The organism is Prevotella sp. MA2016 (assembly GCF_000619825.1).
Classification (GTDB): domain Bacteria; phylum Bacteroidota; class Bacteroidia; order Bacteroidales; family Bacteroidaceae; genus Prevotella.
The window spans coordinates 115,344-173,014 of record NZ_KK211036.1; the positions used below are offsets into that span (position 1 = coordinate 115,344).

General features: G+C 48.1%; 49 protein-coding genes (2 of these 49 cut by a window edge). 15 read left to right on the top strand and 34 right to left on the bottom strand.

Going from position 1 to position 57,671, the window contains the following annotated elements:
- A protein-coding gene (locus T360_RS0111170) for a radical SAM mobile pair protein B (protein WP_027454042.1) crosses the window boundary here: on the top strand, nt 1-362 show its 3' portion. Its footprint begins 505 nt before the window's first position; only the last 362 of its 867 coding nucleotides appear in the window; the start codon falls outside the window, past its left edge; its stop codon occupies nt 360-362.
- 241 nt (nt 363-603) lie between these two features.
- Here T360_RS0111170 and T360_RS15240 read toward each other — a convergent pair whose 3' ends face one another.
- The 5 genes from T360_RS15240 to T360_RS15250 all read right to left on the bottom strand — a co-directional run bounded on the left by T360_RS15240 (nt 604) and on the right by T360_RS15250 (nt 8,937).
- Nucleotides 604-864, bottom strand: a complete 261-nt coding sequence (locus T360_RS15240; protein ID WP_036929669.1) for a tyrosine-type recombinase/integrase — start codon at nt 862-864, stop codon at nt 604-606.
- 1,546 nt (nt 865-2,410) lie between these two features.
- Complete coding sequence (locus tag T360_RS16560) at nt 2,411-3,358, bottom strand: GNAT family N-acetyltransferase (protein ID WP_231488156.1); 948 nt, start codon at nt 3,356-3,358, stop codon at nt 2,411-2,413.
- 58 nt (nt 3,359-3,416) lie between these two features.
- Nucleotides 3,417-4,562: an efflux RND transporter periplasmic adaptor subunit gene (locus tag T360_RS0111200; protein WP_081772792.1), complete on the bottom strand. Its 1,146-nt coding sequence runs from the start codon at nt 4,560-4,562 to the stop codon at nt 3,417-3,419.
- Between the two features lie 18 nt (nt 4,563-4,580).
- The gene (locus tag T360_RS16055; protein ID WP_081772793.1) at nt 4,581-5,795 is read right to left on the bottom strand and encodes a TolC family protein; all 1,215 of its coding nucleotides are present in this window, start codon (nt 5,793-5,795) and stop codon (nt 4,581-4,583) included.
- A complete protein-coding gene (locus T360_RS15250; protein ID WP_081772794.1) occupies nt 5,779-8,937 on the bottom strand; it encodes an efflux RND transporter permease subunit in 3,159 nt (1,052 codons plus the stop codon). Before T360_RS15250 ends, T360_RS16055 begins: the two co-directional genes overlap by 17 nt.
- Before the next feature lie 511 nt (nt 8,938-9,448).
- Here T360_RS15250 and T360_RS15255 point away from each other — a divergent pair.
- The gene (locus T360_RS15255; RefSeq protein WP_051523538.1) at nt 9,449-9,862 is read left to right on the top strand and encodes an AraC family transcriptional regulator; all 414 of its coding nucleotides are present in this window, start codon (nt 9,449-9,451) and stop codon (nt 9,860-9,862) included.
- Nucleotides 9,863-10,039: 177 nt separating this feature from the next.
- Here T360_RS15255 and T360_RS0111220 read toward each other — a convergent pair whose 3' ends face one another.
- The 24 genes from T360_RS0111220 to T360_RS0111335 form a co-directional block, all read right to left on the bottom strand.
- Entirely contained in the window at nt 10,040-11,137 is a 1,098-nt protein-coding gene (locus T360_RS0111220) for a site-specific integrase (RefSeq protein ID WP_028912868.1), read from the bottom strand.
- Nucleotides 11,125-11,730 carry a hypothetical protein gene (locus T360_RS0111225; protein WP_028912869.1) on the bottom strand — a complete coding sequence of 202 codons (606 nt, stop codon included), beginning with the start codon at nt 11,728-11,730 and terminating at the stop codon, nt 11,125-11,127. The genes T360_RS0111220 and T360_RS0111225 overlap by 13 nt, the downstream gene beginning before the upstream one ends.
- Nucleotides 11,731-12,006: 276 nt before the next feature.
- A complete protein-coding gene (gene mnmE, locus T360_RS0111230; protein ID WP_028912870.1) occupies nt 12,007-13,287 on the bottom strand; it encodes a tRNA uridine-5-carboxymethylaminomethyl(34) synthesis GTPase MnmE in 1,281 nt (426 codons plus the stop codon).
- Nucleotides 13,288-14,163, bottom strand: a complete 876-nt coding sequence (locus T360_RS0111235) for a nucleoside phosphorylase (protein ID WP_028912871.1) — start codon at nt 14,161-14,163, stop codon at nt 13,288-13,290. It lies immediately after the preceding gene.
- Nucleotides 14,164-14,175: 12 nt separating this feature from the next.
- On the bottom strand, nt 14,176-15,312 hold the full coding sequence (locus T360_RS15260; RefSeq protein WP_155949523.1) for a hypothetical protein: 1,137 nt from the start codon (nt 15,310-15,312) through the stop codon (nt 14,176-14,178).
- Nucleotides 15,313-15,314: 2 nt separating this feature from the next.
- On the bottom strand, nt 15,315-16,079 hold the full coding sequence (locus tag T360_RS0111245) for a tRNA 2-thiocytidine biosynthesis TtcA family protein (RefSeq protein WP_051523540.1): 765 nt from the start codon (nt 16,077-16,079) through the stop codon (nt 15,315-15,317).
- Nucleotides 16,063-18,423 (bottom strand): bifunctional dihydroorotate dehydrogenase B NAD binding subunit/NADPH-dependent glutamate synthase, encoded by a 2,361-nt coding sequence (locus T360_RS0111250; protein WP_028912873.1) that lies wholly within the window; start codon nt 18,421-18,423, stop codon nt 16,063-16,065. Before T360_RS0111250 ends, T360_RS0111245 begins: the two co-directional genes overlap by 17 nt.
- A 21-nt stretch (nt 18,424-18,444) precedes the next feature.
- On the bottom strand, nt 18,445-19,764 hold the full coding sequence (gene serS / locus T360_RS0111255; protein ID WP_028912874.1) for a serine--tRNA ligase: 1,320 nt from the start codon (nt 19,762-19,764) through the stop codon (nt 18,445-18,447).
- A gap of 166 nt (nt 19,765-19,930) precedes the next feature.
- Entirely contained in the window at nt 19,931-20,194 is a 264-nt protein-coding gene (rpmA, locus tag T360_RS0111260; protein ID WP_028912875.1) for a 50S ribosomal protein L27, read from the bottom strand.
- Between the two features lie 21 nt (nt 20,195-20,215).
- On the bottom strand, nt 20,216-20,533 hold the full coding sequence (gene rplU / locus T360_RS0111265) for a 50S ribosomal protein L21 (protein ID WP_028912876.1): 318 nt from the start codon (nt 20,531-20,533) through the stop codon (nt 20,216-20,218).
- 437 nt (nt 20,534-20,970) lie between these two features.
- Nucleotides 20,971-22,752, bottom strand: a complete 1,782-nt coding sequence (locus T360_RS0111270; RefSeq protein ID WP_028912877.1) for an ATP-dependent RecD-like DNA helicase — start codon at nt 22,750-22,752, stop codon at nt 20,971-20,973.
- Nucleotides 22,752-25,244: a transglycosylase domain-containing protein gene (locus T360_RS15265; protein ID WP_369793516.1), complete on the bottom strand. Its 2,493-nt coding sequence runs from the start codon at nt 25,242-25,244 to the stop codon at nt 22,752-22,754. The genes T360_RS0111270 and T360_RS15265 overlap by 1 nt, the downstream gene beginning before the upstream one ends.
- The gene (miaA, locus tag T360_RS0111280; RefSeq protein ID WP_028912878.1) at nt 25,225-26,145 is read right to left on the bottom strand and encodes a tRNA (adenosine(37)-N6)-dimethylallyltransferase MiaA; all 921 of its coding nucleotides are present in this window, start codon (nt 26,143-26,145) and stop codon (nt 25,225-25,227) included. Before miaA ends, T360_RS15265 begins: the two co-directional genes overlap by 20 nt.
- Nucleotides 26,132-26,905: an acyl-ACP--UDP-N-acetylglucosamine O-acyltransferase gene (gene lpxA / locus T360_RS0111285; RefSeq protein WP_028912879.1), complete on the bottom strand. Its 774-nt coding sequence runs from the start codon at nt 26,903-26,905 to the stop codon at nt 26,132-26,134. Before lpxA ends, miaA begins: the two co-directional genes overlap by 14 nt.
- A gap of 25 nt (nt 26,906-26,930) precedes the next feature.
- Nucleotides 26,931-28,313 carry a bifunctional UDP-3-O-[3-hydroxymyristoyl] N-acetylglucosamine deacetylase/3-hydroxyacyl-ACP dehydratase gene (locus tag T360_RS0111290; RefSeq protein WP_028912880.1) on the bottom strand — a complete coding sequence of 461 codons (1,383 nt, stop codon included), beginning with the start codon at nt 28,311-28,313 and terminating at the stop codon, nt 26,931-26,933.
- Nucleotides 28,314-28,335: 22 nt separating this feature from the next.
- Nucleotides 28,336-29,379 (bottom strand): UDP-3-O-(3-hydroxymyristoyl)glucosamine N-acyltransferase, encoded by a 1,044-nt coding sequence (gene lpxD / locus T360_RS0111295; RefSeq protein ID WP_028912881.1) that lies wholly within the window; start codon nt 29,377-29,379, stop codon nt 28,336-28,338.
- 39 nt (nt 29,380-29,418) lie between these two features.
- Complete coding sequence (locus T360_RS0111300) at nt 29,419-30,645, bottom strand: HD domain-containing protein (RefSeq protein ID WP_036929514.1); 1,227 nt, start codon at nt 30,643-30,645, stop codon at nt 29,419-29,421.
- Nucleotides 30,636-31,490, bottom strand: coding sequence for an orotidine-5'-phosphate decarboxylase (gene pyrF / locus T360_RS0111305; RefSeq protein WP_028912883.1), 855 nt, complete (start codon nt 31,488-31,490; stop codon nt 30,636-30,638). The genes T360_RS0111300 and pyrF overlap by 10 nt, the downstream gene beginning before the upstream one ends.
- Before the next feature lie 31 nt (nt 31,491-31,521).
- Nucleotides 31,522-32,637 (bottom strand): peptide chain release factor 1, encoded by a 1,116-nt coding sequence (gene prfA / locus T360_RS0111310; protein WP_028912884.1) that lies wholly within the window; start codon nt 32,635-32,637, stop codon nt 31,522-31,524.
- 155 nt (nt 32,638-32,792) lie between these two features.
- Nucleotides 32,793-33,959, bottom strand: coding sequence for an AIR synthase-related protein (locus T360_RS0111315; protein WP_028912885.1), 1,167 nt, complete (start codon nt 33,957-33,959; stop codon nt 32,793-32,795).
- 37 nt (nt 33,960-33,996) lie between these two features.
- On the bottom strand, nt 33,997-34,743 hold the full coding sequence (locus tag T360_RS0111320) for a shikimate dehydrogenase (protein WP_028912886.1): 747 nt from the start codon (nt 34,741-34,743) through the stop codon (nt 33,997-33,999).
- Nucleotides 34,744-34,752: 9 nt separating this feature from the next.
- Nucleotides 34,753-35,484: a bifunctional demethylmenaquinone methyltransferase/2-methoxy-6-polyprenyl-1,4-benzoquinol methylase UbiE gene (gene ubiE / locus T360_RS0111325; protein ID WP_028912887.1), complete on the bottom strand. Its 732-nt coding sequence runs from the start codon at nt 35,482-35,484 to the stop codon at nt 34,753-34,755.
- A gap of 4 nt (nt 35,485-35,488) precedes the next feature.
- Complete coding sequence (locus T360_RS0111330) at nt 35,489-36,445, bottom strand: phosphoribosylaminoimidazolesuccinocarboxamide synthase (protein WP_028912888.1); 957 nt, start codon at nt 36,443-36,445, stop codon at nt 35,489-35,491.
- Between the two features lie 12 nt (nt 36,446-36,457).
- Nucleotides 36,458-37,417, bottom strand: coding sequence for a PhoH family protein (locus tag T360_RS0111335; RefSeq protein ID WP_028912889.1), 960 nt, complete (start codon nt 37,415-37,417; stop codon nt 36,458-36,460).
- Between the two features lie 77 nt (nt 37,418-37,494).
- Between T360_RS0111335 and T360_RS0111340 the strand changes: the two genes are divergently transcribed.
- Nucleotides 37,495-38,271 carry a DUF5715 family protein gene (locus T360_RS0111340; RefSeq protein ID WP_028912890.1) on the top strand — a complete coding sequence of 259 codons (777 nt, stop codon included), beginning with the start codon at nt 37,495-37,497 and terminating at the stop codon, nt 38,269-38,271.
- 42 nt (nt 38,272-38,313) lie between these two features.
- The gene (locus T360_RS0111345; RefSeq protein WP_028912891.1) at nt 38,314-39,189 is read left to right on the top strand and encodes a neutral zinc metallopeptidase; all 876 of its coding nucleotides are present in this window, start codon (nt 38,314-38,316) and stop codon (nt 39,187-39,189) included.
- On the opposite strand, the gene rlmH is transcribed toward T360_RS0111345, so the two are convergent.
- Together rlmH and T360_RS0111355 are read right to left on the bottom strand one after the other, a co-directional pair.
- On the bottom strand, nt 39,190-39,660 hold the full coding sequence (gene rlmH / locus T360_RS0111350) for a 23S rRNA (pseudouridine(1915)-N(3))-methyltransferase RlmH (protein WP_028912892.1): 471 nt from the start codon (nt 39,658-39,660) through the stop codon (nt 39,190-39,192). It lies immediately after the preceding gene.
- A gap of 43 nt (nt 39,661-39,703) precedes the next feature.
- Nucleotides 39,704-40,933: a GH25 family lysozyme gene (locus T360_RS0111355; protein WP_231488158.1), complete on the bottom strand. Its 1,230-nt coding sequence runs from the start codon at nt 40,931-40,933 to the stop codon at nt 39,704-39,706.
- A 545-nt stretch (nt 40,934-41,478) separates the two neighbouring features.
- Between T360_RS0111355 and T360_RS0111365 the strand changes: the two genes are divergently transcribed.
- From T360_RS0111365 to T360_RS0111390, 6 genes are read left to right on the top strand one after another with little or no spacing between them, the layout of a single operon-like run.
- Complete coding sequence (locus T360_RS0111365; RefSeq protein WP_028912894.1) at nt 41,479-42,984, top strand: 2-isopropylmalate synthase; 1,506 nt, start codon at nt 41,479-41,481, stop codon at nt 42,982-42,984.
- A 5-nt stretch (nt 42,985-42,989) separates the two neighbouring features.
- Nucleotides 42,990-44,378 carry a 3-isopropylmalate dehydratase large subunit gene (leuC, locus tag T360_RS0111370; RefSeq protein WP_028912895.1) on the top strand — a complete coding sequence of 463 codons (1,389 nt, stop codon included), beginning with the start codon at nt 42,990-42,992 and terminating at the stop codon, nt 44,376-44,378.
- Nucleotides 44,375-44,971 (top strand): 3-isopropylmalate dehydratase small subunit, encoded by a 597-nt coding sequence (leuD, locus tag T360_RS0111375; RefSeq protein ID WP_028912896.1) that lies wholly within the window; start codon nt 44,375-44,377, stop codon nt 44,969-44,971. Before leuC ends, leuD begins: the two co-directional genes overlap by 4 nt.
- A complete protein-coding gene (locus tag T360_RS0111380) occupies nt 44,950-46,524 on the top strand; it encodes an alpha-isopropylmalate synthase regulatory domain-containing protein (RefSeq protein ID WP_028912897.1) in 1,575 nt (524 codons plus the stop codon). Before leuD ends, T360_RS0111380 begins: the two co-directional genes overlap by 22 nt.
- Before the next feature lie 21 nt (nt 46,525-46,545).
- Nucleotides 46,546-47,607: a 3-isopropylmalate dehydrogenase gene (leuB, locus tag T360_RS0111385; RefSeq protein WP_028912898.1), complete on the top strand. Its 1,062-nt coding sequence runs from the start codon at nt 46,546-46,548 to the stop codon at nt 47,605-47,607.
- Nucleotides 47,600-48,268, top strand: coding sequence for a tetratricopeptide repeat protein (locus T360_RS0111390; RefSeq protein ID WP_028912899.1), 669 nt, complete (start codon nt 47,600-47,602; stop codon nt 48,266-48,268). The genes leuB and T360_RS0111390 overlap by 8 nt, the downstream gene beginning before the upstream one ends.
- A gap of 37 nt (nt 48,269-48,305) precedes the next feature.
- On the opposite strand, the gene T360_RS0111395 is transcribed toward T360_RS0111390, so the two are convergent.
- From T360_RS0111395 to T360_RS0111405, 3 genes are all read right to left on the bottom strand, one after another.
- Nucleotides 48,306-49,892 carry a mannitol dehydrogenase family protein gene (locus tag T360_RS0111395; RefSeq protein WP_028912900.1) on the bottom strand — a complete coding sequence of 529 codons (1,587 nt, stop codon included), beginning with the start codon at nt 49,890-49,892 and terminating at the stop codon, nt 48,306-48,308.
- A gap of 9 nt (nt 49,893-49,901) precedes the next feature.
- Entirely contained in the window at nt 49,902-51,155 is a 1,254-nt protein-coding gene (gene uxuA, locus T360_RS0111400; RefSeq protein ID WP_028912901.1) for a mannonate dehydratase, read from the bottom strand.
- Between the two features lie 81 nt (nt 51,156-51,236).
- Complete coding sequence (locus T360_RS0111405; protein WP_028912902.1) at nt 51,237-52,703, bottom strand: family 10 glycosylhydrolase; 1,467 nt, start codon at nt 52,701-52,703, stop codon at nt 51,237-51,239.
- A gap of 109 nt (nt 52,704-52,812) precedes the next feature.
- Between T360_RS0111405 and T360_RS0111410 the strand changes: the two genes are divergently transcribed.
- From T360_RS0111410 to T360_RS0111430, 5 genes are all read left to right on the top strand, one after another.
- Nucleotides 52,813-54,273, top strand: a complete 1,461-nt coding sequence (locus T360_RS0111410; RefSeq protein WP_028912903.1) for a carbon starvation protein A — start codon at nt 52,813-52,815, stop codon at nt 54,271-54,273.
- Nucleotides 54,273-54,776: an outer membrane beta-barrel protein gene (locus tag T360_RS0111415; protein WP_051523541.1), complete on the top strand. Its 504-nt coding sequence runs from the start codon at nt 54,273-54,275 to the stop codon at nt 54,774-54,776. Before T360_RS0111410 ends, T360_RS0111415 begins: the two co-directional genes overlap by 1 nt.
- A gap of 80 nt (nt 54,777-54,856) precedes the next feature.
- Nucleotides 54,857-55,705 carry a carboxylating nicotinate-nucleotide diphosphorylase gene (gene nadC / locus T360_RS0111420; protein WP_028912905.1) on the top strand — a complete coding sequence of 283 codons (849 nt, stop codon included), beginning with the start codon at nt 54,857-54,859 and terminating at the stop codon, nt 55,703-55,705.
- 21 nt (nt 55,706-55,726) lie between these two features.
- A complete protein-coding gene (locus tag T360_RS0111425; RefSeq protein WP_028912906.1) occupies nt 55,727-57,451 on the top strand; it encodes a dipeptidase in 1,725 nt (574 codons plus the stop codon).
- Nucleotides 57,451-57,671: the beginning of an HAD family phosphatase gene (locus T360_RS0111430; RefSeq protein ID WP_028912907.1), read on the top strand. The gene runs 424 nt beyond the window's last position; the window shows 221 of its 645 coding nt (coding positions 1-221); the start codon lies at nt 57,451-57,453; its stop codon lies beyond the right edge, outside the window. Before T360_RS0111425 ends, T360_RS0111430 begins: the two co-directional genes overlap by 1 nt.

A 57,671-nucleotide genomic window follows, 5' to 3' on the forward strand; every position in this document is an offset into this window, starting at 1 on the left:
GCACCGTCTGCTTCGTGTCACCCATCTTCCCAGGCATTACCGATGTCTTTGCCATCATCGAGCGTGTTAAGGATTATTCTGACCTTGTATGGCTGGAGAACCTCAACCTTCGCGGACAGTTCAAGCCCACCATCATGCAGTACATCCGCGAAGAGCATCCCGACCTGCTACCGCTCTACGACGACATCTACAAGCGCAAGCGCCGTGACTACTGGCAGACGCTCGCCCTGCAGGTGGAAGCCTACACGAAGGAGCACCAGATGCCCTACGTCATCAACGACCTGCCCTATGGTCGCTCAGAGTATGGCCATCCCGTCGTGGTCAACTATTTCTACCACGAGGAAATCAGGCTGACGCGATAGCATGACTTCGATTTCAATTATATTGCCGCATACGTACAATACTGCCGTATGCGGTTTTATTTTGCAGCATTAACAAGCCGTTTCTCTAACTCGTATGCACGCTCCAAATCCTTGGGGAATTGCGTGTCGCGCATCTCTTCCTTATGCCGGGCATCTATCATCTTAGCGTCGTAGCGGTTGTAGTCATTGAGGTGTTATGTTGTGCACAACATAAATTTGACTGCGCAAAGTTACACATAAATCACAGACTATCCAAAAATGCCATTAGGTTTTTGTCATCTCTCCAATGCTTTTTGGATTTTTTAGCCTTCATCTCACAATTCAGCAAGGCTTTGGCCTTCATTTCCAAATTCACCTCAGCATAGATGTTCGTTGTCTCCACAGACACGTGTCCCAACCATGCCCTGATGGTATTGATATCTACGCCAGCTTGCAGCAGATGGGTAGCAGTGGTGTGGCGGATGGTGTGCGGCGACACCCGCTTGTCTCTTACTGACGGCATCCTCCTTTTCGTATCTGTCACTGAATTGTTGCATTTAGCGAAGTTTTCTCGCCATGCCAAAGCACAAACAAGTTTGACTTTGGTCATTTGGCTTAACGAAAACATTCTTATTCCGACTTCTTCATTTATGCCTTTTCCTGACGAAGCGAGTCACACTTACTTTTTCCGTCGCAAAGTTAGTGCAAGCCGTATTCTGCAAGTACCAGGTGCCTTATTCCTCGGATTTTTTCAAAAACTTTTTGCCGTCTGCAGGGCATCCAATAAAAACTTTTCAGGCCCAGGGGTGAAATAATTCGGTAATTCCTTGCATTCCCATACTTCCCTTGCCAACTCTTAAAGCAACGTTAAGAAGTTTTTTATGGTTCATAAAATAGTGCGAATCAACTATGATGAAATTTTTTGTCCCTCGAAGAAAAAGTGTTACTTCGGGGGACAGATGGGGGACAAAATGGGTGATAATCTGCAAATATCGAAGTTAAAAATCAAAAATCTGCAAAAATAGACGAAATTTTAAATGCTTGAAATCATGCGATTTACAAGCCATATTTGCATATAGTATGCTTTTCTTTGCAAAAAATCACTTTCCCACGCAGAATCTACTTTCCGACGCAGAATGTAAAATCTGCAAATATAAGTCGTTGATAATCAGTGTATATGCCTCCAATTGCAGGGGACAGATACTATGCCGAGGGACGGAGGAGGGACGGAAAATATACAAAAATCTGCAAATGAAGCTGCCGTCAAAAATAAAATATACAAACATCTGCAAAGACGTTTTTCCAGTTCTTTGTATATTCACATTCGTTAACACGGATTCTTGCACATTTTTGTATTCGCTGAGAAGCGAGTGAAGAGCGACTTCCAATTTCTGTCCCTTTAGGTACATTTATCTTTGCAGTTCTTTGTATATATTTATAATCAGACGAAAAATGGGCGTATTTTATAACTCAAAATTGGCTTGTTAAAAAGTGTTGACACTATTTTTGTCCCTTTGTAGCATTTTACGAAATCTGTCCCTCGGGGGACACTATTGAGTAGTTATCTGTCCCTTTTTGTCCTTCGGCACTCTTCATTCTGTCAATCAGAGTCCGTTTATTATATTATTTGGCGGAAAAAAGTTTAGTTTAGGTTATGGATATATTAAATGCAAATAAACTAAACCGTGCCAAGTTCAATCCATTTTATACTTTCTCTTTTTCTTTTGGACGGCAGAAAAAACTTTCCACAATGTTGACATCGTGCGCGTATGCGCGTGAAAAGAAAAATGTATGTTTCTACTTTCTGGAGTAGATGAAATTAGGTTGCAAAGGTAACTGTTGTTCCTTCATCTACCCAATGTGATCCGTGGTATGGCTCAAATTCTCCACACTATCTGGGTTGTATTTGGAGCCATAACCTTGTGCTGATGGTCACAACACCTTGTGAAGCAACATAATTTCTAATCACTCCCGAAAGTTGAGAAATCTACAGTAAGGAAATTAAAAACATCGAGATTATGGCAAATCAAGCAACATTATCAAAAGTTTTGATAATGTTTCGAAGTTTGTCATAGAGATAATACCATGTGAATTGTAGTTGCCGTATGGCCTGAATGACCAAGGCGAGAAGGCAGTTTCACAAAACCATGACGGGCATACATCTTCACTGCATCGGCAAACTCCGGGAAAGACTCAATGTAGAGATGTGTATAGCCTGCTTTCCGTGCTTCATTGATGACCAGTGAGAAAAGTTTTGAGCCATACCCCTTCCCACGAACTTTCGGGGAAAGATAGAATTTTACCAGTTCTACATATCCTTCAGGCAAGCCTTCTGTTGGATAGAAACCACAGCCCCCCATCACCTCACTATCTTCGTTGATGACCCAATATCCGGCATTCACATCCTGCAAGGATTTCCATATATGCCATGTGCGGGAATCATCATAGACGGTGTTCACCAATGGTGCTCCATATTCCTCGAACACAGAACGTATCACACGGGCAAGCGGCTTCTGATCTTCCTGTTCTATCGGTCTGATGGTCGCTGTTTTATTCTCCAGACACAGTTCCATCAGTATATCACAACGTTCGTAGGCATTATTCTTCAGCAGTATCTCCTTGAATCCCAATTTGCGATAAAGAGCAATGGAGGCTTCCAAGCGGGTGTTGCCTTCGAGAAAGATTCGTTTTACATCATGACTGCGGGCATAGTCTAATAATGCCTCGCCCAGTTGGCGACCGATGCCTTTTCCCTGTGCATCTGGAGAGACTGCCATCTTTGCCAGCTCGTGACAGTCAGATTCAGGATGCGGTTTCAGCGCACAGCAACCCACAACCTGTCTGCTTTCGTCTATAGCCAGAAATATCTGCCCACCATGTCCGATGATGTTGTCATCGATATGTGCAAATGTGTCAAGATCAGACTGCTCCAGTCTGAACCAGGTCTCTATCCACTGCTTGTTCAGTTGGATAAAGTCCTGCTTGTATTGCGGCTCGTATGTGACAATTCGTATCATCAATTGCAAAAGTACACCTTTCTTAGCATTTGTGCAATACCATAACAATGGTATTTACTTATTCCTCCTCACCGTGGTCGGCCAACATAGACTCCAGATAAAAGGCCTTGGCTATGACAATTTCGGAGGAAGGAGACACGCTGTCGGTGAATGTGATTTGCGTGTAGCCTTGCTGGCTGAATCCCGTGACGACTTCCTGTTTCCGGAAACGGTTGGAACCAAGACTGACAAATACGAACTTGCGATTGGCACTCATCACAATGGCTTCATCGGGCACGGCATCGCAGGTCTGTTCGTCACAGTGGATGACTGCCGAAACGAACATATTGGGCAAGAGTTTTGCCCCTTCCGCGCTGTCGAGTTTGACATGAACAGAAGCCGACTTCGACTCATTGTCCAAGGCTGCGGTAACGAACGAGACAGTGCCCGTGAGGAGTGTTGAGGACTGGTCGGAGAGTTGCATGGTGACCTTCTGGCCGATGTGGATGCTGGCGATGTCGCTTTCAAAGACATGGAGGTCGGCATGGAGGGCTTTGTTGTCATAGACCTTCATCAGCACGGTCTCGCTGTCGAGATAACTTCCCATACTTACCAATATCTCGCCCACCACGCCCGAGATGGGTGAACGTACGGGAGCAGCATTCGAGAAATGCCCTTGCGCCACCTGACGACTGCTGATACCCAGTTGTTCCAACTGAAGGCGCAAGCCTTGCTCGGTGACGCTGGCCATGTCAAATTCGGCCTTGGCCTGTTGCAGGTTTTTACCCACACCAGCCCCTTGTTCATGAATATCCTGCTGACGCTGCAAGGCCTGCCGTGCCAGCGATAATTGCCGGGAAGCAACGAGATAGTCTTTCTGTAGAGCCACAATCTCGGTGTTCTCCACTAAGGCCAGCGTCTGTCCCTGCCTTACAGCCTGTCCTTCTTTCACCAGGATGCGCTTGGTGATGCCAGCAACCAAAGAGGTGACATCCGCACGGTCTTGCGGAGAAAGTCTCAAAGTTCCCGTGGCATTGATGGTGCCCGAAAGTTGGCGTTGCTCTACATGCCCGAACTTGACACCGATGGTATTCAATTGCTGTTCGGTCAATTCAACGACATTCTCTTCATGCGACTCTTTTTCTTCCTCTGCCTGCTTCACTTCGTTCTTGCAAGAAACGGTCAGCAGCGACAGGGCGATCATAGAATATATTATTATCTTCATCTTCTTAATCGTTAATAATTACTTTCCTTTGATAAAATTCAGTTTGATGATGGCTTGATTCAACGCATCGATGGCCTTGGCATTATCCATCTCAACGGCAAGTGCCGCCGACAGGTTTTGCACGTGTTCCACGTAGGTAATCTCTCCGGCTCCATATTCGATACGCGACAGGCGACGCATCTCCTTGGCGGCAGGAAAGCCATCGCTCTGATAATAGTCGTATGAGCGTCTGGCACTCTCCAAGGCATTCTTGGCAATCAGCAGTTCGGAACCGCTCTTGCGCTCTGCCTGTTCCTTTCTTGTGCGTGCGATATCCACATCCAGTTTTGCAGCAGATTTACGAGCCTTCTGGGAGCCGTAGAAAAGCGGGAAGGCCACCCCGACTTCAAAGCCCATCCAGTTACCCTTGTCGAAGCGCGACCTGTCCACGTTGTAGGGGTTGATACCTGAAATGACCAACTGATGACGGATTCCAACGTTGAATGATGGCATCATTCCCTGGCGGATGTAGTTCAGTTCACTTTCACTGCGCATCTGCTCACTCTCCAATAGTTGTCCCTGCGGGGTAGCGGCAAACGACCAGGCATCGTCCACAGGCTGCACACACAGATAACCGTCTGTGGCAACAACTGTTTCCGAGGTGTTCATCAACTGCTGCAACTGTATGGCGGCAGCCGTTTTCTCATCCTGAGCCTCACGCAGTCTGATACCATTCTCTGCCTTCATCTGCTGGGCGTTCATCAGTTCCAGGCGGTTGGTCTCACCGTTTTTATATCGGATGTCTGCCGTCCTGACAAACTCACCCAGCACGGAGTCGTTTCCGCAAAGCAGCGCTTCGACATGCTGCCAAAAGAGCAGCTGACTATAAGCCACGGAAACATCCCTCGTAAGTTCACTTTCCGTAAGTTGATGCCGGCTTTCTTCAACCAAAGTTTCGGCTTTCAGCAGTTTCCGCCGCTTGCCGTAAACGGTCGGGAAATCAATCTTCTGCGAGAGCGTCAGTGCATTGTCGGGACTGCCGCCCGATGTCGGGTCCTGCGACAGCAACAACTCCGTCCGATCCAGCTCGAAATAGGAGCCTTCCATTCGTTTTGCCCGCTGCACTTGCAGGTCGGCCACCTTCACGCCCATGTTGTTGGCACGGGCAATCTCGATGCACTTCGCCAGCGACTGTGCATCCACTGACGACAGGCAACAGATCAATATTAATAAGGTACTATATATTCTTTTCATTTTCTGTTTGATGTGAATTTGCTTCCGTTTTTTTCGTAAAAGTCTTGTAAATGGTAGGAATCACGAAGAGCGTAAGAACCGTGGCTGTGAGCAGACCGCCAATAACGACGGTGGCCAACGGACGCTGTACTTCGGCTCCATCACTGGTGGAGAGGGCCATGGGCAGGAAACCAAAAGAAGCTACCAATGCCGTTATGACAACTGGGCGCAGACGGTGTTCGCATCCTTCGAGTATGCGCTGACGGACATCCGTGACACCATGATGTTGCAAGGCATTGAACTGTCCCACGAGTACTATACCATTGAGTACGGCAACACCGAACAAGGCAATAAAGCCGATTCCTGCCGAGATACTCATTGGCATGCCGCGAAGCCACAAGGCAACGATACCGCCAATGGCTGAAAGCGGAATAGCCGATGCAACGTATAGCGTCTCACGCACACTCTTCAAAGTGGCATAAAGCAATAGCAGAATCAACACGAGAGCCACGGGAATGGCAACCATCAACCGGTCTGTGGCGCTCTGCAGATTCTCGAACTCACCCCCGAAGGCATAGTGGTATCCGGCAGGCATCTCCAGACGGTCGTCAAGAATCTGCTGGATATCCATGACCGTGGAACTGACATCCCGCCCCTTCACGTTGAATCCTACAAAGATACTGCGCTCCCCATCCTCGTGAGAGATTTGCGCCGGAGCCTCCTTATAACTGATGGTGGCCAACTGGCGCATGGGAACGGAAATGCCAGACGGTGAGGGTACGAATAGTTCCTCAAAATTGGAAAGGGCATCACGTCCGTCATTGTGGATGCGGAGCACAATGTCAAACTGACGATTCTCCTCCGTCACGCTCCCTGCTATTTTTCCTGCGAAAGCCGACTGCAGCACATCGTTGGCCTGACGGATAGAAATACCATACTTGGCCAACATCTGACGGTTGTATTCCACTTGCAGTTGCGGCAGTCCATTTACCTTTTCCACAAACAGGCTACCCACGCCTTCAACATCCTTGATAAGGCGCTCCACCCTGTCGGCCAGGTCCGCTAACACCTCCGTATCACCACCGTAGATTTTCACCGCGACATCCTGACGAATACCAGTAATCAACTCGTTATTACGCATCTGGATAGGCTGCGACATCTCCACATCAAGACCTGGAATCACACCAAGGGCTTCTTCCATTTTTTCCTGCAAATCATTTTTCGTCTCGGCAGAAGTCCACTCTGCTTTTGGTTTCAGGGCGACAAGCATGTCGGCGCGTTCCACGGGCATCGGGTCGGTGGGTATTTCTGCAGAACCGATGCGCGTCACCACCTGTTTGATTTCGGGGAACTCCTGTTTCAGAATCTGTTCCGCCTTTGTACAGGTCTCCACCATTTGGGTGAGCGACGTGCCCTGCGCCATACTCAATTCTACAGCGAAATCTCCTTCTTCGAGCGTGGGTACAAATTCAGCTCCAAGCCGACTCATCAGGAACAGCGAGGCCCCAAAGAGTGCCATCATACCGACAATGACACCCCTGCCGTGATTTATGCATTTATCCACCAGAGGCAGATACCATGATTGCAGCCGGGCCATCATACGCGCACTGAGTGACGTCGTGGCGTGCTCCAAACGCAGCATGACCTTGTTGGTGGTTTTCCGCTTCAAGAATACAGCCGACATCATCGGGACATATGTAAGCGAGAGAATAAAGGCGCCGAGGATGGCAAAGAAAATGGTCATAGCCATGGGACGGAACATCTTTCCCTCGATACCCACCAAGGTCATCATCGGCAAATAGACAATCATGATGATCATCTCTCCGAAGGCAGCCGACTTACGTATCCTACTCGACGATTCATACACCAGATTGTCGAAATTACGGATTTGTGTGTCATCCTGGGAAGCTATCCTCGCCACCACGGCTTCTACGATGATGATGGCACCGTCAACAATCATACCAAAGTCGATGGCACCAAGACTCATCAGGTTGCCGCTGACATCAAACACGCGCATCATACCGAAGGCAAACAGCATCGACAACGGGATGACCGAAGCCACAACAAGTCCGGCTCTATAGTTTCCCAAGAAAAAGATGAGAATGAAGATGACAATGAGTCCACCCTCCATCAGATTGCGTGCAATGGTGTTAGTAACACGGTCTACCAACAAGGTGCGGTCAATAAATGGCTCAATGACAACACCCTTGGGAAGACTCTTCTGAATATCGGCAATGCGTGACTTCACATTTTTGATGACTTCCTGAAAATTCTCGCCCCTCAACATCAGCGTGATACCAGCCACTACCTCGCCTTCACCATTACGGGTCACGGCACCGTAGCGTGTTGCATGTCCGAAGTGCACCTTCGCCACATCACCCACCAGAACGGGCACACCGCCCTGGGTCTTCACCACGATTTTCTCAATGTCATCCAACGTCTTCACCAATCCGAGGCCTCGAATATAATACTGATTGGAAAGACGCTCTATGTAACCGCCGCCAGTATTTTCATTGTTCTCGTTCAGGGCAGTATAGAGTTCGGCAATCGTCACGCCCATGGCATTGAGGCGCTCCAGGTTTATATCCACCTCATATTGCTTCACATAACCGCCCCAGCCACTGACCTCGGCAATACCTGGCGTACCCGACAACTGTTTTCTCACAATCCAATCTTGAATGGTACGCAGGTCGGTGAGCGAGTATTTATCCTCATACCCCTTCTCGGCACGGATGGTATAATGGTATATTTCACCCAAACCGGTAGAGATGGGTGCCAGTTCCACATCCACGTCATCAGGCAGTTTTTCCTTGACGCCCCCCAACTGCTGGTCTATCAGTTCACGCGCCCAATAGTTGTCAGTTGCGTCGTTGAAGACCATCGTGATAACCGCCATTCCGCTACGGCTGATGCTCCTCCGCTCTTTTACTTCTGGAATATTGGCTAATGCCATTTCGATAGGTGTAGTGACGTTACGCTCCATCTCCTCAGCACCAGTAGATTGAGACGTCACGATAATCTGCACCTGATTGTTGGTGATGTCGGGTGTGGCATCGAAAGGCAGATGAAGCAAGGACCATAGGCCCCACGCCACCAATGCACAGGTAAATACCCCGACCACCAATTTGTTCTCAATAGAGAACTTGATGATACGTTGAAACATAACTTATATTTAGTATCAATTCTATAAAGTAAACTATATTGACCGCAGGTCAATAATACACTAAAAGATGGAATTGATACTATTGAGGCGGTTGCCAGATAGATGCATAAACCGTATGCACATATCCATTGGAATAAGGAGTGAAGACCTTGTGGCAAGATAAGGGCTTCAAGCACATTTCCGTCACTTTTTTCGCCTTGACGACGTTTGCGCATCCGCAACAACTGGAGAAAGGCGAGCAACAGCAATGCCCTTCTGGACATGAAGTGTGATCATGATGAGAGCCGTCATTTCTATGCATCTGATGGCACTGTACTGCATCCAAATGCTCTGTCATGTCATCCCAATTACATGGTATGACAGACAGCAATAAAACAGATATGGACAACAGCAGCAATAACGGTTTCATCACATTTAATTATGATATAATATCAATTTGCGCTGCAAAGATACGACATTTCACTTGCAACTCAGTTGCAAACTTCTCATACCGTCGATTTCTTTTGAAATAATGATTCAAAAAGATTGGGTGCAACCCCTGTTCTCACAAAGAGTTGCACTCAATTTGTCCGTTTTCAGCATCTTTCGATTATTCCTCGACAGCAACCTGATGGGCAGCCTCTGCCTTACGATGATGTACGACATCTTCGATGCCCATGCCCAACGAGAATCCACAGACTCGCATACTGACCGGACAGCCTACATCGTCAAGCAGCTCATGGCACTTCTCTCCACCGGCATCAGCCGCACAGAGCGCGATGTGAGCTACTACGCAGAGCGACTAAACGTATCGCCAAAGTATCTCTCGGCCACCATCAAGCGCGTGACAGGACACAGTGTCACCTCATACATCGACCGACACACCGTACCTATATTAAAAGAATATCTGAATGATGAGCGCCTGTCCCTCACCCAGATAGCATAACTTATGAATTTCACTACTCTTTCTTACTTCAGCCGCTACTGCACAAAGCATCTTGGTCAGTCACCCAGCGAGTACCGTCAGAGTCTTCAACCAACGTTCGAGTAGTTCTTTATATATGAACTATATAATCGGCAGTAAACTAAAATTACCGCCGAATTTATATTGTTCTGAATTGTACTATTCCATTTTCACGATTGCTTCAATCATTTTCTTCGAAGTCATCTTGGCGTAGTTCTGTGTGCTTGACACCTGCCGATGCCCGAGAAGAGCAGCAATGGTGTAAATGTCAACACCTTTGTCCAACAGCTGCATGGCGAATGTGTGCCGGAAACAGTGGAAGGTGATGTGCTTGCGGATTTTTGCCTTGCTAATCCATCGATCAACATGAGTTACAAGAATGCTTTCTGTAATCATGGGGAATATCTTTCCTTCTGATTTCGATTCACCTAACACTCTGATGGCTGGAAGAGACAAGGGCAATTGAATCAAAGTGCCCGTTTTCTTGATACGGAACCTGATATACGCTTTTCTTCCACGGTCATGATGTATATTTTCCCATCTGAGAGCAAGGATGTCACTCCTTCTTAATCCAGTATAGATGGAAAACATGCCAGCCCTGTACACATCTGGATTATCAGCATATGGTGTACTTGCTAACTGCTTGATTTCCGCACTAGAAAGATATTCCTTTGGAATGTCATGGTTCCATTTTATCTTTTCTATGCATGTGGTGTAGTCTTCAGAAAGAATATTGTCCCTATAGGCAAAATGGACAATGCTAAGGAATGCATTGAAATATGCACTTGCAGAGTTCTTGGATAGCTTTTTCTTGGTGTGCTGCAGCCCCTTGGTACGAAGCAGGTAAAGACGGAACCGTTCGCATAGGCTCGCATTGATGTCCCTAAACTTGCATTGTCCCTTACAAAATCTCTCAAAATGAAGTCGGCTGCTTTGATATTTTGCACCATGACAATCACCATTCAATCTGAAATACTCTAAAAAGTCCTCGTCAAGCCTGGCCTTAGCCAAGAAACTGTAGTCGTGACGAACCAGCTGCAGATACCTTTCACATCTAATTGTTTCTGCAATCTCCTCTACGGATCTGTTGTGCTTGAACTGATAGCTATTCTCCGGATTGGTGTATATTTCCAAATTCAAGCATTCGTATCTTATGCTATTGCCCTTGATGTCATGAATAGCAGGATTAAACTCCAGGTAGATGGATTTCATTTTACCCTGTGAAATATTTCTGTACTTTAGAATCACTCGTGACATAATTTACCTCCTTTCTTCACGACGGACAGTATATCTGCCTTATTATAAACCTGGCTTTTATTCAGTCTTTTCACTCTTATCTTATGTAGGGCGGCAAGAGCAAAGATGACTTCCTCATCAATATCGAAGAGTGCGCAGGCTTCTTCAATGATAAGCCAACGCTTCAGTGCTATAGATTCACGTTTCCATGCTTCTTCACAGGCTGACTTGCAGAAACGACGATACATACCAACATAGTATGAAGGAATAGAATTACGTGTCGCAAACTTAAGTAACCAGCATCTGCTCATGCCCGTGTAGCGCATCAGCTCTTTCAAAGAGTAACTGGCATAACCGATAGGGGAGGTTGGTGTGGTTGGAAGAGCCGAGAACCATCTGATGATCTTTATCCATGCTATCACATAGTTCCCATCGTTGTTCTTTTTTGCATCAATGATGCCGTTTGCAATGAGTTTGTTAATGTACTGGCGACTGAATCCAGAGAGATTAGCCGCTTCTCTTACAGAAAGCATCTCATGAGAGATTCTTGCTTTCCATTCTGCGTCCAAACTATCGTATGGATCGTAGAAGTGTTTCTTGTTGTTGTATATCATATTATCAAAACCTGCTTTAGTGCAGGCATGATAATATAATGAAATCGGTGCAATGCAAACATCTACAAAAATCTGCAAATATTAGGTGACAACTACCCTCAAAATGAGTATCGGATATTTGCAGATTTTTACCCCCATTTTTCGTACTTTCTACCGCAGAATGTGATAATTTTTATTTGCAGATTTTTGCAAATAGCTGATAATTAGATAGTTATTGTATTTGTTAAAATACTCTAACAAACCGTTATAACCATCTAGTAATCAATAAGTTACAATCTATTTACCCACGCAGAAGTTTTTGAAGATGTTGCCTAGTACTTCGTTGGGGGTGATTTGGCCGCCGGTGATTTCGGAAAGGGTGTCGAGGGCCTGGCGGAGGTCTTCGCTGAGTAGGTCGCCGCTGAGTTGCATCTCAAGACCGTCGATGACACGCTGGATGTGCTGGTGAGCCCGTACTAGAGCATCGTAGTGGCGGGCATTGGTAACGATAATGTCGGTGTCGGAGGTTTTTGGAGCAGCATCGATAAGTTGCTGTTTCAGGGTGTCGAGACCTATGCCAAATTTGGCTTGGAATGCTTCGGTTTTGTTCTCAATACGGATGACGGTCTGGTCATCGTTCGTTTCAATCTCGGGGTAGGGTACGCCAGGCAAGGTCATGAGCAGGATGATGCGTGCACGCTGAGCAGCAGCCTTTGATCGTTGGATGCCGAGGTTTTCTATTTTATCGTCGGTATGACGGATGCCTGCTGTATCGATGAAGCGGAAGGTGATGCCTCCCAACTGGATAGTATCTTCAATAGCATCGCGAGTAGTACCTTGTATGTCGGAAACGATGGCACGCTCTTCACCTAGAAGAGCATTAAGTAGGGTGCTCTTACCTACGTTTGGGGCGCCAACAATGGCTACGGGAATGCCGTTTTTCAGGGCGTTGCCTGTTTGGAAGGTGCTGGCTAAATGCGTGATGTGATTGTCAATGGTGTTGGTGAGTTCTTTCAACTCGTTACGGTCGGCAAACTCAAGGTCTTCGTGGTCGGAAAAGTCGAGCTCTAGCTCTAACAAAGAGGTGAGCTTCAGCAGTTGTTCGCGCAGTTGTGCCAACTTAGATGAGAAGTGTCCACGCAGTTGGCTCATGGCTATCTGGTGTGTAGCCTTGTTGTTTGAGGCTATCAGGTCGGCAACTGCTTCAGCCTGTGAGAGGTCCATCTTGCCATTGAGATAGGCACGCTGGGTGAACTCACCTGGTCCAGCCTGTCGGCAACCGTTCTCTATGAGGAGGGCAAGTACGCGGTTGAGGATGTAGCTGGATCCGTGACATGATATTTCTGTGCTGTCTTCGCCTGTGTAACTATGTGGTGCTCGGAAGATGCTGACGAGGACTTCGTCGATGATCTCTGAGTCATCTTTGATGTGGCCATAGTGGATGGTGTTGGGTTGGGCATGACGTATGTCCTTGCTAAACACACGAGAAAGAATCTCAAGCGTTTTGGGGCCTGAGATTCTTATGATTCCTATAGCGCCACCTGTGGCTGTGGCGAGTGCACAGATTGTTTCGTTCATTCAAATTCTGTCTAAAACTTTGGTGATAAGTGTATCGATAGAGTTCTTGTACTCTGTGTTCATCTTTTGGGCATAACGGTTGGCAATGACCATACAGCAGGTCATGGCACGATGACCCAACAACGAAGCCATGCCAGCAAGGGCAGAACTCTCCATCTCGAAGTTGCATATCTTCATGCCCTCATACTCGAACGACTCAATTTTCTCGTTTTGGCGTGGGTCTTCGATGTCGGCACGCAAAACGCGTCCCTGTGGACCATAGAATCCACCACATGAAATGGTGTAGCCACGTACCATGTCATCTTGTGCTATCTGTTCGATGAGTTCTTCGTCACCTACTGATACATAAGGTGCTCCCTTGATGGGATTCCACTGCATGTGCTCGCGGAAAGCACGTTCCATCTCGGTATCACATACCACATTGCGCCCTGCATAATAGTTGAGTAAGCCATCAAAACCGATACTCTTCACAGAGGCTACGAAACAACCGGTAGGGGTGTTGGGCTGCAGACCGCCGCAGGTGCCGATGCGCACCATCGTGAGTGTGCGATGCTCATCCTTTTCCTCACGGGTGTTATAATCGATGTTGGCAAGAGTATCTAGCTCATTTACTACGATGTCGATATTGTCGCATCCTATGCCGTGACTCTGTACGGTGATACGTTTACCTTTATACGTACCAGTGATGGTGTGAAACTCGCGACTGCTAACCTCACACTCCTTTGAGTTGAAGTGGGCGGCAACGGTATCTACACGGGCAGGATCGCCCACTAATATTACTTTATCTGCCAGTTGCTCTGGCTTGAGATGCAGATGGAAACATGAACCATCGGCATTAATAATCAATTCTGATTCCGGAAATGTTTTCTTGTTCATAGACTTAGTATATTAATTGTTTTTACCATTTATTTCGGCATTACGCGCTGCTTTGTCAAGCTGCTTTGAACTAGCGTTTAGCTGTAGCGCCTCGTCTTCGAGTTGCAGTATCTCGCTCTTAATCTGGTTGCGCTCTGCGGCACCAGCCTTGCGATACTTCTGTCGAAGCATATTTAAAGTTGTGTTTACTTTGTCGAGTTCATTCTGCACTCTTAATAGTCGCTGATATAGCGACTGAGCCTCTTTAGAGTGGAATTTTATAGATGATGCCTCTCTGTTGGTGCCATCTTCCTTTCTATTCCTTTCTACGTCAGCGTATTTTGATTTGATTCTGTCGAGTGCAGCCTGACGTTCTACACCATCTGCCCATGTGTCGGCAATGCTACTGATATCTGCCAGATGGCGTATCTGTTCTTCGGTGTATAGTGAACTGTCGTATGTCTTACGTGTATCTGACGGCACAAATATATAGATACAAACCATTCCTTCAGGCTGACGGCGATCGGTTGCGAAGTAGCCTATACGGTTTGTTTCGTCGATAGCATACATATAGTCGTTGGCTTCAGAGTTGAAAGGCATACCTATGTTTTCGGGTTTCAGGAAACTGCCGCTGCGTGAGTCATAACGTGTCACGAATATATCATAGCCACCAATACTCTCTTCGCCTTTACCTGCGAAATAGAAGGTGACACCATCTGACAGCATGAAGGGGTAGGAAGTCTCGTTGAGGCCTTCGCTGATGCCAATCAGTCTTTGCGGACGACTCCACTCATTTCCCAGTTTGTCTGATGTAAAGAGTTGTTGCAGACTATCTTCTGGTTGACTGAAGTAAACCTTGTTGCCCATTTCATTAATGTAAAGGCAACCTTCTTTCTGGTTCTTAAAGAAACTGCTGGTAGGCATGAGTCTGCCTGATTCTGACGACAGACGGATAGAAGCTAAAAACTGCTCTTTACTAGTTACGATACTGTCGATGATGAGAATTTGCTGGGTCATCTCGCGCATATTGGTGATGCGTGGGTCTTCCTGTGGTTCTTCAATCACGGGTACAGGTTTTGCTTTTGGAGCAACACGTTTACGTTTCTGTGCTACCATCGGTAGTGCTAACAGTACGCTCAGAGCTAGTATCGTAATTCTAATCAGTTTCATAATTATTCTTCTATCAGTTTGTTGTCCGCGTTAAGCGCATTCCAAATGCTGTAGCGAGCTTCTGGGTTCATGCGCTCTATTGCATTGTAGAGTTCTTTTATTTCTGTTCGATGCGAGTTGCTTTCGTAGGGGCATAGCTTTTTCTGCTTCTGATACTCCTGCAACTCGGCATAGGCTTTGATGTCTTTCTCTTCCATCATGCAGAGTGGCCGAATGATTGCTAGTGGCATTTTGCGCATCTGTAAAAAGGCAGGCATCGTGTCAAATCGGCCCTGAAACGAGAGGTTCATGAGTGCTGTGTGCAACAGGTCGTCCTGATGATGGCCTAGTGCTATCTTATTGTAGCCGAGCTCCTGTGCCAGGTTGAACATCACTTTGCGGCGGTTCCATGAACATAGGAAACAGGGTGTCTTCTGTCGGCGGGCGTCCTTGCTATTATCAGCTCCTATCTCGAATCGCGTTGTTTGTACGTGGAGTTTTACACCAAGATTGTCGCAAAAATCTTGCAGATAGCTAGTATCGGTCTCGTAATGGATGTTTTCCATCCTCACGTGCAGTGCTGCAACTTCGAAGCGTGGATGATGAATTCTGGCTCGCTTGGCCAGCATTTCCAGCAATAGCAGCGAATCCTTACCACCTGAGAGACCGACGAGGATGCGATCATCATCATCTATCAGATGATAAGTAGCCATCGCCTTGACAAATCGCTCATTGAGACGATGCCACAGGCGATGGCTCTCTTTATCTTGATTAAGCTTCTTCTCCACGCAGATGCTTATCCATGTTCAATGCGGCACGACGACCGTCGCCCATAGCAAGGATGACGGTAGCACCACCACGCACAATGTCGCCACCAGCGAAGATTTCGCTGCGAGAAGACTGCATCTCCTCTGAAACGGCGATGGTGTTCTTGCGACCTAACTCAAGACCTTCGATACTCTTTGGTACCAATGGATTAGGTGATACACCAACAGCTACAATCACTTGATCAACGTCGAGGGTGACAGTTTTTCCTTCAACTGGAACAGGACTGCGACGACCAGATGCATCGGGCTCGCCCAGCTCCATCACCTGCAGCACGGCTTGCTTTACAGCACCCTGCTCGTCGGCAATGTATTCGATGGGGTTATGAAGGGTGAGGAACTTGATGCCCTCTTCCTTAGCATGCTTCACCTCTTCCAGTCGGGCTGGCATCTCAACCTCAGAGCGGCGATATACCAGTGTAACATCGGCACCCAGACGCTTGGCTGTACGACAAGAGTCCATAGCAGTGTTTCCACCACCTACCACGAGTACACTCTTGGCAGGATTCAGTGGAGTGTCGGTCTTGGGGTTGGCTGCATCCATCAGGTTTACACGTGTCAAGTATTCGTTTGACGACATGATATTGATGCTGTTTTCACCAGGAATATTCATGAAGTTAGGCAGACCTGCACCAGAGCCAACGAAGATGCCCTTGAATCCTTGAGCCTCAAGTTGCTCTACGCTGATGGTCTTACCAACAATCACGTCAGTTTGGAAGTGTACGCCCATCTTGGCAAGATTCTCGATTTCTACATCAACAATCTTGTTGGGAAGGCGGAACTCTGGAATACCATACTTCAGCACACCACCAATCTCATGGAGTGCCTCGAACACGTAAACATCATAACCTTTCTTGACCATATCGCCAGCAAACGATAATCCGGCAGGACCAGAACCTACGACGGCAATCTTTATGCCGTTGGCAGGTGCAATCTCAGGCAGACTGATATTGCCGCTCTCTCGCTCGTAATCGGCTGCGAAACGCTCCAGATAGCCAATGGCTACAGGCTTTGAGTTCATCTTCAGGTGGATACACTTGCTTTCGCACTGTTTTTCCTGAGGACAAACACGACCGCAAACGGCTGGGAGGGCAGAGGTGTTCTTGAGTACCTTTGCTGCAGCCAGGAACTGTCCGCGCTCGATGTTCTTGACGAACGATGGAATGTTGATGTTGACAGGGCAACCTTCTACGCAACTTGGCTTAGCACAGTCTAAGCAGCGCTTGGCTTCGGTCATTGCCATCTCCTTAGTGAGGCCGATATTTACCTCCTCGGTACGTGTGGTGGCACGATAAACAGGATCGAGCTCTGGCATTACCACACGCTCAATCTGAGTGCGCTCCTTAGGTTTCATGCTCTGCTGAAGTTCCTTACGCCAAGCAGCATTGCGGTCGGTCAGCACGTCGATGGTGTCGTTGGTTGGATCGGCATCCATTACCACGTCAGTAGTTTTGGTTTCAACCTTCTCTTCTGCGTTGATGCTGTCAAGATGCTCCTCGTAGTGGGCCAACTCTTCCTGCTCTTCGCGTTTGAAGGTTCCCATGCGCTTGAACATCTCGTCCCAATCCACAAGAGCACCGTCGAACTCTGGACCGTCGATACATACAAACTTTGTTTTTCCACCAATGGTGAGTCGGCAAGCACCACACATACCTGTTCCATCTACCATAATGGTGTTGAGTGATACCTCACAAGGAATGTTGTGCTTCTGAGCGGTCAGGTTTGAGAACTTCATCATGATAGGAGGGCCGATGGCAAAGATTTTATCGACATGCTCCTGTTCTACGAATTTTTCGATACCGACGGTCACTACGCCTTTTTCGCCATAGCTGCCGTCGTCGGTCATAATGATTACCTCGTCAGAACTTTCGCGTACCTTGTCTTCAAGGATAATAAGGTCTTTAGAGCGACCTGCCATGACTGAGAGAACGCGGTTTCCTGCTGCTTTAAGCGCCTGGATGATGGGCAGCATAGGTGCTACGCCCAATCCGCCACCTGCGCAAACAACGGTACCGTAGTTCTCAATTTTGGTGGGGTTTCCTAACGGACCAACCACGTCGGTCACATAGTCGCCCACGTTAAGGGCACAGAGTTTTTTAGATGAGAGTCCCACCATCTGTACTACCAGTGTGATGGTTCCCTTGTCAATGTCTGCGCCAGCGATGGTCAGCGGCATGCGCTCACCTTTCTTGCCTACGCGCACGATTACGAAGTTGCCTGCTTTGCGGCTTTTCGCAATCAGTGGAGCTTCAATCTCGAAGAGGAAAACCTTCTCTGAGAATTGCTCTTTTCTAACGATTTTGTTCATAAGTATTTATTCAGTTGTTGACTAATCGATGATGTCGCAACCCATATAGGGCACGAGCGCTGCAGGAATCTTGATGCCATTCTCTGTCTGGTTGTTTTCCAACAGGGCGGCAACGATTCTTGGCAGGGCCAGAGCAGAGCCGTTCAGTGTGTGGCAGAGCTCGGTCTTTTTTGTTTCGCTATTGCGATAGCGGCACTTCAAGCGGTTGGCTTGATAGGTGTCGAAGTTAGATACGCTTGATACTTCGAGCCAGCGTCCTTGAGCTTCTGAGTAAACCTCAAAGTCGTAGCAGATGGCGCTTGTAAAGCTCTGGTCGCCACCACACAGCAACAGAATACGGTAGGGCAGTTCAAGCTTCTGCAGCAGGCCTTCTACGTGAGCCAGCATCTCTTTGTGACTCTCCTTTGAGTGCTCGGGCTTGTCGATGCGTACAATCTCAATCTTAGAGAATTCGTGTAGGCGGTTCAAACCGCGAACGTCCTTTCCATATGAGCCAGCCTCACGACGGAAGCACTCTGTATAAGCGCAGTTCTTGATAGGCAGGTCTTTCTCGTCGAGAATCACGTCGCGATAGATGTTGGTTACAGGAACCTCAGCTGTTGGGATGAGATAGAAATCATCAACCTCACAGTGGTACATCTGACCTTCCTTATCAGGCAGCTGACCTGTACCATAACCAGATGCAGCATTTACTACTGTTGGTGGCATAATTTCTGTATATCCGCTCTTACGGGCTTCGTCGAGGAAGAAGTTGATAAGGGCACGCTGCAAGCGGGCACCTTTGCCGATATATACAGGGAATCCAGCACCGGTAATCTTTACACCCAGGTCAAAGTCGATGAGGTTGTATTTCTTAGCCAGTTCCCAGTGGGGCAGGGGATTGGCGATGCCAAGTGATGGGTTCACGTCCCAGTTTCCCACGGTGTCATTGGCAGTACACTCCTTGAGGTTACTCTTTACCACGTGGTTATCCTCGGCAGCGCGACCTTCGGGCACCTCGTCGTATGGGATGTTTGGAATCTGGCACAGCAGGGTAGTCATCTCTTCCTGAGCCTTAGCCATAGCCTCGTCCATTTCCTTTGATTTCTCTTTAAGCTGAGCCACCTGAGTCTTTACCTGCTCGGCCTCGTCTTTCTTGCCTTCCTTCATCAGTCGGCCAATCTGACCAGAGAGCTGTTTCTGCTCGTTCAGACATTTGTCCAGCTCCTGCTGGGCCTCACGGCGACGCTTGTCGATAGCTAAAACGTTGTCGATAGCCTCTTTGGCACCAGTAAAGTGTTTTTTCTCCAATCCGCGAATTACGCGTTCTGTTTCCTCATTGATGAGTTTTAGTGTTAACATCTTAAATACGTATTAATTTGTTTATATTCTTTTTCTAAGGCGCAAAGGTACAAATATTAAGTTAAATAGCCAAGAAAAACAACTTAAAAATGCAGAAATCCCGCTACTCCTTGCGGAGTGCGGGAATCTGTTGTTTGTTTGGAATAAGTGTTTTCTTTTAATTTACTTAGGCTTCAGCGTTTGGAATAACTGATACAACGCTCTTGTTGTACTTGCCTTTGTGGAAGTTAACGGTTCCGTCTACGAGAGCGTAGAGGGTGTCGTCCTTACCGATGGCAACGTTGTTACCAGGGTTGTGCTTTGTGCCACGCTGGCGAACGATGATGTTACCAGCAATACACTGCTGACCGCCGAAGATCTTAATGCCAAGTCGCTGAGCTGCGCTCTCACGACCGTTCTTAGAACTACCTACACCTTTTTTATGTGCCATAATGTTGTTCCTCCTACGTTTTTAAGCGATTACCGACTTGATTACTACTTCTGTGAACTGCTCACGATGACCGTTGCGACTACGAGAGTCCTTACGACGCTTCATCTTGAAAACGATGACCTTGTCACCCTTTACGAGTGGGTTCACTACTTCACACACTACTTTGGCTCCATCAACGGTTGGAGCACCTACCTTCACTGCACCGTCAGCATCTACGAGCAGTACCTTGTCAAATTCAACAGTCTTGCCTGCCTCTACATCCTTGATGTGGTGCACGAAGAGCTTCTTGCCCTCCTCAGCCTTGAACTGCTGACCCTGAATTTCTACAATTGCGTACATTTTGCTTTTACTTTGTATTTAGGGGTTTTTCCGCGAGGCGGCATACGTTCGTACACACTTAACTCTGCCCCAACGGACTCTAACGGGGTGCAAAGGTACATATTTTTATTGAACTATGATTTTAAAACTTAGAACTTTGAGTGATATTTATGAAAGTTTAACAGTTTAGTTATAGGCAAAAAATAAAGCGATGACTTTCGCAAGCGATCGCTCCATATCTTCAATAGGTATTAGCTTTCTAAGGTAAAAAGATTGTTTTCAGGATAACGGTTGCAAAGGTAAGACTTTTTTTGGAAACTCACAAATTTTTTCGCGTTTTTTTTTGATGAATCGCCTCTGTGTGCCTACACAAGATATTGTTTTAAACAAAATTAACAAAATTTGATGTGTAAACGATTGTATTTCGTTGTTATTTTTGTGTTTTAAATAACATTAAATTATTGGGCTGTTTTCTGTAGTTTTTTCAGTCGGCGCTGAGCGTCGCCGGCATCGGGATAAAGTTCGAGTGCCTTTTGATAATTACGAATGGCTGCTTCGGGCATGTGCTCATGTTCACACTCACGTCCTAAGATGGTGTATTCGGCTGCAAGGCGTTTCAGCATTTCGCGTTTTGCCTCCAGTTCGTTTTTCAGCAGCGCCACCTCTGCTTCATGGTCAGCCTTCATGCGTTCCATCTCGCGTTTCTGCTTGTTGATAATCTCCAGTTTATGGCGTATATAGCGGCGTATATGCGGCTTTTCGATATCGTAACGCAGATGGATGGCCTTGAAGAATGAGTCGAGGAACGATTTGAAATCGCCTCGGTCAAAGGCATTTACGGCATCGTGATACTCGCGATCGGCCTTACCTTCCTGCAGGGCTTGGTTAATGATTTGCTGGTTGTTGTATTGATGGGCAAACCTTACTACCTCGGCGCGTACAAAGATATCACTGGGGCGTAATGGCTCCTTCAGTGTGATGCCTTCAAGCGATGTACAGCGCGAGAGGGCCACATATGTTTGGCCGCCAGCAAAGGCGCCGCCACCACCAAAGTCGATTGAGATTTGTGAGAATGTCAGTCCCTGACTCTTATGTACGGTTATAGCCCATGCTAGGCGCAAGGGAAACTGGGTATAGGTGCCCAGCAGTTCCTCCTCAATCTTCTGTTCCTTTTCGTTAAAGGTGTAGCGCATGTTCTCCCAGATATCGCGCTCAACGTCGAACTCTTCGTGTTCTTCTGTCATGACACCAATCACACCGCTTTCCTCGTCGATATATTCGATCGTGCCCAGTGTGCCGTTCACCCAGCGTTTCTCTTTGTCGTTTTTGATAAAGATGATTTGTGCACCTGGTTTCAGATGCAATTCCATGGGGGTAGGGAGCGAACTCTCAGGGAAATTGCCTTTAATTTCGCCCTTAAACATACTTGTTTCTCCTTCCAATGCGTTCAGCTGCTGGTCGTTGATGAAATCTACTGTATCGCGGCGGGCAGCAAGGGTGATAGAGAGTTGTTGGGTGTCTAGAGATGAGTGTTGAGTGTTTGGGGAGACTACGCGACTATTTAGGGATTGCAAATCTGTATGTGTGGCGGTGTTGTTGCGGATGCGATCCAGAATGGCGATGAATTTATCATCCGTTTGGCGATATACCTTGCGGAGCTCAATCGACACGATAGGCATGGTTTGCCACACTTTAGCATTGAAGAAGTAGGCTGAAGGATAGAAGGGCTGCAGCAGTTGGCGGTCGTCATCCTTCAGTACAGGTTCCAGCTGGTAGATGTCGCCCACCAGTAGTAGCTGTTTACCTCCAAATGGTTCGGGCGTACGCGTGTACGCGCGTAATACCTTATCTATAAAGTCGATGATATCAGCGCGCACCATCGATATCTCGTCGATGATGATCAGTTCTACCTCGCGTATCAGTTTGCACTGGGCGCTGTTGTATTTCAGTGTTTTCTTAAGGTGTTTCCAGTCGTACTGCACATCGTTGGGCAATAGCGGGTGGAAGGGGAGTTTAAAAAAGCTGTGCAGTGTAGAGCCGCCAGCATTGATAGCAGCAATGCCTGTAGGTGCCAGTATCACGTGCTTTTTCTTGGTGTTTTTCGTAACGTATCGAAGAAAGGTAGATTTACCAGTGCCCGCCTTTCCTGTTAGGAAAAGCGAGCGCCGTGTATAGTTTATGATTTGGAGAGCGTCTTGCCACTCTTTGTTGTCCAAATCAAGTTGCTGTTCTGTTTGCATTAATCTTTCTTCTCGGTAGCTTCACCGTTATTGTTGGGTGTTGGTGTCTGTGTGGCATTCTCATTGCTGCCTTCAGCATTGTTCAGATTGCCTTCACCTTTCACCTCAATCAGTTCTGTGCCATCTACCATCGTCAAAGAATCAGTACCGATAGAATCTGAGTCAGAAGGCATGGCCAGATATCCTCCACAGCCATACATGGCAGGTGTGAGCGATGGGTCTTTAGGCTCCTTGAACTTAGCGTGATATTTCTTGAATGTCGGATCCTTAAGCAGACTGCCTAAGAAGTAACCGCAGATAGGTAGTGCAGTGCGGTTACCCTGTCCAAGCATACCTGAACGGAAGTGTATGCAACGATACTCGCCACCAACCCAAGCTCCGCAAACCAGGTTAGGTGTAGTGCCGATGAACCATGCGTCAGAGTGGTTGTTGGATGTACCTGTCTTACCACCAAAATCAGTATCAGTAATATCATAGCCTACAAATCCTCTCAGACGTGAACTTGTACCGCTCATACCACCCATCAGCAACTGCTGAACCAGGAAGGCACTACGATATGGTATAGCCTGATTGCCATCTGTGGGTGCCTCGTAAATCACGTTTCCATCGCGATCTTCAATTCTGCTCACTAATACAGGGTCATGCTGTACGCCATCATTACATGGTGTGCAGTAGGCACTTACCATTTCCAGCAGGTTTACATCGCTCGAACCGAGAGCCAGGGCTGGAGTAGCATCAAGTCTGCTCTTGATTCCCATATCGTGGGCAGTCTTAACAATATTGTCGATACCACATTCCTGTCCCAATCTAACGGCTACAGAGTTGATACTCATGGCAAAAGCCTGTTTCAGGGTGATGAGTGAATTAGAGAATCGACCATCGGCATTAGTAGGTGCCCAAGTCACCTCTTGTCCGTGGTCCATTACCTTCATCGAGAAATACTCGTCCTTGCGGGTATCGCAAGGTGTTATGCCTTGGTTCATAGCCTCAGTATATACAAACAACTTAAAGGTAGATCCAGGTTGGCGCATGGCTGTAACCTTGTCGTACTTCCATGTTTTGAAGTCAACGTCGCCCACCCAAGCCTTAACATGTCCAGTCTGAGGCTCTATGGCTACAAATCCGCAATGCATGAAGCGCTCCATGTATCGGATAGAGTCGAGTGTAGATATTTCTTTTTCGATATAGCCGTTCTCGTAGTCGAACAGCTTTACTTTATGTGGCAAGTTCAGATAGTAATCGATAGAATCCTGATTGCCTTCGAATTTTCTGTCAAGAACCTTATAATAAGGTGTCTTTTTTGCCAGATCCTCTATGAAGTGTGGAATCTCAACGTGGCGTTCGTCCTGCCATGGGTTAGTAGATCCCCAGTGAGCGTTGAATGACTTCTGCACCTGTTTCATCTGCTTTACGGCTGCTTCTTCAGCATACTTCTGCATACGGGTGTCGAGTGTTGTGTAGATCTTCAAGCCCTCAGTGTAGTAAGCGTATTTCTTAGTCTCGCCATAATAATTGGCGCACCAGTTTTTCATAAAGTCGGCCACAGCCTCACGGAAGTAGTTTGCCTCACCGTCGTAGGCGTTCTCCACACTGTAGTCCAGTTTAATCTCCAACTGCTTCAGTGAGTCGCACTCCTGTTTGGTCAGATCACCATGCTTTTGCATCAGGTCGAGTACGATGTTTCGGCGCTTCAGAGAGTTGTTTGGATTGATAAGTGGGTTGTAATAGGTGGTAGCTTTCAGCATGCCCACCAGTATAGCAGCATTCTCGGTTGTCAGTTCCTTAGGCGAGCAACCAAAGTATGTTTTGCAGGCCGTCTTGATGCCAAATGCGTTAGAACCGAAGTCAACGGTATTGGCATACTGCGTGAGAATCTCATTTTTAGTGAAGAAGAACTCCAGTTTATATGCAGTAATCCACTCCTTGCTCTTCAGGATGAGCATCTTGATGCCTGGGATGTTGCCAAGCAGTCCTGTGGAATATTCAGAACGAGTACGGAATAAGTTCTTTGCCAATTGCTGGGTGATGGTAGATGCACCACGTGCATCATGATGCAGCGCATAGTCTTTCAGTGCAGCAACAAAAGCCTGGTAGTCGATACCATGGTGGCTGTAGAATCGTTCGTCTTCAGTGTCGATAAGTGCTTTCCAGAATGCAGGATTCACGTCATCGTAGCCTACAGGTGTACGGTTTTCGCTGAAAAATTTACCTATCTGCTTGCCGTCGGCACTATATATCATTGATGCCTCGGCAGGGCGTTTGTTCTTGATGGTTGACATAGATGGCGATTTGCCGAACAACCACAGGAAGTTCATGTCAACAGCTCCTAGATAAAGGAAGAAAGCTACTATTAGTGAAGCGATGGTAACGAGTGTTTTGATATACCACGCGCGTCCCTGATACAATCCTTTATACCAAGGCCAGAGGCCCATTATTTTCTGCTGTGCCGCATTCAGCCAGCCTAAGCATTTGTTAATTGTCTCGTTGCTCATAGTCTTGAGATATGTAACTGTAAATTTGTTCTATTTCGTCGGGGTGAAACCACTTTATTTGCTCGTCCTTCTTATACCACGTCAGTTGCTTTCTGGCATATCGTCGTGTGTTGCCTTTAATGCGTTCTACAGCTTCTTCTAGTGTCCATGTTCCGTCCAGATAGGCAAACATCTCTTTGTATCCCACTGTGTTCAGTGCGTTCATTTGTCGCATTGGGTATAAGCTTCGTGCCTCTTCCAGCAGTCCGTCGGCCATCATCTGGTCAACTCTATCGTTGATACGATTGTAAAGTTCCTCGCGATTGCGGTTTAGTCCTATTTTCACTATACGGAATGGGCGTTGCTTCTTTTCGCGCTTGCGGAAAGATGTATAAGTCTTGCCGGTCATCAAGCAAATCTCTAATCCGTGTACCACGCGTCGCGGGTTCTTCTTATCTACTATCTCGTAGTATTCTGGATCCAGCTTCCGAAGTTCTTCCACCAGGCTCTCTAACCCTTCATTGGCTAGTCTGGCTTTCAGTGTTTCTCGCGTCTGGTCATCAATGGTAGGAATGTCATCAATGCCATTGCACACGGCATCAATATACATCATACTTCCACCTGTAAGCAGAGCGTAGTCGTGTTTACTAAACTCCTGATTGAGAATCTCTAAAACCTGTTGTTCAAAGAGCGATGCACTATAGTAATCGTGCAGCGAGAGCATTCCCACAAAATAGTGGGGTGCTCGTCGCAGTTGTTCGTCGGTAGGACAAGCCGTACCAATCTTCAGTTCCTTATATATCTGCCTTGAGTCGGCATTTATGATGGGGATGCCAAAGTGTTGGGCGATATCGAGGCATAAGGCTGTCTTGCCTACTGCCGTTGGCCCAGTGACAACAATTAGCGTCTTAGCGGATGACACCTCTTTTTGAGTTTTCAATAAACGAACAGATGTATTCAACCTCTTTGCTATCAGGATATTTTGCACGTGCCTCGGCTACGCCTTCTTTCATCACACCCTTAGAGTAGATGATGCGATAAGCGTCGTGTATGGCCTCGATAGTCTCATTAGAGAAACCGCGACGACGCAGTCCAATCAGGTTTACACCAGCATAACGGATAGGCTCCTTACCTGCGATAACGTATGGAGGAATGTCCTGGCTGGTACGGCTACCACCCTGGAACATAATGTATCCACCTACATGCAGGAACTGATGGAACAGACAGCAGGCTGATATGATGGCGTTGTCGTCAACAATCACTTCACCTGCAAACTTAGTTGAGTTGCCGATGATGCAGCCATTACCGATTTCGCAGTCGTGGCCGATATGCATATTCTCCATCAGGAGGTTGCCGTTGCCCACAGTGGTCTTGCCTTTAGAGGCAGTGCCGCGACTAATGGTAACATTCTCACGGATAGAGTTGTTGTCACCAATCTCGCAGGTGGTCTCTTCGCCTACAAACTTCAGATCCTGAGGCTTGGTAGAGATAGACGCTCCGGGGAATATCTCATTGTTATTACCCAGACGTGTGCCAAAATGCAATGTAACGCTGTTGTACAGCTTGTTGTTGTCGCCGATTACCACGTTCTTGTCAATCACGCAGAAAGGGCCAATAATATTGTTGTCGCCCAGTTTTGCTTCGGGATCAACAACAGCTAATGGATGTATTTGGTTTGCCATTTTCAATTCTTTAATTATTCAACTCTTACTTATTTTTTACGATTTGAGCAGTGAATGTAGCTTCAGACACCACATGATCGCCTACGAATACATAACCCTTCATCGATGATATGCCATGACGAACAGGGGCCAGCAGTTCTACCTTAAAGAGGAGGGTGTCGCCAGGGACTACCTTCTGACGGAACTTCACGTCGTCTATCTTCATAAAATAGGTGCTCCAGCGCTCGGGTTCTTCGAGTGTGTTCAGTACCAGCAGTCCGCCGCACTGTGCCATAGCCTCAATTTGCAGTACACCAGGCATTACTGGCTCCTGTGGGAAGTGGCCCTGGAAGAAAGGCTCGTTGGCTGTGATATTCTTTACACCAACGATGGTGGTAGCGCCAAGTTCGATTACCTTATCAACCAGCTGCATGGGGTAGCGGTGGGGCAGCAACTCGCGAATGCGGTTCACATCCATCACTGGCTCCTCGTTTGGATCGTAGATAGGTGCCTGGATTTCGTGCTTGCGAATCTCCTTGCGCATCATGCGGGCAAACTTGTTGTTGATGGTATGACCAGGGCGTGTGGCAATGATGCGACCCTTGATGGGCTTGCCGATAAGTGCCATATCGCCGATGATGTCCAGCAGCTTGTGGCGTGTGCACTCGTTCTCCCACTGCAGTGGTTTGTGCTGGATATAGCCCAAGTCTGTGGCATCGCGATGCTCTACATGAAGCATGTCGGCCAGCATGTCGAGGCGCTCCTGAGTGGTCTGGCGCTCATAGATAACGATAGCGTTGTCCAGGTCGCCACCCTTGATCAGGTTGGCCTGTAGCAGAGGCTCGATATCGCGCACGAAAACGAAGGTACGTGCGCTAGCTATCTCTGTTGGATATTTGGTTGGATCATCGAGTGTTGCAAACTGAGAGTTGATAAACTTACTCTCAAACGAACACATGGCTGTAATCGTAAATGCGTCGTCGGGCAGGATGGTAATGCATGAGCCCGTCTGCTCGTCTTTGATTTCTATTTTCTTGCGGATGACGTAATAGTCTTTTGGGGCATTCTGCTCCTCAATACCAATCTCCTGAATCTTGTTCACATAGAGGATGGCAGAACCATCGAGAATAGGAAACTCAGGTCCATTTACTTGTATCAGACAGTTGTCGATGCCTAAAGCATAGAGGGCAGAGAGACCGTGCTCTACGGTTGATACTCTTGCCTCGCCTTTGCCTAGTACAGTGCCACGCTGAGTGTCGATAACATTCTCGGCGATAGCGTCGATAATAGGCTGGCCTTCCAGATCAATACGCTGAATCTTGTAACCTGTATTCTCAGGTGCGGGGTTGAAAGTAACGGTCAGGTTCAAACCTGTATGCAGTCCTTTTCCAAACAGAGAGAAACTGCCTTTCAAAGTTTTCTGTTTCATTGATTCTCTTTATTTCGAATTTTTATTTTTCAATTTTGGCCTTCAACTCATCGAGCTCACGCTGAAGGGCTGCTACCTGGCGATACATATCAGGCAACTTGGCGTCGATAGCTCTGGCTTTGAAGTACATCTTTGGGTTTACTGCAGGCGAACCAATGAGCTGCTCGCCATTACCCTTGGTATTGCTGATGACACCACACTGGGCACCCACGAAGGTCTTGTCGGCCACCTGAATATGACCGGCAAATCCAGCCTGTCCACCAACCATACACCATGCTCCAATCTTTGTTGAGCCTGCCAATCCAACCTGAGCACTCATCACGGTGTTCTCGCCGATTTCGCAGTTGTGAGCCACCTGAATCAGGTTGTCCAGCTTCACACCCTTATGAATGGTAGTCTGGCCCATGGTAGAGCGGTCGATACAGGTATTGGCACCAATCTCTACGTTGTCCTCGATTACCACGATGCCAATCTGTGGAATCTTGTCGTAGCCCTCAGTGTTAGGTGCAAATCCGAATCCATCTGCTCCAATCACACTTCCTGCATGTATTGTCACGTTATTTCCAATCTGGCATCCCTGATAGATGGTTACGTGGGGATAGAACAAGCATTTCTCGCCAACTTTTACGCCGTCGCCAATCACAGTGTGAGGATAAATCTGGCTGCCATCGCCGATGATAGCTCCATCGCCAATCACGGCAAAAGCGCCGATATAAACGTTCTCACCAACCTTGGCTTTAGGTGAGATAGATGCCAATGGATCGATACCAGTTTTGGCGGGTTTCATTGACTCGTAGAACTGCAGCAACTTGGCCACGCACTCATACGCATTTTTTACGCGAATCAGCGTGCAACTTACTGGTTTCTCGAGCTCTACGTCTTCGTTAATAAGAACTACACTCGATTTGGTGTCGTAAATGTAATGTGTATATTTGGGGTTCGAGAGGAACGAAATAGCTCCTTCAGTGCCCTCTTCAATTTTTGCGAAAGTGCGGACGGCTGCGTTCTCATTGCCTTCCACTCTTCCCTGAATCAATTCTGCAATCTGTTTGGCTGTAAACTCCATATTTTTGCAATTTTTTTATTTAATAACGTGCAAAGATAACTATTTTTCTTCAAATCTTTGATAACAAAGATAATATTTTCGTATTTTTTTTGAAAGTAACTGAACATTTAGCAGTTCAGATGCTTCAGAAATATCCTTTATTTCGCCATTTTTGTAAAGTATTTGTATCTTGTCATCATCCACATTGTACATGTCTTTTTGGATGGTGTTCAAGCTCATCATGTAGTGGGCATCCTCGATGGGGATATCCAACTGTTTGGCGATGTTTTGCTGCAGCTCTTTCAAACGTTCGTCTGAAGGTTTCTCCTCCAGCACTTCAACCTTGAAGATATGGCGGTCTAGCATGTCGGTAGCTAGTGTAGCCAGTATCTTGTCGGGATGGTGTTTCCAAGCTTTCATGGCGCTCCAGATATCGCTATCGTCCAGTTCGCTGTAGTATTGCAGCGTTTCTGGATGGGTAGCAAACCATTCGGCATTGATGTCGTTCTCCAGGAAGTAGAGTAGGGCAGGCGAGGCAAACACCTGTTGCTTCTGCCTAATCAGTTCCTTGGCGCGCTTCAGCATGTTTATCAGCACCTTTTCGTAGGCCACGCAGGTGCGGTGCAGATACACCTGCCAATACATCAGTCGGCGTGTAGTCAGATAGTTCTCCAGCGAGTAGATGCCCTTTTGCTCAACTACCAGCGAGTCATCAACCACATTGAGCATTTTGATGATGCGTGCGCTGCCTATATTACCTTCTGTCACGCCCGTATAGAATGAGTCGCGTCGCAGATAGTCTAGGCGGTCCATGTCAAGCTGGCTTGAAATCAGCTGGTGCAGGAAGTTCTTGGGATAGTCGCCTTTAAAGATGCTGATGGCCAGATTCAATTGTCCGTTCATCGAGCGGTTGATCTCCTCCATCATCATCAGTGAGATATCTTCGTGACTGATGCCACTGATCAGCGTATTCTCGAGCACGTGTGAGAATGGTCCATGGCCGATATCATGCATCAGGATGGCTGCCTGTACAGCTTCAGCTTCTGAGTCGAAGATAAACTGCCCTTTCTGTTGCAGGTTCTGTATAGCTTCGCTCATCAGGTGGAAAGCGCCCAGCGAATGCTGGAATCTGGTGTGCCTAGCCCCTGGATACACCACAGAGGCCAACCCCAACTGATTGATGCGGTTCAGCCTCTGGAAAAGCGGGTGCTCTACTATTCCGTAGAGCATGCCGCGTGGTATTTTTATAAACCCGAAAACGGGGTCATTGATGATTTTTACGTCCATGGGAGTAATGATGCCATCTGCTCTTGCAGCTCTTTGGCTTTCTGGCCAGCCACCTCGGCAAAGTCCTTCTCGTTTGAAGCGTAGATGATGCCGCGGCTTGAGTTAACAAGCAGTCCGCAGTCCTTGGTCATACCATACTTGCAAACCTCCTCCAGACTACCGCCTTGTGCACCAACGCCAGGTACCAGCAGGAAGTGGTTAGGAGCCAGCTTGCGGATGTCTTCAAACATCTGTCCCTGAGTGGCGCCAACTACGTACATCATGTTCTCGTCGTTGCCCCATTCCTGACTCTTCTTCAACACCTTCTCAAACAGGCGCTCGCCGTTCTCATCCTTCATCAACTGGAAGTCGTTACTACCCTTATTGCTGGTAAGAGCCAGCAGTACCACCCATTTGCCGTCATAACCCAGGAATGGTGTCACACTGTCTTCGCCCATGTAAGGCGCAACGGTCAGCGCATCTACATCGTACTGCTCAAAGAAAGTCTTGGCATACATTTTCGATGTGTTACCGATATCACCGCGCTTGGCGTCAGCGATGATCAGGTGGTTGGGATAGTTCTCCTGCAGATACTCGATAATGCCCTCGAAAGCAGCCATACCCTCAATGCCGTAAGCCTCGTAGAAGGCCAGGTTGGGTTTGTAGGCCACGCAGTAGGGAGCAGTAGCATCAATAATGCGGGTGCTAAACTCAAACAGCATGCCGAAGGTCATCTCCTCTTCTTCATACTCTTTCTTTACAATCTCCTTCAGACCTTTGGGCATCTTGTCCAGGTCTGTGTCCAGTCCCACGCACAGAAAGCTCTTCTTCTCGCGAATCTGTTCAATCAGTTCTTTTCTGGTCATTGTCAATTATCAATTATTAATTGTCAATTATTTAAAGTTCGTTCTCTTTCATACGCTCGGCATTCTCAGCTACAGTCAGCGCATCAATCATGGCCTGTATATCGCCACCGAGGAATCCCTGCAAGTCGTGTGTGGTATAGCCGATGCGATGATCGGTTACACGTCCCTGTGGGAAGTTGTAGGTACGAATCTTGGCACTTCGGTCACCTGTAGAAACCAGACTCTTACGACGGTTGGCGATGTCGTCAACATACTTCTGATGCTCCTTGTCGTAGATGAATGTGTAGAGTCGGCTCAGAGCGCGCTCCTTATTCTTAGGCTGGTCGCGGGTCTCGGTACACTCAATCAGGATTTCCTCTGTCTCGCCCGTGTTAGGGTTCTTCCACATATAGCGCAAACGTACACCTGATTCCACCTTATTCACGTTCTGACCACCGGCACCACTCGAGCGGAATGTATCCCACTTGATTTCACCTTCGTTCACGTGTACCTCAAACTTATCTGCCTCAGGCAGCACGGCTACAGTAGCAGCACTTGTCTGCATGCGTCCGTTCGACTCTGTCACTGGCACGCGCTGTACGCGGTGCACACCGCTCTCGTACTTCAGTGTGCCATATACGTCGGCACCAGAAACAGAGAAGTCGATCTCCTTAAAGCCACCTACAGCGCCCTCTGATACGTAGGTGATAGCTACTTGCCAACCTTTCGACTCGCAGAAGTTCTTGTACATCTTAAACAAGTCGCCGGCAAATAGGGCAGCCTCGTCGCCACCTGTTCCAGCGCGGATCTCCATCTCCACGTTCTTTGCGTCTTCAGGATCCTTTGGAATCAGTGCAATCTTAATTTCCTCTTCCAACTGAGGTTGCAGTTCCTCGTTGATAGCCAGTTCCTCGCGGGCCATCTCTTTCATCTCTGGGTCACTCTCGTTGGCCAGGATATCTTTTGCCTCTTTAATGCCATTCAGGCAGGCAATATAGCGTTTGCGAGCGTCCATGATGTCGCCCAGATCTTTGTATTCTTTTGTGAGTTTCACGAAACGCTGCTGGTCGGCTATCACGCTTGGGTCGGTAATCAGTGTTGATACCTCCTCGAAACGGGCCTCCAGGCCGTCCAGTTTTTGTAGAATGCTATTACTTGTATCTGCCATATTTATTATATATATTATTTTGGGCGGCAAAGTTACGAAAAAAAACTGATACTTGCAATTATTCCATGCTTTTTTTGCTTTTTTGGACAAAACAGCGGAGGCGCCACCATGTGTTGGGGCGCCTCCGCTTTGTATTGATGGATTCTGATTTTGAATTACTCGTAATCGAATGTACCAAACTCACTCTTGATGGTGAGGCTCTTCTTTCCTTCTTCGATATGACCTACTATCTGTGCATCGATGTTAAATGATTTCGAAATCTCGATAACCTTCTCGGCAACCTCTGGGCGCACATAGATCTCCATGCGATGACCCATGTTGAACACCTGGTACATCTCTTTCCAGTTAGTGCCTGAACATTCGTGAATGGCATGGAAGAGAGGAGGAACGGGGAACATGTTGTCCTTGATGACGCGGCAGTTGTCGCTCACGAAATGGAGCACTTTGGTCTGGGCACCACCTGTACAGTGAACCATACCATGAATTTCTGGACGCAACTCGTCAAGCAACTTCTTAATGACAGGCGCATAAGTGCGTGTGGGCGAAAGAACCAACTGACCAGCATTGACGGGTGAGCCCTCTACGCTGTCGGTAAGTTTATATTTTCCGCTGTAAACAAGTTCGTCGGGTACAGCGTGATCAAAGCTCTCGGGATAGTTTTCGGCCAGATATTTTGCAAACACATCGTGGCGGGCTGAGGTGAGTCCGTTAGAACCCATACCGCCATTGTAGCGCTTCTCATATGTTGCCTGACCTGTTGATGACAATCCAACGATAACGTCGCCTGGACGGATGTTAGCGTTGTCGATAACGTCAGAACGTTTCATACGACAAGTTACGGTGCTATCTACGATGATGGTGCGAACCAAGTCGCCTACATCAGCAGTTTCTCCACCGGTGGGGTAGATGCCTATACCCATCTCGCGGAGTTCGGCCAGCAGTTCGTCGGTGCCATTGATGACGGCTGAGATAACCTCGCCAGGAATGAGCATTTTGTTTCGGCCGATGGTGCTTGAAACAAGGATGTTGTCAACAGCACCAACGCAGAGCAGATCGTCGGTATTCATTACGATGGCATCCTGGGCAATACCTTTCCATACAGACAGGTCGCCAGTCTCCTTCCAATACATGTAGGCGAGGGCCGACTTAGTGCCAGCGCCATCGGCATGCATGATGTTGCAATACTCTGGGTCTCCCCCTAAGATGTCGGGTATAATCTTGCAGAAAGCCTGCGGGAATATTCCTTTGTCAATGTTTTTAATAGCGTTGTGTACATCCTCTTTAGCGGCCGAAACACCACGCATCATATAACGGTTGTCCATATTACTCAATTATCAATTGTCAATTATCAATTTTGTATCATTTCTCGTGCCAGAACTCCCATGAAGCAAAAGCCTGCAGCAGAAGCATCTCAAGTCCGTTCTTAACCTCTGCACCATACTTAGCACCCTTGCGCATGAACAGCGTTTGGTCGGGGTTGTAGATAAGGTCGTAGAGGATGGTGTGCGAGTCCATGGCCTCATAAGGCAGGTCAGGGCACTCGTCGGTTTTTGGATACATTCCAAGTGGCGTACAGTTCACGATGACATTGTACTCCTTGATAACCTCTGGGGTGATAGAGCTATACTGTATCGTGTTAGGGCGCTCGTAGCGACTCACAAATACAGGTTCAAGGCCCAGTGATTTCAGTCCGAAATTGATGGCTTTCGATGCGCCACCAGTACCAAGGATGAGTGCTTTCTTGTGCCATTTGGGGTCGATCATGCTCTCGATGCTCTGTGTGAAACCAATCACGTCGCTGTTATAACCTTTGAGCAGCGTCTTGTTCTTCTCATGGACCACACGGATCACATTGACAGCGCCGATGGCTCTAGCCTCAGGTGAGATGCTGTCGAGGAAAGGAATCACCTTCTCTTTATAAGGGATGGTGACGTTGAGACCTTTAAGGTTGGGATTGCGATCGATAATCTCTGGCAGATCGTCGATAGTGGGAATTTCAAAATTCTCGTACCTGGCATTAATGCCTTCATCAGCAAACTTCTGGTTGAAGTAGCTAATGGAGAACGAATGTCCCAATGGGTAACCGATAAGTCCGTACTTGTCCATTTCTTTTGATTATTTTGTTGCGAAATACATCGTGCAAATGCCGAAGGTAAGTCTACGGAACGACGCTTCAGCAAATCCGGCTTTCTTCAGGATAGAGACCATGCGTTCGCCTTGTGGAAAGGCTTCGATGGTCTTGGTGAGATAAGAGTAGGCGCTTGTATCGCGTGATATCAGGCGACCGTAGATAGGTAGCACCGTATGAGAGTAGATGCGGAACAACTGCTTCATGGGGAACTTGACCGGCGTGGTAAGTTCTACGATGCTCAGGTGGCCACCAGGCTTCAGTACGCGGTACATCTCGCGAAGGCCAGCATCAAGGTCGGCAAAGTTTCTGATACCGAAAGCTGCAGTCACTGCGTCGAAGGTGTTGTTATCATAAGATAAGTGCAGGCAGTCTTCTTTCTCGAATGTCACGATATGGTTTAGTCCGAGAGCCTTCACCTTCTGTCGGCCTATTTCCATCATGCCTTCACTGATGTCGGCACCAACCAAGCGAGTGGGCTGTAGCATCTGTGCGGCAAGGATGGCAAAATCGCCTGTGCCGGTAGCAATATCGAGCAGCGACTGAGGTTTGTATGGCGCCAGCGCTTTGATGGCCTTTCGGCGCCACCCCTTGTCGATATCCCACGACAGGCGATGATTAAGCTTGTCGTAGGTAGGGGCGATGTTATCAAACATCTGCTCCACTTGCTGTGCTTTCTCACCGTCGCCGTATGGTTTTATCTGCTCCTGCTCGTACATATGTTTAGCGGCTTTTAAAGGCGTTGAGCCAAGTGCTTACATTCTTCTCGATGCGCTGTGCAATGTCTTCATTACTGCTCTCGCGCTCAAACTTCTCGCCAACGATATGCTCGTAGAGTTCGATATAGCGGTCGCTAACGCTCTCTGCGTACTCGTCAGTAATCTCGGGCATGGTCTGTCCGGGTTCGTTCATGAAGTTGTGCTCAATGAGCCACTGGCGTACAAACTCTTTTGAGAGCTGGCGCTGAGGTTCGCCCTTAGCCAGTTTCTCCTCATAGCCGTCAGCATAGAAGTATCGGCTTGAGTCGGGAGTGTGGATCTCGTCGATAAGGTAAACCTTACCATCGCGCTTACCAAACTCGTATTTTGTGTCAACAAGGATAAGTCCGCGTTTAGCGGCAATTTCCTGTCCGCGAGCAAAAATCTTGCGGGTATAGTCTTCCATGATAGCGTAGTCCTCGGCCGATACAATACCCTGGGCAATGATTTCCTCCTTTGAGATGTTCATGTCATGTCCCTCGTCGGCCTTTGTTGTTGGTGTGATGATAGGCTCTGGGAAACGCTCGTTTTCCTTCATGCCGTCAGGCAGTTTTACGCCACACAGTTCGCGGCAACCATTTTTGTACTCACGCCAAGCTGAACCAGTAAGGATGGAGCGGATAATCATCTCAACGCGGAATCCTTCGCATTTCAGTCCTACTGTTACCATTGGGTCGGGAGTAGCAAGTTTCCAGTTGGGGCAGATGTCGGTAGTGGCATCAAGAAACTTAGCTGCAATCTGGTTGAGCACCTGTCCTTTGAAGGGGATACCTTTTGGCAGAACAACGTCGAATGCTGAGATACGATCAGTGGCAACCATTACCATCAGATCATCGTTGATGTTGTAAACGTCGCGTACTTTTCCGTGATATACGCTCTTTTGTCCTTCGAACTTAAAGTCCGTTTTTGTTAATGCTTTCATTTTTATAATTGACTATTTTACTATTTCGCCTTTCATTTCTTTGTCGAACTCCTCGTAGGCATTTACGATGCGTGTTACGAGCTTGTGGCGCACGATGTCGCCTCGATCCAGATTTACAATGCCTATTCCTTCTACATTATTTAATATATGTAGTGCTTCTATCAAGCCACTCTTTTGTGAGTGTGGCAGGTCTATCTGCGTCATATCACCAGTGATGATCATTTTGGTGTTCCAGCCCATACGTGTCAGGAACATGCGTATCTGTGCAGGAGTAGTGTTCTGTGCTTCGTCTAGAATAACTACGGCGTCAGAGAGTGTACGACCGCGCATAAAAGCCAGAGGTGCTATCTGTATGATATGCTTTTCCATCATATCCTGCAGTTTTACTTGTGGTAGCATGTCTTCCAGAGCATCGTAGAGTGGTTGCAGATATGGATCAATCTTTTCTTTCATGTCGCCAGGGAGGAAGCCTAGTTTTTCTCCTGCTTCAACCGCAGGGCGTGAAAGTATGATTTTCTTGGCAGTTTTGTCTTTGAGTGCTTTGACGGCTAGGGCGATAGAGAGATATGTTTTACCTGTTCCAGCGGGGCCTACGGCAAATACCATGTCATTGTTGTTGTAGGCTTCAATAAGTCGCTGTTGGTTAGGTGTGCGAGCTTTGATGGGGCGCCCCGACATGGAATAAACCACTACGCCGTCTGGTACGTCATCGCGCGTGCGCTTACCTTTTATAATATCCAGGATATCTTCGTCGCCTAGTGAATTGAATCTGAGCACATGTGATCTTAGCTTTTCTACGCTTTCTTCGAAAGCTGCCATTTGCTCTTCGTCGCCTAATACGCGCACAACATTGTCACGAGCCATGATGCGCAGTTTAGGATAAAGCGAGCGAATCATCTGTAAGTGCCCGTTGCCAACCCCATAGAATATCACGGGGTCAATGTCTTCTAATACGATATGTTTCTCTATCAAAAGCTGAGTTTTTTAAAATTTGGGCACAAAGTTACAAAAATAATTTGTATCTTTGCAACGCAAATGAGAAAAAATAGATGAAACTTACAAAAAAAAGATATTTATTAGGTTTTACAGTGGTTGTAGTGCTGCTTGCAGCAGTGCGCGCAGCCTTTCCAGGGGTGGCTGGTTATAGCGGGGCTAGTAGCTCTAGTGAGGCTGGTAGTTCTAGTGAGGCTAGTATTTCTAGTGAGGCTAGGGATACTAGTTATGCTAGTCCTGGGCGAATCGCCCGGGGGGATAAGCCCCACCGCATCTATTCGGTGCCTAGTTTTAAGGCCTGCTTCCCTGATACTCAGGCAGTGCAGCTGCAGGCTGCTATGAAGTGGGGCGTGAAACGTGTGCAGAATCGTGAGGATGCTGAGAAGCGTAAGAGCGAATTGGTGTATGTGGGTTCTAATCCTTACTACCACGTGGATAAGCTTTATTCCAGTATCCCTTATCTGGTGCCTCGTGCAGCAGTGCTGTTGCAAGACGTCGGACAGGCTTTCTTTGATAGTTTGTATGTCAAGGGCATCCCTCTTCATCGCCCCATTGTAACCAGTGTGCTGCGTTCGCAGGCTGATGTGGCCAAACTGCGCAGGCATAATGGCAATGCTACCGAGAACTCATGTCACCTCTATGGTACAACCTTCGATATCTGCTATAATCGTTATGAGACAGTTGAGGACCCTGATGGTCCTGCTCGACGAGCTGTCAGAAATGATAGTCTGAAATATGTGCTCTGCGAGGTGTTGCGCGATATGCGCGAACAAGGTCGCTGTTACATCAAATACGAGGTGAAGCAGGGGTGTTTTCACATGACGGTGAGGTGAACATTGTAGATTGAACATTGAAGATTATAAAACCTAAAGGCTATGAGATTAGACGGAAGAAGAGAAAGCTCGCATGTTGAGGATCGTCGCGGTATGAGCGGTGGTGCTAAGGCTGGTATCGGTGGTATTGGCGGTATTATTCTGATTGCTTTGTTCACTTTCCTGCAGGGTGGTGACATGGGCGATGTGGTACAGAATGTGGTGCAGCAAACGATGCAGGCGCCTACAGAGACAGTAGGTGAGGAGAATTTTACTGCTGAAGAGCAGGAGTTAGCCTCCGACTGTAAGAAGATTCTGGCTAGTACAGAAGAGGTGTGGTCCAAGATTTTCCAGGAGAATGGCTGGGGCGAGTATCAGTATCCTACCTTGGTGCTCTTCTCGAATCAGGTGCATTCTGCCTGTGGTTCGGCCACAGCAGCTGTTGGTCCGTTCTACTGTTCGGGCGATCAGAAGTTGTATGTCGATCTCTCGTTCTTTACCCAGATGAAGCGCCAGTTGGGTGTTCAGGGTAATACCTTTGCCTATGCTTATGTGATAGCGCACGAGATAGGTCATCATATAGAATATCTTACAGGAACGCTTGGCAAGGCCCACTCAGCTATGAATCAGACTGATAAGGTCTCAGCCAATCAGATCAGTGTGCGATTAGAGTTGCTGGCCGATTATTATGCAGGTGTCTGGGCCCATTATGAGGATGCCATGAATCACTCTATGGAGTATGGCGACTTAGAGAAGGGCTTGGAACTGGCTAAGGCTATTGGCGACGACTGGTTGCAGAAGAAGGCTCAGGGGCGTGCCACCCCCGAATCGTTTACCCATGGCACCAGCGACCAGCGTAAGCGCTGGCTGAAGCGTGGTTTTGATACAGGCGATATGCGCACCACCACCTTCAGCATCCAGAACTACAATGATTTGTAATCACTCATGATGATAAGGCTCGCCTTTGATGATGGTGCAAGCGCGATAAATCTGCTCTGTAAACACCAATCTTATCATCTGATGCGAGAATGTCATCTTTGAGAGTGATAGTTGCTCGTTAGCTCGGGCATACACCTCGGGAGAGAATCCGTACGGTCCGCCAACTACGAATACCAGTCGGCGGGCTGTATTTCGTTTCTGCTCCAGCCATTTGGCAAACTCTATACTGCGATACTCCTTTCCATGCTCATCCAGCAGTACTACGGTGTCGCTGTTCTGTATCTGCTTCAGTATCAGCTCGCCTTCGGCTGTCTTCTGCTGTTCCTCCGAGAGACTCTTTGTGTTTTTGAGCTCTGGGATGGTGATGAGTTCGAAAGGCATGTAGTGGCTGATACGATCCACGTAATCGTTGATGCCTGCCTGGAAATGCTTGTCGTTGGTCTTGCCAACTAATATGAGGATTGTTTTCATAATCGAGTGTTGAGTGTTGAATGATGAGTGTTGAATATTGTGATTATTTGATGCTCTTGTTGGCTACGAAGTTGTTGAACTGGCTCTTGTAGCCATTAAACACGTTGATGTCCACATCGCCGTGTATGCCTTTTACACGGCCGTCAGATGTGAGTTGCCAGAATGCCAGGCGCACATCTGGCTTATATTCGCCATAGCGTGCTATCCACACATCGTAATTCTGCTTGATGTCTGGCGCCATTGCAAAATACTTGTTGATGAACCCTTGATTGATATACAAGATGGGCGATACGCCACAATGTTTCTTCACCAATCTGAGCCACACACGTATCTGTTGGAACATCTTTTCGGGTCCTCCGGCAGCTTTTATCTGTGCATCGCTGGGTTCTACATCCAGCACAGGTGGCAGATCGCCCTTCTGGAACTTTGTGTTCTTGATGAAGAAATGCGCCTGTGCAGCTCCTGTAGTCTTGAGTGAGAAGAAGTGGTAGGCTCCGATAGGAATCCCATGCTTGCGTGCCTGTGTATAATCCGACAGATAATACTGGTTGCGTATGCTGGTGCTCTCTGTACTCTTGATGAAGATAAACGACACCGGGTAGTTGGCAGTGCCATGCACGTTCTTATGCGTTTTTCGCCCTAAGTAGTTGATGCAGAGTTGCTGCCAGTTGATAGCTTTCTTATGCCGCCCTTTACCATGCTGATAGCGTGCGATGTCGATGCCATAGATACGTTCCGAGGTGTATTTCATGCGTTCGCCCCAGAAGCGGTTGTTCTTCCATTCGCCCACCTGCAGGCGTGGGTTATTGTCGCTAGGTGTCAGCAGTTGTATGCCAAATCCATCACGTTTGTTATCAGTCCAGTGTCCCTCGAAATAGCAGTCGTTTGTGATATAGGCGCCATGTCCATGAGCCATTGTCTCCTTGAAGTCGCCCTGATAAGTACCTGTCGAGTCGATGCGCAGTCCTGTTTTGATGCTGTCGTCTTCAAAAGTAGCCACGATCGTAGCGCCAAGTGAGTCCAGGGTAAGGGTAGTGCCTTCATGTGTGCGATGCCGCCATGTGCCGATGTTCCATACGGATAGTTTTTTGGCAGGTGCAATCTCCAGTCGTTTGCCATTTGCAAAAGCCGCTACCATCTCGTAGCCCTCGTCCATCACGTTATGGCGGTCGAAATAGTAATTAAATTCGTCGCTTACGTCAGGCAGTGTGTCATCCGGCAGCGTGTCTTTCGCCACCAGTATATCTTTCTGCAGGTTTGCTTTCAGTTGCATGCCTTGGTGTGCAGGTTGCCTTAGAAAATAGGTAGATGCCGTCAGCAGAACAAAGGGAAATATAATAGATATTAATACCTTTTTCATTTATTTACATGATTACGGGTGCAAAGTTACAAATAATATTCTTATCTTTGCAAGCAAAATAACGATAAATTATATAATTATGATGAATGTCGTGATAAAACTGTATGGCTGAAATCCATCAAAATCCTAATAAATAATAAGGTAAAATGATGGAAAAATAATAAATTGATATATTTTTCGATAAAAAAGTTACAAATTGTTTGTTTATTCCGAAGAAAATGATTACTTTTGCACCCGAACTTAAAAAAGTAAGCAAGTATGAAGAGTATGAATCTACTTAATGGCCTAATTATTATTATTCGACTGCAGGGGGCAGGCGGAAGTGATTTAGGTGTGTACATAAGTTAGATGTCTTAATGCTGAATGTTATAACGAGCCTTTCTCACTTCCGAGTGTGAAAGGCTTTTTTCTTAGAATGCAAAAAGTAATTTTTAAATCGATAAATAGTTATTAGAGAAATGAGTGACAGATTGTTTATTTTCGACACAACGCTCCGCGATGGTGAACAGGTTCCCGGATGCCAGTTGAACACTGTAGAGAAGATTCAGGTGGCCAAGGCGCTTGAGCAGTTGGGTGTGGATGTGATTGAAGCAGGATTTCCTATTTCAAGTCCAGGCGACTTCAATAGTGTGATTGAGATTTCAAAAGCCGTTACCTGGCCTGTGATTTGTGCCCTCACACGTGCTGTTGAGCGTGATATTGATGTGGCTTTCGAGGCTTTGCAGTATGCCAAGCACAAGCGTATTCACACAGGTATTGGAACGAGCGATGAGCATATCCAGTTCAAGTTCAATTCCACCCGCGAGGAGATTCTGGAGCGCGCTGTTGCTGCTACCAAATACGCCAAGCGCTTTGTGGATGATGTAGAGTTCTACTGCGAGGATGCCGGTCGTACAGATAATGAGTATCTGGCTCAGGTGGTAGAGGCTGTCATCAAGGCTGGTGCCACAGTCGTAAACATCCCCGATACCACAGGCTACTGTCTGCCACAGGAGTATTTCGATAAGATCAAATACCTCAAGGAGCATGTAGATAATATCGATCGTGCCATCATCTCTACCCACTGTCACAACGATCTGGGCATGGCCACAGCCAACACCTTCAATGGTGTGATGGCAGGCGCCCGCCAGGTAGAGGTTACTATCAATGGTATTGGTGAGCGAGCTGGTAACACCTCGCTCGAGGAGATTGCCATGATTCTGAAGTGTCACAAAGGTCTGGGCATCGAGACCAATATCAATACCACCAAGATTTATCCCACCAGTCGTATGGTGTCAAGTCTGATGAACATGCCCGTACAGCCCAACAAGGCCATTGTGGGTCGTAATGCCTTTGCCCATTCCAGTGGCATTCATCAGGATGGTGTGCTGAAGAATGTGCACACCTATGAGATTATGGACCCCAAGGATGTGGGTATCGACGATAACTCAATCGTACTCACAGCCCGTTCTGGTCGTGCCGCCCTGAAGCATCGTTTGCATGTCAATGGCATCGATCTCAGCGAGGAGAAGCTTGATAAAGTCTATGAGAAGTTCCTGGTTCTGGCTGATCAGAAGAAGGAGGTTACAGATGCCGATGCACTGATGCTTGCTGGTGCAGATATGGCTGATACCCATGCAGTTAGACTTGATTTCCTACAAGTTACTACAGGTAAGGGTGTGAAGAGTGTGGCCAGTATCGGTCTTGATATTTCTGGTCAGAAGTTCGAGGCAGCAGCCTCAGGCAATGGTCCTGTTGATGCAGCCATCAAGGCCCTCAAGAAGATTATCATGAAGCAGATGACGCTGAAGGAGTTCACCATTCAGGCCATCTCCAAGGGTTCTGATGATGTTGGTAAGGTTCACATGCAGGTGGAGTACAACGGTAGTCTGTATTATGGTTTTGGAGCCAATACTGATATTGTCACAGCCAGCGTTGAGGCCTATATCGATTGTATAAACAAGTTTAAGGTTGAAGAAGAATAAGTAAGATGAATACACTGTTTGATAAGATTTGGGATAAGCATGTAGTGCAGCAGGTTGAGGATGGGCCCCAGCAGCTTTATATCGACCGTCTTTACTGTCATGAGGTTACGTCGCCTCAGGCTTTTGATGGCATGCGTGCTCGCGGACTGAAGTGTTTCCGTCCTCAGCAGATCTATTGCATGCCCGATCATAACACCCCCACCCACGATCAGGATAAGCCTATTGCCGACCCAGTGTCGAAGGCTCAGGTAGATGCCCTTGCCAAGAATGCGGCAGAGTTTGGTCTCACCCATTATGGCATGATGTCGAAGGATAATGGCATCATCCACGTGGTAGGACCGGAGAAAGGTCTCTCACTGCCAGGTATGACCATTGTCTGTGGCGATTCCCACACCTCTACGCATGGTGCTATGGGTGCTGTAGCTTTTGGTATCGGAACCAGTGAGGTAGAAATGGTGATGGCCTCTCAGTGCATTCTGCAGCAGAAGCCTAAGTCTATGCGTATCACCATCAATGGTGCACTGGGCAAGGGTGTCACGCCCAAGGATGTGGCGCTCTATCTCATGGCGCAGATCACCACCAGTGGCGCTACGGGTTATTTCATCGAGTATGCCGGTTCTACTGTCAAGGCAATGTCGATGGAAGGTCGCCTCACGCTCTGCAACCTGTCTATTGAGATGGGTGCACGTGGTGGTTTTATTGCCCCTGACGACACTACCTTTGCGTATCTGAAAGGTCGCCAGTATGCCCCTAAGGGCGAGGCCTGGGATAAGGCTGTGGCTTATTGGAAAACGCTTCAGAGTGGCGATGATGCTGTGTTTGATAAGGAGCTGACCTTTGATGCAGCAGATATCGAGCCCCGCGTCACCTATGGCACCAATCCTGGTATGGGCATCGGCATCACTGAGAACATCCCCTCTGTCCCTTCGCAAGGCGGTGAAGCTGGATTCGTGAAGGCGCTGAATTATATGGGGTTTGAGGCAGGACAGAAACTCCTTGGCACCAAGGTTGACTATGTGTTCCTGGGTGCTTGCACCAATGGTCGTATAGAGGATTTCCGTGCTTTTGCATCTATCGTTAAAGGTCGCCAGAAGGCAGCAGATGTCGTAGCATGGCTGGTGCCTGGTTCGTGGGCTGTTGATAAGCAGATACGCGAAGAAGGTCTCGACAAGGTGCTCGAGGCTGCTGGTTTTGAGATTCGTCAGCCAGGCTGTTCAGCCTGCTTGGCCATGAATGATGATAAGGTGCCTGCAGGTAAGTTGGCGGTATCAACATCCAACCGCAATTTTGAAGGTCGTCAAGGTCCTGGTGCTCGCACCGTCCTGGCGTCGCCTCTCACTGCAGCTGCAGCTGCCATAACAGGAGTAATAACCGATCCAAGAGAACTATTATGAAACAGAAATTCAATGTGATAACAAGCACCTGCGTACCCCTTCCGATGGAGAATGTGGATACCGACCAGATAATACCAGCCCGCTTTTTGAAGGCTACCACGCGTGAGGAGAAATTCTTTGGTGACAACCTGTTTCGCGATTGGCGCTATCATGCTGATGGCGCGCTCAATAAGGATTTCGTGCTCAATAATCCCGCCTATTCTGGTTGCATCCTGGTAGCAGGCAAGAACTTTGGTTCGGGCAGTAGTCGCGAGCATGCCGCCTGGGCCATCGCAGGCTATGGTTTCCGTGTGGTCATCAGCTCCTTCTTTGCTGATATCCATAAGAACAACGAGCTCAATAATTTTGTGCTCCCTGTAGTGGTGAGCGAGTCATTCCTTGCAGAGCTCTTTGCCAGCATTGAGGCAGATGCCAAGACGCAGGTAGAAGTAGATCTGCCCCAGCAGACTGTCACCAATAAGGCCACAGGTCGCCAGGAGCATTTCGATATCAATGCCTATAAGAAGCACTGTCTGATGAACGGTCTTGATGACATAGATTTCTTGGTAGAAAACCAAAATAAAACCGAGTTATGGGAACAAGCGAACAAGTAAACAAGTACAAGCGCATCCAGCCTTTTGTGGAGATCATGGACTCTACGCTGCGTGATGGCGAACAGACCAGCGGCGTTAGTTTCCTGCCTCACGAAAAGCTCATGATAGCCCGTATGCTGCTCAGCGATCTGAATGTTGATCGCATCGAGGTTGCCTCCGCCCGTGTGTCTGAGGGCGAGCTTGAGGCTGTGAGCATGATATGCCGCTATGCCGCCCGTATCGATAAGCTCGAGAGGGTAGAGGTGCTGGGCTTTATCGATGGTGGTAAGAGTATCGACTGGGCTGTGGCATGCGGTTGTAAAACCATCAATCTGCTGGCCAAAGGTTCCTTGAAGCACTGCACCCAACAGTTGCAGAAGTCGCCCGAGGCCCATATTGCAGATATCTGTCGCGAGGTGAGATACGCTCACGACAAGGGTGTCACCGTCAATCTCTATCTGGAGGATTGGAGTGGTGGTATGAAGGAGTCGCCACATTATGTCTATCAGCTGATGGATGCCCTTTGCGATATCGGTATTCGTCGCTTCATGCTGCCCGACACACTGGGTATCATGAATCCTCTGCAGTGTATTGAGTACTTCCGCAAGATGCTCAAGCGCTATCCTGATACCCATTTCGACTTCCATGCCCATAACGATTACGATCTGGCAGTATCCAACTCGTTGGCCGCTGTGCTCAGTGGTGCCAAGGGCCTGCATGTCACAGTCAATGGTCTTGGTGAGCGTTGTGGCAATGCCCCTTTGTCGAGTGTACAGGTGATTTTGAAGGACCAGTTTAATGCCCGCACCAATATCCGCGAAGATAAGTTGAACGATATCTCGCGTATGGTAGAGAGCTATAGTGGTATTGCCGTAGCCCCCAATCAGCCCATCATCGGCGATAATGTGTTTACCCAGGTGGCTGGTGTGCATGCTGATGGCGACAAGAAAGATAATCTGTATTGCAACGCCTTGGCACCAGAGCGCTTCGGTCGTAAGCGTGAGTATGCCTTAGGCAAGAATAGTGGCAAGGCCAACATCGCCAAGAACCTCGAGGAGTTGGGCTTGGAGCTCACCCCTGAGCAGACACGTCGCGTCACCCAGCGTATCACTGAGTTGGGAGATAAGAAAGAGATTGTCACACAAGAAGATCTGCCTTTCATTGTGAGCGATGTGCTGAAGCACGATGCTCCTGAGGATAGGGTTAAGTTGGTGAGCTATGTGGTATCTACTGCTTACGGTTTGAAGCCGGGCGCCAATATCAAGGTAGAGATTAATGGTCAGGCTTACGAGGCTTCGGCTACTGGCGACGGTCAGTACGATGCCTTTGTAAAGTCGCTCCGATATATCTATAAGAAGTATCTCGGACGTACGTTCCCCATTCTGCAGAACTATGCCGTTTCTATTCCGCCAGGTGGACGAACTGACGCATTGGTGCAAACCGTTATTACCTGGAATGATAATGGTAAGGTGCTGCGCACCCGTGGACTGGATGCCGACCAGACTGAAGCGGCCATCAAAGCTACTTTTAAGATGCTGAACATCATCGAAGACGAAAAGGAGAAAGAAATATAGTTGAAAAAACGAAATGGAATTATGAAATTAAATATTGCTGTATTAGAGGGCGATGGAATAGGCCCAGAGATTATGAAACAAGGTGTGGCTGTGATGGATGCGATTGCCGCAAAGTTTGGTCACGAGTTTGAATATACCCCCGCCATTTGTGGCGCTCATGCCATCGAGGAGGTAGGCGACCCATATCCTGATGCCACCCACGAGGTGTGCATGCAGGCCGATGCAGTGCTCTTTGCTGCTGTTGGTTCGCTGAAGTTTGATAACGACCCCACAGCCAAGGTGCGCCCAGAGACAGGTCTGCTGGCCATGCGCAAGAAGTTGGGCCTCTTTGCCAACGTGCGCCCTGTGGCCACCTTCGACTGCCTGTTGCATAAGTCGCCACTCAAGGAAGAACTCCTGAAGGGTGCCGACTTCGTAGTGATTCGTGAGCTTACTGGCGGTATGTATTTTGGTGCCAAGTATCAGGATAACGACAAGGCCTACGATACCAATATCTACACCCGTCCTGAGATTGAGCGTATCCTGAAGGTAGGCTTCGAGATGGCTATGACTCGCAAGAAACATCTTACTGTAGTGGATAAGGCTAATGTACTGGCTTCAAGTCGCTTATGGCGCCAGGTTGCCAAGGAGATGGAGCCCCAGTATCCTGAGGTAACCACCGATTATTTGTTTATCGACAATGCCTCGATGCGTGTGCTTACAGAGCCTCGTTTCTTTGATGTGATTGTCACTGAGAACACCTTTGGTGATATCCTCACCGATGAGACCAGCTGTATCACCGGTTCAATGGGCTTGCAGCCATCCTCTTCGCTGGGCGAGCACACCCCACTGTTCGAGCCTGTTCATGGCTCATGGCCTCAGGCAGCCGGTCAGAACCTGGCCAACCCTATCGCTCAGATACTCTCAGCAGCCATGCTGCTTGAGCATTTTGGTCTTAATAAGGAGGGGGCATTGATTCGTGAGGCTGTTACTGCTTCGCTCGATGCCAATGTGCGCACACCTGAGATTCAGGTAGAAGGCGGCAAGAAATATGGCACGCGTGAGGTAGGAGAGTGGATAGTAAATTATATTAAGAATGCGTAAAGTTGTAATGATAGCTGCTATGTTTGTGGCGCTGGGTGCAGCTGCCCAGACGTCCAAACAATGGCGCGATTCGGTATCGGTGCTGATAGAGCAGATTAATCTGCACCCCGAAAAACTGGAACTGCGATTAAAAAAGGCTGAGGCTAATATCAATCTGCAACAGTATGAGTATGCCCGCGATGAATATACAGCAGTTCTAAAAAAGGACGAGCGTAATCTGGCAGCTCTTTACTTCCGTGCTTTCTGTCAGACTCAGCTACGACAGTACAGTTTTGCGCGTGCCGATTACGAGGCTTTCTTAGCTATCCAACCCGAACACTTAGAGGCGCGTTTGGGACTGGCGCACGTGCTGCAGCTGTTAGGTAGAAAGACTGATGCTGCTGATGAGCTGAACCGCGCTGTACAGATGTTCCCTGATAGCACAGATGCCTATGCAGCCCGAGCTGCCTTTGAAACGCAGCTCCAGCAATACGATGCTGCCTTGTATGATTGGGATGAGGCTTTGCGCCTGTCTCCTAAGAACGCAGAACTGACGGTGTCTAAGGTCGATGTGCTGTTGCGCTTAGGACGAAAGAAAGACGCTCGTGAGGCGCTTGACAAAGCTGTGAAGCAAGGTGTCAACCGAGCTGTCTTGCGAGAATGGTATGCTAAGTGTAAATAACAATAAAGCCCACCAAAAACGGTGGGCTTTATTGTTGTTATCTTGCAGATACGTATTTGTGCAATGTCTTGCGAACGGCACCAGGTCCTGCGTAGAGTTCCTTCACCATTCCCTCAATCTGTTCGCCAAGACCAGCTTCATACAGGTCGAGACCAAACACATCCTTGCGGCTGTACAGCTTCTTCAGTGGGCTCCAGTCCTGATCAGCCTTGCCAATCTCCAGAGGCGCTACGATAGCCTGCAGCTCTGCCAGCATGGGGTCGGGTGATGGCTCAAAGGCAGTACCATCGTCCTTCACGCCCTTCAGATAGCGGGCATAGCCAGCCAGTGTCAGAGGAATCAGGATGAGGTTGCTCTTGTCCAGTCCACGAGCGATATACTTCTTCAGTGTCTCACCAAAGCGGATAGGCAGCTTCTGACTGGTGTCACAAGCGATACGCTGAGGCGCATCTGGCATGAATGGGTTAGGCAGACGGCGGTTGATCACAGCACCGATAAACTCATATGGGTTCAGCACACCTGGGTCAACCACTACAGGCATCGCCTCCATATAACCAATCTTCTGGATGAATGCACGCAGATCCTCATCAGCCATCTCAGCCGAGATGAGTGTGTAGTCAAGCATGCAACCATAGATACTCATGGCTGTGTGGAGTGGGTTCAAGCAGGTAGTCACCTTCATCGTCTCCACTTTATCCACTGTCTCGCGTGTGGTATAGAGTGCACCACCCAGATCCAATGGTGGACGTCCGTTGGTATAGTTGTCTTCGATTACCAGATACTGCACCTCTTCAGCGTTAACGAAAGGCGCAGTAAAGGTGTGCTTCTCAGTCTCGATATAGTTGTTGTCGTCGAAACCATCAGCAGCCAACAGCTCCTTCACCTTCTCGTGTGGGCGAGGTGTGATCTTATCAATCATCGACCATGGGAAGGTCACCTTCTTCTCATCCTTCAGGTAATCCAGGAAAGCAGCAGGCACCAGTCCGTCGTTCACCCAGCGCTCAGCATAGGCCATCACGCCAGCCTTCACCTTGTCGCCATTGTGCGAGCAGTTATCCATGCTCTGTACTGTCAGAGGCAATTGTCCTGCGTTGAATCGCTCCAGCAGCAGTGCGCAAACCTTACCCATGGCGAATACAGGTTTCAGTCCGCGAGCCAGGTCGGCCTCGTTATAAGTATAACCCTTCTCTGTGATGGTGAATGAAATCATCTGCAGTGATGGGTTTTTGAAGATCTCCACCAATCGGTTCCAATCCTCAAACTGAGGGTCGGCCTTCAGTGCTTCAGTCACGCTGGCTATCACCTTCTTCTCGATAGAACCATCCGAGCAGAGGTTCACGCAGAGTGAGAGGTTGTTGTAGGGTGCATAAGCCTTGTCGATCACTTCGAAGTCGAAGGTCTCAGCCACAATCACACCACGGTCATATTTACCAGTGTTCAGTGCGTCGTTCAGTATGGCAGCTGGGAAAGCACGGAAGATGTTTCCACCGCCAAAGTGCACCCATGTAGGCTCTTTGGCAGTCTTTTCGCGCAGTGCCTTGATATCAAACTTAGGAAGCTCATAGCCTTTTGCTTCCCATGCAGCGGCATCATAGTTACCGCTAAAAATATCATTCAGTTTCATAATTATTATTTAATCAAAGAATCCAGGTTGTTTGTATTCGATACCCAGCTCACGGTCCACAGTGGCGAGGATGCCCTGTACCTGTCCCATGGCAAACATACGGCCGAGTAGGGTATAGCCGGCGTTATGTCCATGACTGCTCTCGTCCATGATACCACCAGGCTCATCTGTGAAGGTCATACCATGATCCACACGCATAGGCAGTGCAGGATTTTCCTTCTCGAAGATGCGGCACAGCTCAATCAAGTCGGCACGTCCACCCAGATGACTGGCCTCAGTGAAGTCGCCATTAGGGAAGATATGGCATGAGCGCAGGTGCACGAAGTGAGTGCGCGAAGCGAATTTCTTAGCCAGGTCAACCACATTGTTGTAGGCGCCAGCAGAGAGTGAACCAGCGCAGAATGTCAGTCCGTTATGCTTGTTGGGCACAGCATCCAGGAACCACTGGATATCCTCCTCAGTACGTACGATACGTGGCAATCCGAGAATCTCGATAGGGGGATCATCGGGGTGTACACACATGTTCATGTTGCACTCCTCGCATACAGGCATGATAGCCTCGAGGAAGTACTTCATGTTGGCACGCAGTTTAGCCTTGTCGATACCTTTATACAAGTCGAGGAACTCGCGGAACTTCTGTACAGGCGCCTCGTCGTTCTCGCTGAAGTTGCCAGATACGAAGCCCTGTGTCTTGATCACGATATTCTCTACCAGCTTGTGGTCCTTCTCAGGTGTCATGGTCTTAGCCAGCTCGTCGCATTCAGCAATCACGCTGCGACCTTCGCCCCATCCCTCGGGGAACTGGAACTTCTCCCATTCCTCGCGCGCACCTGGACGCTTCAGGATATAGATGTCGAAGTAAGCAAATTCGGCGTAGTTGAAATAGAGGTTAGTGGCTCCATTGGGGTTGTTGTGAAACAAGTCAGTGCGCGCCCAGTCGAGCACGGGCATAAAGTTGTAGCAGATACAGTGGATACCTTCGGCAGCCAGGTTGCGCAGACTCTCTTTATAGACCTCAATCTGGTGGTCGCGGTCAGGACCTCCGTATTTGATTGTCTCCACCACAGGCAGACTCTCTACCACGCTCCATCTCATGCCGTAGCTTTCGATGTACTCGCGCAGGTCGCGAATCTTCTCGCGGGTCCATACTTCACCCAGAGGCACATCGTGCAGGGCAGTAACGATGCCCTCTACACCAATCTGTCTCAGTTGTGCAAGAGTAATCTTATCCTTCTTGCCAAACCATCTCCATGTTTTTTCCATACTTAGTAATAATTTGTCTTGTTGTTATTTTGAATGGTGCAAAATTACTCAATAATTAGCAAAGTAGCTTGTTGTTTTGGCTCATTTTTTTGCAGATTTGTGCTTTTTTAGCTTATTGCCGATGATTAGTTGGCGCAAATCGAAGGGATAGCACCCTTCGCCAGCTGTTGATGCAGGCATCATCGCCGCTTCGCTTTCTATGCCATAGCGATTCATGGCAGTCACTGCATAGTAGAGTGCGCGCCCCTTGTGAGGCACTGTCAATGTCAGTTCGCGTTGGCGCACCGAAATCAGGTTTTCGGGGTTGTTCACATCCACAGGCAGCGTCTCTGATGCATACACATTATATAAGAGGTAGTCGGCCCCAGAGTTATCTTTTGCCTGCTGCCACGAGATGATGTCGGCACCCAAGCCACGTTTCACCTGCAAGTGGCCCACAGCAGTAGGCGCCTGTTTGCCCGTCCACGTCATAGGTGGTATCAGTGCAGGCACCCTGTTGAAGTCGCGTGTATAGTCGTAGATACCCTTGGTATTGTCGGTAAAGAACTTACTGCGGAAGAAGGTATGCCCCATGCCCATATCGCGCAGCACGCTCATTTCGCGTGTTATCACGTCCAAGTTCCAATTCTTTTCGCGTGGGTGCATCATATACACAGCCAGTCCAGGCACCACCATGCGCCCATAGCTATGCTCCTGCCAGTCCACCGCAAAAGGATAGAAGTTGTTTCCCTGGAAATACATCATGGGGAAGAGTGCATCCATCAGTCCATCGCGCAGCCATCCCTGCGCATCCTGGCACACCGTTGTATTGGCATTCCAGCCCGAACTTTTATAGCGTGTCAGGTCGTCGTATTTTCCTATAGGCGAGCAAGATAGCTTAATCCATGGTTTTAAACCTTTAACTGCTCGGTTAATCTTTCGAACGATGTCAGTGATATACTGTCGGCCCTGCTGTCGGCTCACCTTCAGCTTCCATGTTTCGGGGTATCTGATATAGTCCAGATGGATACCATCCACATCATATTTGCTCGTCACCTCGGCGCAGAATTTAGCCAGATAGTCGCCCGTCTGAGGCATCTCCGGGTTCATATAGCCATCCTCACCAATCTTGCGTATCAGCGAAGGATATTTCTGTCTCAGTTGTTTGCAGCCAGTGCCATTCCATTTTCCTACGGGGATTGTCACAATCCAGGCGTGACACTCCATCCCACGCTTGTGGCATTCGTTGATGCAGAACTGTAGCGGGTCGTAGCTCGCCGCTCTGCCAGGATGCCCTGTGATGCATCCATCCCACGGTTCGGTGGTAGTAGGGAAGATGGTAGTAGCCCTCACGCGCGTCTGTATCATCACCGTGTTGATGCCCGCCTGTTGCAGTTGGTCTAAGATACCGATCAGTTCACGCTGCTGAGGAGCTGCCGCGTAAGAATGAGGCCAGTCGATGCCTCCGATGGTAGTGAGCCATACAGCTCTGACTTCGTGTTTCGGTGTACTTGCTTTAGTGCTTAGCACAAGTGCTAAAAGCACGAAAATGTGTATTATTGTCTTCAAAATGATGCTTTTTTTACGATTTTTGCTGCAAAGTTACTTTATTTTTTCCATTTCTCAAATAAAAACACTACTTTTGCACAAAAATAATTCTAAAATTAGCTAAAGAAAGATGATTTCATTTGTATTGAGTCTCATTGCTCTTGTGTTAGGCTACCTCTTCTATGGTCGCCTGGTAGAGCGTGTGTTCGGTCCTGACGACCGTGTGACTCCAGCTGTTGCCAAAGCTGATGGCCTAGACTACATCGTACTTCCTTCATGGAAAATCTTCATGATTCAGTTCCTGAATATTGCTGGTACTGGTCCTATTTTTGGTGCTATCATGGGTGCCAAGTTTGGTCCTGTAGCTTATTTGTGGATTGTTTTAGGTTGTATATTTGCAGGTGCCACCCACGATTATCTGTCGGGTATGTTGTCGATGCGTCACGATGGTGCCAGTCTGCCTGAGCTGATTGGTAAGTATCTGGGCAAGACTACCAAGGGTATTATGCTGATATTTACCGTACTGCTGCTTATCATGGTAGGAACGGTGTTTGTATATAGTCCGGCTGAGATTCTGCACACCATGGGTGGCGATACCATGATGTGGGTAGGTATTATCTTCTGCTACTACGTGATTGCTACCATGTTGCCTATCGATAAGATTATCGGTAAGATATATCCCCTGTTTGCCTTCTCGCTGCTGTTTATGGCAGGTGCGCTGATGGTATGGCTATTCATCCACTGGCCCACAGTGCCCGAAGTTTGGAACACCTTCTACAACCTTGGTGCCGCCACCCATCCTGATACCTGGAAGGATAACATCTTCCCAGCTTTGTTTATCACCATTGCCTGTGGTGCTATCTCAGGTTTCCATGCCACTCAGAGTCCTCTCATGGCCCGTTGCGTCAAGAGCGAGAAAATGGGTCGCCCCATCTTCTACGGCGCCATGATTACCGAGGGTATCGTGGCACTTATTTGGGCCACCGTGTCAGCCTGGTTCTTCTATGGTAACCCCGCTCCAGGCTATACGCTGATTGAGCAGGCTACTGCTGGATTCCATACTTCGGCTCCTGCTGTAGTAAACTTGGTTTGTAACGAGTGGTTGGGTGTTGTTGGTGCTATCCTGGCTATGTTGGGAGTAGTTGCTGCACCTATCACATCGGGTGATACTGCTTTCCGTTCGGCCCGACTGATTGTTGCCGAGTGGTTAAAGATGAATCAGCGCCCCATCCCTAAGCGCTTGCTTATCTGTATCCCCTTGTTTGCCATCTCTATCGCCATGCTGGTTTGGCAGATTGAGAATCCCGATGGTTTCAATACCATCTGGCAGTATTTCGGTTGGAGTAATCAGGCACTCAGCGTGTTCACACTCTGGACTATCACCGTTTATCTGGTTCGCAACAACAAGTGTTTTTGGCTCACGTTGATTCCTGCCATGTTTATGACTACCGTTTGCTCAACCTACTTCTTTGTGTCGAAGCAGTTCCTGGGTCTGGGCAACGATGGCTATCCTTATGGCATGGTTTGTCTGGGTGTAGCTATCGTATGGTTTGTATTATGGTATCGAAAGAATAATAACTTAAAACAGTAATGATTATGAAAAAGTTGATGATGGCTGCTATCGGCCTGATGATGGCAATCGGTGCTCATGCACAGTATCTGAATGATTCAGAAAAAGTATTCTCACAGGATAAGTGGTACGTAGGTGCCTCACTCTCAGGTTTCGATTTGAACTATCACAAGGGTAGCGACTGGAAGATGGATGTCAATGCCAAGGCCGGTTATCTGATTGCTGACGACTGGATGATTGTGGGCCAGGCTGGCTATAAGGTTCAGGAGGGTACCTCCAGTGCAGTTGTGCTGGGTGCAGGTTTGCGCTACTATTTCGAGAGTTGTGGTGTGTATGCAGGTGCCACTGCCAAGTATGCCCACTTCGATCATATCAGCGACTTCCGTCCTGAGATCAGTGCTGGTTATGCTTATTTCCTCACCGGCAAGCTCACTATCGAGCCCGAGGCATATTTCGAGTATAGCACCAAGAGCTCTGACTACACAGGCTTTGGCGTCCGCATAGGATTCGGACTGTACTTTTGAAAAATGTAAAAATGTAAAAATTAGAAAATGTAATAATCAAATAAAGTAATAATTAGAAAATCAAATATTTATAGTATTTTATGTTAAGTGTTGATGAATTAGTTGACAGACTGATAGATCTGTCGTTTGCCGAGGATATTGGTGATGGCGATCACACCACCTTGTGCTGCATCCCCGAGGATGCAATGGGCAAGAGTCATCTGCTCATTAAGGAAGATGGTATCCTGGCAGGAGTAGAAATTGCAAAAGAGGTGTTCCACCGTTTCGACCCTACCATGCAGGTAGAGGTGTTGATGCAGGATGGCACCCGTGTTAAGAAAGGCGATATTGCCATGATTGTTTCAGGAAAAACCCGCTCGTTGCTTCAAACCGAGCGCCTCATGCTGAATATCATGCAGCGCATGAGTGGTATTGCCACGATGACCGACAAGTATGTGGAGCGCCTGAAGGGTACCAACACCCGTGTGCTCGACACCCGCAAGACCACCCCTGGCATGCGCATGCTTGAGAAGCAGGCCGTCAAGATTGGTGGTGGTTGCAACCATCGCATCGGTCTTTTCGACATGATCCTGCTTAAGGACAATCATGTTGACTTTGCTGGTGGTATCACCAATGCCATCGATCGTTGCCACAAGTATCTCGAGGAGAAGGGTTTGAACCTGAAGATTGAGATCGAGGTGCGCTCGTTTGATGAGTTGCAGCAGGTGCTCGATCATGGTGGTGTGGATCGTATCATGCTCGATAACTTCAGCGTGCCCGACACCAAGAAGGCCGTTGATATTATCAATCATCGTTACGAGACAGAGTCGAGTGGTGGCATCACCTTCGACACCATCCGTGATTATGCCGAGCAGGGAGTAGATTTCATCAGTGTGGGTGCGCTCACTCACTCTGTGAAGGGTCTCGACATGTCGTTCAAGGCTTGTTAATATAATATATATATAATGTATATGAAAAGAAAACTGATACTAGCAATTTCGCTGATGGCCGTGATGGGCGCATCGGCATGTACTAACTTTATTGTTGGCAAGAAAGCCAGCGCCGACGGTTCGGTGTTTGTCACCTATAATGCCGATTCGTATGGCGCATTCATGCCCCTCTATCACTATCCAGCCGCCAAGCACCAGCCAGGTGAGATGCGCAAGGTGTATGAGTGGGATACCAACAAATATCTCGGTGAGATTGCCGAGGCTGCCGAGACCTATAATGTGATTGGTAACTCTAACGAGTGGCAGGTAACTATTGGTGAGACAACCTTTGGTGGTCGTCATGAGATGGCCGACTCAACAGGTGTCATCGACTACGGTTCACTCATCTACATTGCCCTGCAGCGTTCTAAGACCGCTCGTGAGGCCCTGCAGATTATGACCTCGCTCGTTGAGCAGTACGGCTACTATTCTGAGGGTGAGACCTTCTCAGTAGCTGATAAGGACGAGGCTTGGATGCTCGAGATGATGGGTTGCGGTGCTGACCGCACCAAGTCGAAGGAGCGCACTGTCTGGGTAGCTGTTCGCATCCCCGACAATGCTGTAGCCGCCCACGCCAACCAGAGCCGCATCACCAAGTTCCTTGATGGTCGTTATGTCAAGGTTCAGATGAAGGACCTCTTTGGTAAGAAGTACGCTGTCAACGGCAAGAAGCCTGTGCCCAACCTCATGCTCTGCTCAGCCAATGTAGTGAGCTACGCCCGTGCCAACGGTTGGTTTGATGGCAAGGATGCCGATTTCAGCTACAATGCCGCCTATGCAGCCCCCGACTTCTCTGGTCGTCGTTACTGCGAGGCCCGCGTGTGGAGCTTCTTCAATCGCTTTGCCGACGACTTCTCTGAGTACGTGCCTTATGCAGCCGGTTTCGAGAAGGATGCCAAGGAGATGCCTCTCTGGATTATCCCTAACAAGAAGGTGACCATCCAGGATCTGCGCGATGCTATGCGCGACCACTACGAGAACACCCCATTCGCACTCGATCAGAACATCGGTGGTGGTATCTACGAGATGCCTTACCGTCCATCACCCCTTTCATTCAAGGTGGATGGTGTAGAGGTAACCAACGAGCGCCCCATCTCAACCCAGCAGACAGCCTGGAGCTTCATCTCACAGATGCGCTCAAGCATGCCTCGCGAGGTAGGAGCCTGCTTCTGGTTTGGTAACGACGATGGCAACATGGTAGCCTATACTCCTATGTATTCTTGCATGACCCGCCGCCCCAAGTGCTTCACTGAGGAAGGTGTGGATGATGTCACCTTCTCGATGGACAATGCCTTCTGGGTATGCAACTGGGTAAGCAACATGGTTTATCCCCGCTACTCGATGATGTTCCCATCACTCAAGGAAGTGCGCGATTCGCTCGATGCCTCTTACGACAAGCTGCAGCCCGAGGTAGAGGCTAAGGCCCTCGCTCTGCCTACAGCCCAGGAGCGCATCCAGTACCTCACCAACTACAGTTGCCAGAAGGGCGACGAGATGATAGCCCGTTGGCAGAAGCTCGCCTTCTTCCTGATTGTGAAGTACAATGATATGGCCATCAAGCCCACCGATGCCAATGGCACCTTCAAGCGTTCGCCTTATGGTGCAGGTGCCCGTGTGAAGCGTCCTGGCTATCCCGAGCAGTACAAGCGCGCCTTGCTCAAGCTCACAGGCGACAAGTATATCATGCCAAAAGAGGAGAAGAAGTAATGAAGCCATTCAAAGCCGCACTTTTCGACCTTGATGGCGTCGTATTCGACACTGAACCCCAGTACACTGTGTTCTGGGGTTCTCAGTGCCGTCTCTATCATCCCGAGCATCCAGGTTTGGAGCACGAGATCAAAGGTCAGACGCTCACACAGATTTATGACCAGTGGTTCAGCGGTCCGTTGCTCTCAGAGCAGCCCGTCATCACAGAACGTTTGAACGC

Bases quoted from the DNA above. Each gene is read 5' to 3' on its own strand.
- T360_RS15240 (WP_036929669.1), bottom strand. From the start codon at position 864: ATGCCGTCAGTAAGAGACAAGCGGGTGTCGCCGCACACCATCCGCCAC.
- T360_RS16560 (WP_231488156.1), bottom strand. From the start codon at position 3,358: ATGATACGAATTGTCACATACGAGCCGCAATACAAGCAGGACTTTATC.
- T360_RS0111200 (WP_081772792.1), bottom strand. From the start codon at position 4,562: ATGAAGATAATAATATATTCTATGATCGCCCTGTCGCTGCTGACCGTT.
- T360_RS16055 (WP_081772793.1), bottom strand. From the start codon at position 5,795: ATGAAAAGAATATATAGTACCTTATTAATATTGATCTGTTGCCTGTCG.
- T360_RS15250 (WP_081772794.1), bottom strand. From the start codon at position 8,937: ATGTTTCAACGTATCATCAAGTTCTCTATTGAGAACAAATTGGTGGTC.
- T360_RS15255 (WP_051523538.1), top strand. From the start codon at position 9,449: ATGATTCAAAAAGATTGGGTGCAACCCCTGTTCTCACAAAGAGTTGCA.
- T360_RS0111220 (WP_028912868.1), bottom strand. From the start codon at position 11,137: ATGTCACGAGTGATTCTAAAGTACAGAAATATTTCACAGGGTAAAATG.
- T360_RS0111225 (WP_028912869.1), bottom strand. From the start codon at position 11,730: ATGATATACAACAACAAGAAACACTTCTACGATCCATACGATAGTTTG.
- mnmE (WP_028912870.1), bottom strand. From the start codon at position 13,287: ATGAACGAAACAATCTGTGCACTCGCCACAGCCACAGGTGGCGCTATA.
- T360_RS0111235 (WP_028912871.1), bottom strand. From the start codon at position 14,163: ATGAACAAGAAAACATTTCCGGAATCAGAATTGATTATTAATGCCGAT.
- T360_RS15260 (WP_155949523.1), bottom strand. From the start codon at position 15,312: ATGAAACTGATTAGAATTACGATACTAGCTCTGAGCGTACTGTTAGCA.
- T360_RS0111250 (WP_028912873.1), bottom strand. From the start codon at position 18,423: ATGAACAAAATCGTTAGAAAAGAGCAATTCTCAGAGAAGGTTTTCCTC.
- serS (WP_028912874.1), bottom strand. From the start codon at position 19,764: ATGTTAACACTAAAACTCATCAATGAGGAAACAGAACGCGTAATTCGC.
- rpmA (WP_028912875.1), bottom strand. From the start codon at position 20,194: ATGGCACATAAAAAAGGTGTAGGTAGTTCTAAGAACGGTCGTGAGAGC.
- rplU (WP_028912876.1), bottom strand. From the start codon at position 20,533: ATGTACGCAATTGTAGAAATTCAGGGTCAGCAGTTCAAGGCTGAGGAG.
- T360_RS0111270 (WP_028912877.1), bottom strand. From the start codon at position 22,752: ATGCAAACAGAACAGCAACTTGATTTGGACAACAAAGAGTGGCAAGAC.
- T360_RS15265 (WP_369793516.1), bottom strand. From the start codon at position 25,244: ATGAGCAACGAGACAATTAACAAATGCTTAGGCTGGCTGAATGCGGCA.
- lpxA (WP_028912879.1), bottom strand. From the start codon at position 26,905: ATGGCAAACCAAATACATCCATTAGCTGTTGTTGATCCCGAAGCAAAA.
- T360_RS0111290 (WP_028912880.1), bottom strand. From the start codon at position 28,313: ATGAAACAGAAAACTTTGAAAGGCAGTTTCTCTCTGTTTGGAAAAGGA.
- lpxD (WP_028912881.1), bottom strand. From the start codon at position 29,379: ATGGAGTTTACAGCCAAACAGATTGCAGAATTGATTCAGGGAAGAGTG.
- T360_RS0111300 (WP_036929514.1), bottom strand. From the start codon at position 30,645: ATGGACGTAAAAATCATCAATGACCCCGTTTTCGGGTTTATAAAAATA.
- pyrF (WP_028912883.1), bottom strand. From the start codon at position 31,490: ATGACCAGAAAAGAACTGATTGAACAGATTCGCGAGAAGAAGAGCTTT.
- prfA (WP_028912884.1), bottom strand. From the start codon at position 32,637: ATGGCAGATACAAGTAATAGCATTCTACAAAAACTGGACGGCCTGGAG.
- T360_RS0111315 (WP_028912885.1), bottom strand. From the start codon at position 33,959: ATGGACAACCGTTATATGATGCGTGGTGTTTCGGCCGCTAAAGAGGAT.
- T360_RS0111320 (WP_028912886.1), bottom strand. From the start codon at position 34,743: ATGGACAAGTACGGACTTATCGGTTACCCATTGGGACATTCGTTCTCC.
- ubiE (WP_028912887.1), bottom strand. From the start codon at position 35,484: ATGTACGAGCAGGAGCAGATAAAACCATACGGCGACGGTGAGAAAGCA.
- T360_RS0111330 (WP_028912888.1), bottom strand. From the start codon at position 36,445: ATGAAAGCATTAACAAAAACGGACTTTAAGTTCGAAGGACAAAAGAGC.
- T360_RS0111340 (WP_028912890.1), top strand. From the start codon at position 37,495: ATGAAACTTACAAAAAAAAGATATTTATTAGGTTTTACAGTGGTTGTA.
- T360_RS0111345 (WP_028912891.1), top strand. From the start codon at position 38,314: ATGAGATTAGACGGAAGAAGAGAAAGCTCGCATGTTGAGGATCGTCGC.
- rlmH (WP_028912892.1), bottom strand. From the start codon at position 39,660: ATGAAAACAATCCTCATATTAGTTGGCAAGACCAACGACAAGCATTTC.
- T360_RS0111355 (WP_231488158.1), bottom strand. From the start codon at position 40,933: ATGCAACTGAAAGCAAACCTGCAGAAAGATATACTGGTGGCGAAAGAC.
- T360_RS0111365 (WP_028912894.1), top strand. From the start codon at position 41,479: ATGAGTGACAGATTGTTTATTTTCGACACAACGCTCCGCGATGGTGAA.
- leuC (WP_028912895.1), top strand. From the start codon at position 42,990: ATGAATACACTGTTTGATAAGATTTGGGATAAGCATGTAGTGCAGCAG.
- leuD (WP_028912896.1), top strand. From the start codon at position 44,375: ATGAAACAGAAATTCAATGTGATAACAAGCACCTGCGTACCCCTTCCG.
- T360_RS0111380 (WP_028912897.1), top strand. From the start codon at position 44,950: ATGGGAACAAGCGAACAAGTAAACAAGTACAAGCGCATCCAGCCTTTT.
- leuB (WP_028912898.1), top strand. From the start codon at position 46,546: ATGAAATTAAATATTGCTGTATTAGAGGGCGATGGAATAGGCCCAGAG.
- T360_RS0111390 (WP_028912899.1), top strand. From the start codon at position 47,600: ATGCGTAAAGTTGTAATGATAGCTGCTATGTTTGTGGCGCTGGGTGCA.
- T360_RS0111395 (WP_028912900.1), bottom strand. From the start codon at position 49,892: ATGAAACTGAATGATATTTTTAGCGGTAACTATGATGCCGCTGCATGG.
- uxuA (WP_028912901.1), bottom strand. From the start codon at position 51,155: ATGGAAAAAACATGGAGATGGTTTGGCAAGAAGGATAAGATTACTCTT.
- T360_RS0111410 (WP_028912903.1), top strand. From the start codon at position 52,813: ATGATTTCATTTGTATTGAGTCTCATTGCTCTTGTGTTAGGCTACCTC.
- T360_RS0111415 (WP_051523541.1), top strand. From the start codon at position 54,273: ATGATTATGAAAAAGTTGATGATGGCTGCTATCGGCCTGATGATGGCA.
- nadC (WP_028912905.1), top strand. From the start codon at position 54,857: ATGTTAAGTGTTGATGAATTAGTTGACAGACTGATAGATCTGTCGTTT.
- T360_RS0111425 (WP_028912906.1), top strand. From the start codon at position 55,727: ATGAAAAGAAAACTGATACTAGCAATTTCGCTGATGGCCGTGATGGGC.